The sequence below is a fragment of the Fibrobacter succinogenes genome (genome assembly GCF_902779965.1).
Taxonomy (GTDB): domain Bacteria; phylum Fibrobacterota; class Fibrobacteria; order Fibrobacterales; family Fibrobacteraceae; genus Fibrobacter; species Fibrobacter succinogenes_F.
In genome coordinates, this window is the sequence record NZ_CACZDK010000034.1 from 1 (window position 1) to 57,671 (window position 57,671).

Below are 57,671 nucleotides of genomic sequence, written 5' to 3' on the forward strand. Positions count from 1 at the left end.
TGCTTCATAGCTCAGTTGGTAGAGCCCGCGACTGTTAATCGCGTTGTCCTTGGTTCGAGTCCAAGTGAAGCAGCTGAAAAAGCCTCGGTCTTTTGACCGGGGCTTTTTCGTTTATGATTTGCCATCTCTCGCATCTGTAGTATAAAAAAATCCCGGGCGGTAGAACCGTCTGGGATGAATTGTATGTTTTCGCCGGGGGCGTGTTCAATAGATCGCGCGAATTACCTGCTGTATGCAGTCCAATGTTTCTTGAATCGGGGCTCGTCGATGATTTTTCCCCAGATGAATCCGCGGCGTGCAGTTTCCCGGCTTATCGAGCGCACGACGGTGCGCTGGGTAAGCGGGCTTGCAGTTTCGACGGCTTCGCCTGTATAACCGTTTTCGAGGTCACTTTGGCGGGCCGCCGCTGCGGCTTCTTCGCGCGCCTTGCGGGCGCGTTCTTCGAGAATCTTTAACTGGCTTTGCTTGTCGTTTGCCTCACTTTGTGCAGATTCGTTCGCAGGGGCTGCGGATAAATCCGCAGCTTTCTCTGCAGCCATTTGCATAGCCATAGGCTCGCGCGATAGCAAGTTGTTGAGTTCATCAATGTCTTGTACGAGAACGTCGTATTCGCCGTCTCCCATATCGCGCCCGATCACGCGGAGCTGCTGGAGTTCCACAAGCATTGCATATGCCGTTCCTTTGGATATTTCGAATTCGTCCATCAGGTATTCTGCATCAACAACGTCTAGCTGAACAATGTTTTCTGCAACTTCACGTACGGTTACGTCGTTGCCGTAACCATGACTGCTTTCGGGAATCGGGGGAGGCATAGCGGGTTCAAGCGTCCCTTGCGAAGCCTCGCGCTGCGCTTCTTCAAACTGCTTGATGTATTCTTGCAATTTGCGTGTAGCAGAAGGTGCGGGGCTGGGGGGCTCTTCTGGACGTTCATCGTAATCTTCGTCATAATCCTCTTTTTCGGATTCGAGCGTAGAATCTTCCTCAGGAGCATACGGAGTTTGCTCCTGTTTCGATTTTTTCTTCGCTTTCGCCCTTTTGATGACTTGATCGACGATGATTGCGATAATGACAATGATTAGTTTGTCAAATGAATCCATGGGCTAAACCCTTTTGGTCGAATTACTTGTTTGCTTCCGGGGCGGAACCGATTTCTTTGCGCATTTGCGTGTCGGCTTCGATGTTTTTCAGGTTGTAGTAGTCCATGACGCCGAGCTTGCCTTCGCGGAGGGCGGTTGCCATAGCCATCGGGATCTGGGCTTCGGCTTCGACGAGCTTTGCCTTCATTTCCATCACCTTGGCCTTCATTTCCTGTTCGGCGGCGAATGCCATGGCACGGCGTTCTTCTGCCTTGGCCTGTGCAATCTTCTTGTCGGCTTCGGCACGGTCGGTTTCGAGGATAGCACCGATGTTCTGACCCACGTCTACATCTGCAATGTCAATGGAGAGAATTTCGAATGCGGTACCGGCGTCAAGGCCAGAAGCAAGCACCTTCTTCGAAATCATGTTCGGGTTTTCGAGCACTTCCTTGTGGCTCTGAGCTGAACCGATGGAAGACACGATGCCTTCGCCAACACGGGCGACAACCGTTTCTTCGCCTGCACCACCGACGAGCTTTTGGATGCTGGCGCGCACGGTGATACGGGTGATGGCGTGAAGCTGAATACCGTCGAGTGCCACTGCGGAAACCTTCGGGGTTTCGATGACCTTCGGGTTCACGGACATCTGCACAGCTTCGAGCACGTTACGGCCGGCAAGGTCGATGGCGGCAGCTTCTTTAAAGTCGAGCTTGATGTTTGCCTTGTTGGCAGCGATGAGAGCCTGGATCACGCGGAGCACGTTACCGCGGGAGAGGTAGTGGGCTTCGAGAAGGTTCGTGTCGACCGGAAGGCCTGCCTTGCAGCTCAAAATTCTTGCTTCGACAATCACCTGAGGCGGCACCTTACGCAGACGCATACCGATGAGCTGGAAAATGCTCACGTTTGCCTTGGAGAACAAGGCCTGAAGCCAGAGGCTAAAGAATCTGCCGATAAAGGCGAGCATAACGATGACGATGATGGCGGCAATGATAATGCCGATGATGATAAGATTATCCATGGTTTTCTCCAAGTTATGTGTTTTGTTTTAAATTTCTTTTCTTTGCAGGCTGCTTAGTTCTAAGATCTAAGTTCTGCCAACTCCTAATTGTCTATACTCACCCAGATGTGTCCTTCTTGTACGGACTCGACTTTTACGCGTTGCCCAGCTTCGATGATTTCGCCGTGGGTTTGCACGTCAAAGAGTTTGGTGGAGCCGTCGGGCGTTGTAAAGCTGGCTTGGCCCACAGGGCGGAGGAATGTTTTTGCAACACCGATATCGCCGATTGAAACGGTTTGCACATCTTCGGTGGGGGAGACTGCGGTTTCCATGTCGGTCTTGAGCATGGGAGTCCAGCCTTCGGGGAGTAGCGGGATTAAGTACTTGCTGGCGGCAACCGGGAATATGAGCGCAACGGCGGCACTGCTTAGAACAAAGAATAATCCAAATAGCCAAGGGGTGGCGTCAAAGGTGGTCTCGACGGCTTCGGGGACGTATTCGGGAATGTTGGTTGTATCGACGCTCATGATTAGCGCTATAATCATACATGCGATGCCGCCAATGCCGAACAGGAATGTGCCTGGCATGACGAATATTTCGACGAGGAACAAAATAACGCCCGCAATAAGGAGGATGGCCGGGAAGTAGCCGTCGAGCTGCGGTGCAAATTGACCGAAGAACACGATGCCGATAAGGATGATTCCTGTGATGCCGAAGAAACCAAAGCCAGGGGTCTTGAATTCAATATAAAGTGCACCGAATCCGAGAATCAGCAGAATTCCCGAGATGGCGGCGATAGCGCTTGCGATTTTTTCGCCGGTGTTCGTTTCGACTTCGCTTTTGCGTTCGATGGCTAGCTTGGTTTCAAAGTCTTCGCGGCTCTTGAACGTGCCCTTGGAAAATCCGAGTTCTTCGGCTTCCTTGTCGGTCATGGTCAAGAGTTCGCCTTCTTTCACGAGAATCTTGGGCGAACCCCAGAATTTCTTTTCGGTGCTGTCGAGTACGGCAAATTTTTTGCCTTCGATGATGAGCGTGGTGTCGCGTTCTGTAGCCGTGCCCTTGTCGAGCTTGGTGGTCAGTTCGAGCACTTCGAGTTCCGGAGTTACGAACGAAGATGCTAGCAGTTCGGGGTAGCCGTTGCGCTGGGCGAGGTTCCTGAATTTGGCGCGGAGCGGGGATTGGATTTTTTCACCCACGATTTGCGGAGTGCCGTCGCCGCCTTGCACGATCGGTGCGCAGTCACCAATGGTCGTGGCTTCGAGCATGTAGAGTCTTTTGCAGGCGAGTGCGATGAGCGAACCCGCGCTGATAGCCTTTTTCTTCACGAGCGCGATTGTCTCGGCGCCCTTTACAGCCATGATGGTATCGACGAGGTCGAATGCGGCATCGAGGCGACCGCCGAACGTGTTGATTTCAAAGACGATGTAATCTGGCTTTTTATCTAGAGCTTCACCGATGGCTCGGGCGCAGAATTCGTACATGGCCGGGTCTACATCGCCTTCCAGTTTAATCCAAACGGCCTGCTTTTTGGGGACTACGATTTCGGCTGTTTTGGGGGTTGCAGTGTCTTTTGTAACGGAATCGATTGTCGCGATTTCAGCTGCAAATGTAAATGAAAATAGAAATGTTAAAAGGAAAAGCAATTTTGATAAGAATTTCATATCGTCAATGTATAAAGATTTGTTTTATATTGAACAGTTTTTGTGAAAAAAAGCACGATTTTTTGGAAATACCGCTTAAAACCTCTTTTTTTTTGAAAATAATCATCTGTTTTTTTCTGTAAAATGTATAATATACCTTGGAATCTTACGAAATACTTATGAACAATAATTTTTTCAAAAGAAACTTAATAGTATCGTTACTCTTAGTAGCCTTCTTGTTTATTGCGACAAACGTTTCTTTTTTGTATATCAATAGAAACGCGATTGATGATAGTTGGGACTCTCTTGACGAAGTTGCCTATGCTTCCGAAGCGAAGATGGGTTTTTTAGGCCGGTCGCTTTTGAGCGCTTTGTCCAATATCTCGACTGTGGTTGGGATGGAAGAGGATCTGCTTTCTGAAAGCATGGTGCGTATGATTTGTAGCTCGCGAATCGGTCCTTTGGTGTCTGCGGCCCGCTTGTATTTGCCGGATGGGCATATCATAGCCGACCAAGGCGTTGTTTTTGATTCTTCTTATATAGCGCACTACAATTCTATTGTTTCGTCGAAACCGTATATTTCGAAAGTTGGACGTGATGTTGTCCGATCCGAAAATATCGTGTTTGAACAGTTTGTTCCTGTTCGTCGTAGGGGCGAAATTGTTGCTATGCTTTCTGCCGTATCCGAGCTAAAGCCGTTGTATGGTTATGTTGCGACAAATGCATTCAAGGGAAAAGCCTCGTTAATCGTTGTGGACCGTAGAGATGGATCTTTTGTTGTTGAAAAAACGGGGAAATGGAGAAACTTTAATGGTTTTATAAGGACGCTTCAGCCGAAAAACGGGTATTCCTTGGATGAGTGGGCCGCCAACGTCATGAAGGGCGAACGGTCTCATTTGGCATATGGGGAAAAATCTTCGGATGAATCGAAGCTCTTGGTGTCGCTTCCGCTGTTCGGTGGTAGCTGGTCGTTGATTTTGTATGTCAATGAAAATATTGCTTTTGCGCGAGTGGATAAAATCCGTAAATTCTATATAGCGATTTCTGCTATAGAACTTTTTGTAATTCTCCTGTATCTCCTTAGAATTATGTGGAATGCCCGCCGCATGGTCGAAGCGGAGAGCGGTGAATATTCCGAAATTGCAGACGCTTTGAGCGAAACGTACGAGTGCATTTTCTATGTGAATATTTTGGATGATTCGTTTGATTCGTTCCATGCCGAAAAACTGATGCACAAGTTGCATGAATCGGTGAATGGGCGAGACTTCTTCTTTGAATCTATCGCGAGCTTGCGGAGCAATCTTCATGAAGACGATCTTGAAATTGTAATGCACTTTATGGAAAAGGGCGCTTTCCTCCAGCGTTTGGAAGAAAGCCCGAGTGCCGCGGTTGAATATAGGCTTATCATTGATGGTGTACCGCAATACTACAGGATGAAGGCGATTAAGTCTCGCAAGGATGACAATCATGTTATTGTGGCTGTTGAAAATATCGATTCCGAAGTCAACAAGGCGGTTGCCCAGCGCCAGGAAATGGATCGCAACAACAGGGTTATTGAATCACTTGCTTCGGACTTTGATTTTGTGAACTACGTAACGCTTGGCGATGATGCCTTGTCGGATGTCGTGGTGACTTACCGCGCTAGTTCTGTATTGTTAAAGGCTATTCCAGGATGGTCTTCAGAAAAGATTTTTGCAAAGCGAATGGATTTGCTGTTAAAGTATTTGGTTTGTGATTCTAATAAGCTCCAGTTCCGTGAACAGACAAATCGTGAATATCTTGTCAGGACTTTGAAAACCGAGCCTGTTATCCATGTTAATTTCAAGATAAAACTTGATGACAAGGAAATTTTCTACCAGATGAAGGTTATTGCCGATAAGGATGATGTCGGCAACCTCAAGGGCATTGTTTTTGGTTTGCATTGTGTCGATGACGAAATCAAGAAGCAGATGGAAATCCAGTCGAATCTAAAGCAGAATCTTGAAATTATCGATATCCTTTCGGAAGATTATTCATCGCTTTTCTATTTTAATCTTGTTGACGGAACGAGCGGAGTGCTCGCGGTTCGTGAAGACATCAGGAACGCTTTAAGCAAGCAGTTTGCCTCGTGTGAAAAGCTTGAGGATGTGTTCACGGCTTTTGTTCTGAATTTAGCTCATCCGGATGATCGCGAAAGGCTTTTCGGGCTTGCCTCAAGAGATTTGGTTGCCGCAAAGCTTATGCATCAGAAGCGCTTGACGATCGTGTTCAGACGACTCTATGGATCTGAATACAAGTACACGCGCCTTGTGTTTGCAAAGGCCGAAGCTGTTGATGATCCTCCGAAGCTTATCGCCGTTGGTTTTGTCGAGGTGGATGCACAGTATCGCGCTGAAACGGAACATCAGGAAAATATTGACCGCATCATGAGCCTTTCGGATCAGTTCGAAACGGTATTCGATGTCAATATCGATACGGGATTGTTCAGCGTCTCGTTGAATGGTGGAAAGTTTAACGATGTTGTCGATAAAAATACCGGCGAAGGGATAGACTTCTTTAAGAATCGTATCGATGATATTCGAAAAGTGGTCTATCAGGACGATCAAGAAGCGATTTTGGAGATGCTGAATCGTGATGTCGTTATCGCTCGCTTGCAGCACGAAAATTCGTTCTTCCATGATTATCGACGGGTAACGACAGAAGGGCTCAAGTGGTATCGCATGAAGGTGACCAAGATGGGTGACTGGTCCAAGTCCCATCGTGTGCTTGTCGGGCTGTTTAACAATGATGCTGTTTATCGCAAGGAAATGGCTCAACAGGAGGCGCTTGAACAGGCGCTTGAAATGGCGAAGTCGGCATCCCGTGCAAAGACGATGTTCCTCAACAATATGAGTCATGATATCCGTACTCCGATGAACGCTATTATTGGCTATACGGAACTTGCGACAATGCATATTGGCAACAAGGACTTGGTCAAGAATTTCCTTGGAAAAATAGAGCTTTCGTCGAACCACTTGCTCTCGCTGATTAATGATGTGCTTGACATGAGCCGTATTGAATCGGGCAAGCTGAATTTAAACGAAAAGTCGGAGCATATTCCCGAAATTATCCATACGCTCAAGGATATTGTGCAAGCGGATATCAACGCCAAGAATTTGCAGTTCTATGCCAACAGCGTTGGTATTCATAATGAATACGTTGTCTGTGATAGACTCCGCTTGAACCAGGTTCTTTTGAATGTGATTTCGAATGCCATCAAGTACACTCCGACCGGCGGCTCTATTTGGTTTACCGTTGAACAGAAGGTGTGCGAGGAATCAGGTGTTGGTGCCTATGAGTTTAGAATACGGGACTCGGGTATTGGCATGAGCGAAGATTTCTTGCCCAAGATTTTTGATGCGTTTACGAGAGTGAATTCGTCTACCGTTTCTGGAATCCAGGGAACGGGGCTTGGCATGGCAATTACGAAGAATATTGTCGATATGATGGGGGGCTCCATTGATATTAAAAGTAAGGTGGACGAAGGTACAGATGTTGTCTTGAACTTTAAGTTCAAGTTGGCCGATACAACGCTGGAACTGACTCACGTGAAGGAACTGGAAGGCAAGAAACTTTTAGTTGTTGATGATGACGCCGACAGTATAAAGAGCGTTCCGCAAATCTTTAGCGCTTTGGGCGTTGATGTGGATTGCTGCTATTCCGGTGCCGAGGCTTTGGAAAAAGTCAAAGAGGCTAAGTCCAAGGGCTTTAAGTATGATGCGTTCCTTGTGGATTGGCGCATGCCGGATATGGATGGCTTGAAGACGACGACCCGCCTTCGCGAAGAGTTGGGAGAGGACATCCTTGTTATTGTGATGTCTGCTTATGAATGGTCGGATATCGAGGACATGGCTCTTAGAGTGGGTATCCGTAATTTTATGAGCAAGCCCGTGTTCCCGTCGGATGCAAAGGAAACTTTGTTGCAAAGTTTTGGACTCTCGCATGCCGATAAGCCTGTGTTAGACCGGAAGGTTGATTTTAACGGCAAGAAGGTTTTGCTCGTGGATGATAATGAGCTGAACCGCGAAATTGCTGAAGAAATCTTGGAGGATTGCGGTATTCAGGTGGCTACGGCTTGCGATGGCGCGAAAGCTGTGGAATACATGAAGAATGTAAAGCCCGGCGAATGTGACTTGATCTTGATGGATGTCCAGATGCCGATTATGGATGGTTACGAGGCAACTCGCGAAATCCGCAAACTCGAAAACAAGGTGGCTGCTGAAATTCCAATTATCGCTATGACGGCAAACGCCTTTGCGGATGACCAGCAGGCCGCTTTGGAAGCCGGCATGAACGAGCATGTGGCAAAACCCGTGAACGTCAATAAGTTGAAGGAAGTGCTGTCGAGGTTTTTGTAGGTGTGAGGTCGGGCCTTTGGCCCTTTGGGGTCGGGCCTTCGGCCCTTTGAGGCGTGAGGTTGGTACTTCGTGCTTTTTTGGAAACGTCATTCTGAGTGGCGAATAGCCACGAAGAATCCAGTTAAAATATGCACTGGATCCTTCGACTTCTCCACAAAGTGGATAACAGCAACTAGGCAACAAGTTGTCAAGTTTTGTATAGCTTAGGATGACACCTCATAACCACTTCCTACTTCCTACTGTCTACTTCCTACTAAGTTCACCGCTCAAAACCCCTTATTTGGGTGTATTCCTAACCACCAACCACTAGCCACTAATCACTATTTTACTATATATGTACGCAAATTGCATTTTTGCCTGGGTCCTGTGACCAGATTCGCCAATTCCACTGGTGCTAGAGCAGTAAACTCGGACAAAAACATGTAATGAAACAAACAATCAAAAAAAGGAATGGCTTAAAATGGCTACTATCACTAAAGAAAAGGCTGCAGAACTCACCGCTAAGTTTGGTGCTAACGAAAAGGACACCGGTAACGTCCGCGTTCAGATCGCTATCCTCACGGAAAAGATCAAGAACCTCACCGAACACATCAAGACCAACAAGAAGGACTTCCACTCCCTCCGCGGTTTGTCCATGATGGTTGCAAAGCGTAAGAACCTCCTCAAGTACTACGGCGAAAAGGACATTATCGCTCAGCGTGCTTTGATTAAGGATCTCGGTCTCCGCGGCTAATTCTCGTATTGGAGATTTTTTATGTCAACAGAAGCTTATCAAGCTAAGTACGGCAAGATGCTCGACCCGAAGGAAGTGTCGGTAAACCTTCCGGATGGTCGTGTCATTACGTTTGAAACTGGCCGTATCGCAAAGCAGGCACGTGGTTCTGCTGTCGCTAAGATGGGGGACGCGTTTGTCCTTTCTACCGTTTGCTACGGTGAAGAAAAGGATGGTGACTTCTTCCCTCTGACAGTTGAATATCGCGAAAAGTCTTATGCTGCCGGACGCCTGCCTGGTGGCTATAGCAAGCGCGAACCGGGTCGTCCGAGCGATGAAGAAATTCTTTCGGCTCGTATTATTGACCGCCCGATTCGTCCGATGTTCCCGGAAAACTTCACACGTGAAGTCCAGGTCGTCGTTCAGGTTCTTTCTTCCGACAAGAAGTTCGCTCCGGACGTTCTTGGCGTGAGCGCTGCATCCCTTTCCATCGGTCTTTCTGAACTCCCGTTCGAACAGCAGGTTGCTGCTGTCCGCGTGGCTGTTGTCGATGGTCAGAACGTTGTGATGCCGACTTACGACCAGGTTGCCGTGGCCGATCTAGACCTCGTGGTCGCCGGTACGGAAGACTCTGTTTGCATGGTCGAAGGTGGTGCTTACGAAGTGTCCGAAGACACGATGATTGGCGCAATCCTCGCTGGCCATGAAGTTATCAAGGAAATGTGCAAGGCCCAACAGCAACTGGTGGACCGCTGCTCCAAGCCGAAGATGGAACTCAAGCCGAAGTTTGTTGGTGAAGATCATGACAAACTCGTTGCTACCGTTAAGGAAGTTGTCTGGGATGAACTGAACAAGGACGTCCACTCCAACATGGTGAAGACCGACTTCTATCCGGCTATGGCAGACCTTTGCGCTCGCATGCTCGAAGACGCTCGCATCCTCGCTCTCATCGGCGAAGGTGAAGCTCAGGATCCGAAGCTCGCTGCTGATGCTAAGGCAATCTTCAGCGACCTCGAACGCACTGCAATGCGCGAAATGATTTTGAACGAAGGCGTTCGTCTTGACGGCCGTACCACGACCGAAGTCCGCCCGATCGAAATCGAAATGGGCGTGCTCCCGCGCGCTCACGGTTCTGCAATCTTCCAGCGCGGTGAAACCCAGGGTCTTGTCATTTGCACTCTTGGTACAAAGGCTGACGAACAACGTTTCGAAAGCATGCAGGGCGAAGGCTCCAAGAGCTACATGCTCCATTACAACTTCCCGCCGTTCTCCGTCGGTGAATGCAAGAAGCTCGGCCTCTCTCGCCGTGAAATCGGTCACGGTCACTTGGCTGAACGTTCCCTCGCTGCAGTTCTTCCGCTCCCGGAAGACTTCCCTTACACCATCCGCGTGGTTTCCGAAATCATGGAATCCAACGGTTCTTCTTCCATGGCCTCTGTTTGCGGTGGCTGCCTCAGCTTGATGGACGCTGGCGTTCCTATCAAGGCTCCGGTTGCTGGTATCGCCATGGGCCTCATCTCCGAAAAGGGTTCCGTCAAGGAAGGCGGCAAGATCAAGATCTTGACCGACATTACCGGTACGGAAGACCACCTCGGCGATATGGACTTCAAGGTCACGGGTACTGCTGAAGGTATCACTGCATTCCAGATGGACATCAAGATCCGCGGTATCACCCCGGAACTTATGCGTGAAGCTTTGGAACAGGCTCGTCAGGGTCGTATCCACATTCTTGGCAAGATGGCTGAACTTGGCCTCGCTGCACCGCGTCCGAAGGTTTCCGACAAGGCTCCGACGATGCTCAAGATGCACATCCCGACCACGAAGATCCGTGACGTTATCGGTTCTGGTGGTTCCGTCATCAAGGGCATGCAGGCTCAAACGGGTTGCACCATCAACATCGATGATAACGGCAATATCGACATCGCCGCCCCGACGGGTAAGGCTGGTGAAGTTTGCCGCCGCATGATCGAAGAACTCACTGCAGAACCGGAACCGGGCCGCAAGTACAAGGGCAAGGTCAAGACGATCCAGCCGTTTGGCGCATTCGTCGAAATCCTCCCGGGTCGCGACGGCCTCGTGCACATCTCCGTGAAGCTTTCTATCAAGGCTTTGCTCCCGCCGAAACCGGCTGCTCCGGCTGCCGATGCTGCTCCGGAAGCTTCGGCTCCTGAAGCTCCGACCGAAGCATAGTTGGAATAGTCCGAATAAGACTCTTTAAAGGAAACGTGTGGTTATTGCCACACGTTTTCTTTTTTATCTTTTAGCCGGTTTTGTGTTAGGAAAATTTTAGGGGGGCTAATGTACTTTTTTGAAAAAAAAAGTTAACTTTATAATAGTTGCTTTCTAGTTGCGGATATGGGCTATATCTATTTAACATTGATGTTTGTGCTATCTGCCGTCAATTTGGCAGTGCTTTCTCTGCGTTTTCAGAACCAGAGAAATAATTATGTTTATTACTCCTTTTATGCGATTCTCGTTGCAAACTTTGGTCACTGGCTTTTAGGATTTTCGGAAACGGTCGAGGGGGCTATTATCGCCAACAAGGTGAACTACCTTGGTGGGTCGTTCCTTCCGATGTTCATGTTCTTTGCTCTTTTGAAAGTTTGCAAGATGTCTATCCCGAAGTGGTTGCACATCACGCTTATCCTCATGAGCTTTACGATTTGCGCACTGGCTATGACAGTCGGGTATTTTCCGGCGTACTACAAGACCGTGGAGTACGTGGTTCAGGCGGGTGTCGGAAACTACGTGGCAACGTATGGCTGGGCTCATGGTTTGTTCAACGCTTTCTTGGTGAGCTATGTTGTTCTGGATATTTGGGTTATTGTCCGCGCCATTATGCACCAGAAGATGGTGTCGCTCAAGAACATCATTGCGATGATTATTGGCGAAATTGCGACTATCATGTCGTTCTTCTTGGCTCGCTATTTGGGAAGCGACATGCTCATCATGCCGTTTATTTATGTGCTGGATCAGCTTCTCTTGCTCTATATTTGTAACAACGTCAAGTGGTACGATATTACGGAATGCGTGATAGAATCCATTGAAACCGAGAGTTCTTGTGCGTATATGTCGTTCTCGGTCGATGGGGCCTACTTGGGGGCAAACCGGATTGCCATGAACTTTTTCCCGGAACTGGTCCGGATGAGGGTGGACGCCCATTTAAAAGGCGAAACGGAACTGCAACAGCAAATCATGTCTTGGATTGAAAAATACCGTAAGTCCAAGATCTTGACCGATTACAGCCAAATGACCGAGTTCAATTATTTGGGCCGTCATTACAAGTGCGAAGTGAAAGTTTTGAGACAAGTTCATGGAAAGAACGTGTTCTTGTTCAGGATTGAAGATAATACGCAGGAACAGCAATACATTGATGCGCTCGGTCGTAGCAATTCCATGTTGCAGAAGAACATGTTGAAAACCGAAAACGAAAAACTCTCGGTGCAGGAAAAGTGGATCGTTGGCATGGCGCAGATGGCTGAAAGCCGTGCAGGCAACATGGATGGGCATATCAAGCGCACGAGCGAAGTTGTGAAAATCTTAGTATCGACGATGCGTAAAAAAGGCATGGATGATTTGTCGGATAAGTTCCTTGATGTGTTGATTGCCGCGGCTCCCATGTACGATTTGGGCAAGGTGGCGATTGACGATGCTGTGTTGCGTAAACCGGGTCGCTTTACTTTTGATGATTACGAAATCATGAAGACACATGCGGAGAAGGGAGCGAACATTATCGAAAAACTTCTCTCCGATGTCAAGGACAGTTATTTTGTCAGTGTTGCAAAGAACATGGCGCTTTATCATCATGAACGTTGGGATGGAACGGGTTATCCGGAGCAACGCTCGGGTGAAAATATTCCGATGGAAGCGCGTATCATGGCTCTTGCGGACGTTTACGATGCCTTGGTGAGCAAGCGTTGCTACAAGGAACGTATGTCATTCCGTGAAGCGCGTGATGTGATTATTGCGTCGATGGGGAAGCAGTTTGACCCGCATTTGAAAGACTGCTTCTTGGATTGTCAAGACCAGTTGATGGATTATTATTGTTCTGTGGATCATTGATGAACTTGTTTTGAGAGATTGGTATGTTTGTTATTTATTACTTGATTGCCATGTGCGTCTTTTCAGGGATTAACGCCGGCCTGCTTTCTTATTTTTACCGCAGGCCGTTGAATTCCTTTTTTACGGCATTCTTCTTTTCGATTGTCCTTGCTGATTTTGGTTATCTCTTTTTAGCGCTCTCGACAACGATTGAGGGAGCGATTGTAGCAAACAAGGTGTGCTATTTGGGTGCATGCTTTTTGCCGCTTTTCTTGTTCCTCTTGATTTGCCGTTTATGCTCGTTTAATGTTCCGCGTTGGTTGAAGCTGTTTTTATTCTTGTACAGCACCCTTGTGTTTGCGCTTTCGTGCACGGTAGGCTTTAGCGATGTGTTCTATGAATCGGTTCGCTATGTTGTCTTGAATGGCTTTGGCAGTTACATGCCGACATATGGGCCCGGCCATGTTTTGTGGGACATTCTGCTTTATTTTTATGGCATAGCCAATGTCGTTATCGTTGTCGTTGCTGCAAAGAAAAAACGTAATGTCAGTTACAAGACTTTGGTTGCCATTGCATCGCTTTCGTTCGTTTCGATTGGTTCGTTTATTTTGACGCGCTATTTGGAAAACGACACTTTGCTCATGCCGCTTGTTTATTTGATTGATGAACTGGTGCTGCTCTATGTTTGTGCCTTGGTGAAAATGCACGATGTGATGAACAGTGTGCTTGAATCGCTGGAAGCTGAGAATACCGCGGCCTACTTGGCTTTTTCGCCGAAGGGTTATTATCTTGGGTGCAACGATATCGCAGGTCGGTATTTCCCAGAACTTCTGGAGTGCCGTGTTGATCATGCCTTGCCATCGGATATTGAAATAGCAGGCATTTTTGAAGAGGGCATGGAGCAACTGAAAGGCGCTAGTGGCGACAAGGTTTACCGCTTCACGTACAAGGATCGTTATTTCAAGGCGGTGATGAGGAATGTGCATCAGAATAAGAAGTTGCAGATATTCCTGTTCCGTATTGAAGATGAAACAAATATTCAACGCTATATTGAACGCTTGGATGCTAATAATACTGAGCTTGCGGCTCTCATCAAGAACAACAAAGAACAGATTCGTCTTTTCCAGAACCAGATGCTTGTGAGCATGGCTGAAATGGTCAATAACAAGGATGGTTTTACTGGGGAGCACCTCAAGCGTACAAAGGAAGTGGTGAGTATCCTTGTTGAAAAAATGCAGCTTGATCCGAATTTGAATTACTCCAAGGAATTCTATGACGATATGATTGCTGCGGCTCCGATGCATGATATTGGTAAGATTGCCATTGATGACAAAGTGCTTTGCAAGCCGGGCAAGTTTACGGAAGAAGAATTTGCTGAAATGAAAACTCACGCTGAAAAGGGGGCTATCATTATCAAGAACTTGCTTTCGAATTTCCAGAGTGAGCTCTTTGTGGAAATTGCAAAGAACATGGCGGGCGGTCATCATGAACGTTGGGATGGCAGTGGATACCCGTATGGTTTGAAGGGCGAAAGCATTCCGCTCGAAGCCCGTGTGATGGCTATTGCGGATGTGTACGATGCCTTGGTGAGTAAGAGATGCTATAAGGATGCGTTTTCTTTTGAAGAGGCTTATAACATTATCGATAGCTCTATGGGCAAGCATTTTGATCCGAGCCTCAAGAAGTATTTTGACATGAGCCGCGAAGAGCTGGAAGCCTACTACAAGAAGGAATGTGAAGCCGAAAGGACTGAAGGGGCTTAGTGTTTAGAACTTAGAACTTTTTTTCTCACTAAAAGAAAAAACTAAGTTCTAAGAGCGGAGCGGGCTAAGTTCTACCAACTAACTTCTGACAACTGCGGCAAAGCCGTTCTAGTTACTCAATAAACATGTTTGTGCGTGGGAAACTCAATGTTTTGACGTAAAAGTTTCTACATTTTAGGCATGCTAGATTTTACTACACTTCCGTATGTTGATGACCGCTTTAAAGCGGTACGCAGGGAAACTGTTCAAGTCCGCGTAGGCGAGGCTGTGATAGGGGGCAACGCCCCCATTTTAGTTCAATCCATGACGACCACGAAGCCGAAGGACGTGGAAAAAACGGTGGCTGAAACTTTGGCGCTTGCTAAAGTGGGTTGCGGCTTGGTTCGCATTACGGCGCCTACGTTTGCCGATGCTCAGGGACTCGAAGAAGTCATGAAGCGCGTGCGTGCCGCCGGTTGTACGGTTCCTGTTTCTGCCGATATTCACTTCCAGCCGAAGGCCGCTTTCGAAGCGCTCAAGTGGGTGGAAAAGGTTCGCATCAACCCGGGGAACTTTGTAGATACGGGTATTTTGACGCTCGAAAATCAGACGGATAAGATGTTTGACGAAGGCAAGGAAAAGGTTGCCGAAGCCTTCACTCCGTTTGTGCAAGAAGCAAAGCGTTTGGGTCGTGCTATCCGCATTGGCGTGAACCACGGTTCCTTGAGCGCCCGTATGATTTATCGTTATGGCGACACCGTGGAAGGCATGGTGGAAAGCGCCATTGAATATTTGGCTGTTTGCGAAGCCGAACATTTTGACCAAGTTGTTTTGAGCCTCAAGTCGAGCAATCCGCGTGTGGCAATTGCCGCTTATCGCATGCTCGCAGCCCGCTTGAAGCAGGAACACTTTAAGCCGTATCCGTTCCATGTGGGCGTGACGGAAGCAGGTGCTGGCGCGGACGGACGTTTGAAGTCTGCGGCGGGCATTGGTGCGCTTTTGCTCGATGGCCTTGCCGATACGATTCGCGTGTCGCTCACTGAAGATCCGGTGGCGGAAGTCCCGGTGGCGCAGGAACTCATCAAGGCTTGCGAACTCAAGGCGGATGCGCCGAAGTTTGCGGTGCCGGTTCTGGAAAAGGACCCGTACCATTACGAACGTCGTGAAACGGTTCCGGTCACGCTTGCTGGCGTAAAGATCGGCGGTTCTGAACCGGTGCGCGTCGGCATGAAGGCCGATGCGGTGAGCCTCACGGGCGAACGCCGCAATGCAGAATTTGCTTTGGCTGGGCTTGATGCTAAGCCGGTTGTAGAATTTAAGGATGCGATGGATATCGCTGGCTTTGCCGCAAATCCGAACGCCGTTCCTGAAGGTTCGCTCTTCTGCTACACAGGCCCTGAAATGGTGATGGGCGTGCGCGCTCTTGCTTCGGCTTTGTACGCTGCAAACCGCAAGGACCCGATTCTCCTTTATGCAAAGATTGCAGATAACGAAGCTGACATGTTGCGTGTGTCTGCCGATATCGGAAGCCTCGTAACGGATGGCCTTGGCGATGCCGTTGTAATCGACGGTTACAAGAGCCCGAAGGATTCCGTGATTCTCGCATTCGATATTTTGCAAGCCGCTTATTGCCGCCGCAGCAAGACAAACTTTATCAGCTGCCCGAGCTGCGGCCGTACGCTTTACGACATCCAGCAGGTGATGGGCAAAATCAAGGCTCGCTTTGGACACCTCTCGGACATCTCGATTGGCATCATGGGATGCATCGTGAATGGTCCGGGCGAAATGGCTGATGCTGACTTTGGCTACGTGGGCGGAGGCCCTGGCCGTATTACGCTTTTTGAAGGCAAGACCGCAGTGAAGAAAAACATCCCCGAAGAGGATGCCATTGAAGAATTGGTGAACCTCATCAAAGAACGAGGCCGCTGGGTGGAACCTTGATTTAGTAGACGGTAGACAGTAGGAAGTAGACAGAATAAATTTGGCGGCGAAGCCGCGATTATTCAACTTCCTACTTCTAACTTCCTACTTGTTACTTTTTAACTTAAACAAAGGAATAAAAAATGGCAACTATTAAGACGATGAACAACATTTCCAAGAAAGGCTTGAGCCTGTTTGGCTCGTTCTATCAGGTTTCCGATTCTATCGAAAATCCGGATGCTATCTTGGTGCGTTCTGCTCAGGTTGATACCGATAACTTTGATGGCCTTTTGGCTGTCGCTCGCGCTGGTGCAGGCGTGAACAACATTACGATTGACAAGGCTTCTGCAAAGGGCATCTGCGTGTTCAACACTCCGGGTGCAAACGCAAACGCTGTTGCTGAACTCGTGATGACCGTGCTTGGCATGGCTGTTCGTAACGCTGACAAGGCTGCTGCTTGGGTCAAGGGTCTCGATGTGAATGATCCGGATCTCGCAAAGACGGTCGAAAGCGGCAAGAAAAAGTTCGCTGGTATGGAACTTGCCGGCAAGACTCTCGGTGTTGTTGGCCTTGGCAAGATCGGTGTGCTCGTTGCTAACTATGCTCGTTGGAAGAACATGCGCGTAATCGCTTACGAACCGTATCCGAACGCAAACAACATGCATGAACTTTCTAACAAGGTTGAAATTGCAGACCTCGACACCGTGATTGCAAATTCTGACTTCCTCACGGTTCACGTTCCGTTCATCAAGGGCGTTACCGAAAACCTCCTCAACAAGAAGAACCTCGCTCAGTTCAAGGGTTCCTACATCATGAATTTTGCTCGTGGTGGCATTGTTGAAATGGATCCGGTTAACGAAATGCTCGCTTCTGGTTCTCTCCAGGGCTACCTCTGCGATTTCCCGACTGCAGAACTCATCAAGAACGACAAGGTCACTTGCTTCCCGCACCTCGGCGCATCTACTGAAGAAGCCGAAGAAAACTGCGCTGTGATGGCAGTTGAAGAATTGAAGGACTACATCGAATACGGTTGCGTCCGCAATTCCGTGAACTTCCCAGCTCTCGTCGATCATCCGCATGCTGGCATCAAGAGCCGCGTTGTCGTGATCAACCAGGACGTTCCGAATATGATTTCTGAAATCACGAAGGTGTTCGGTGCCGAAGGCGTGAACATTGCTTCTTTCAGCAATAAGAGCAATGGCAAGATCGGTTACAACCTCGTTGACGTTGAAAGCAAGGTCGATGATTCTATCATTGAAAAACTCGGCAAGCTCGACAAAGTCATCAAGGTCCGCGTGATTCACTTCTAGTAGGCAGTAGACAGTAGACGGTAGGAAGTTATTAAGTTCGGCAGCTTCGCTGCGATTATTTAACTTCCGACATCCTACTGCTAACTTCTTACTGCTGATACATCTTTTCAATTTGTTCGGCGTATCGTTTTTCTGCAACGGTGCGCCGAATTTTTAATGTGGGCGTCAAAAGGCCCGATTCGATGGTGAGTTCGTCACCGATTAAAGTCCATTTGCGAATTTGTTCCCAATGGTTCAATTTTTCATTGAGATGTTCGATGTGGCGATTGATGGCATCGCGGACAAGCGGTGACTTTAGCGCATTTTCAACATCGTAGTCTTCGTTTTGCGGCTTGAGCATGCGGCGGACGCCTACTGGGTTCAGCCAAATAATTGCAGAAACAAATTTACGATCGTTCGCAATGACAAGCGCTTGCTCGACAAGCGGGTGGCGGATGATTTCAAGTTCGATGGGGTTTGGGCTGACGTATTTGCCGGTGCTTGTTTTTAGAAGTTCCTTGATGCGCCCGGTAAAGTAAAGGTATCCATCATCGTCAAAATAGCCTTGGTCGCCAGAGTGGTAAAATCCGTCTTCGGTAAAGGCGCTGGCGTTTAAATCAGGGCGGTTGTGGTAGCCTTTAAAAACACTTTCACCGCGCACTTGGATTTCGCTGCATTTCCCGATTCGAACGTCGAGGTGGGGGAGCGGCTTGCCAATGGAACCGGGCCTGATAGCTTGTTTGCAATTTGCAGAAACGACGGGCGAACATTCTGTCATGCCGTAGCCCTCGAAAACGGGGAGCCCGATGTTCAACAGAAAGCGCAATATGGATTTGTTCAATGCACTGCTGCCCGAAATAATCATGCGAAAATTGCCACCGACGGCTTCGCGCATTTTTTTATAAACGAACAGATTGAAAATGCGGTGCAAAAGGCTAGGACATTTATTGGGGTCTTTAATTTTTGCAATCTTGATGGCGTGCTTGATCAGGTGCTGCTTGAGTCCCTTGGCGCGGTCGGCGGCGGTAGTCATGCTTTCGTAAAGGCGTTCAAGAATGCGCGGAACAACGATCATGATGGTCGGGCGGACCTCGCGCAAAATGTGCGAAAGGTTGTTGGGATTGTCTCCAAAGTAAATAGCGACACCGCTTAATGTGTAAAAGTAAACGGCCATGCGTTCGAGAACATGCGCCACTGGGAGTATTGTAAGGCACGAATCTTTTTGCGAATCGAACTGGAACATCGGGGCTATGTTTTGAATTTGTACTAACATGTTCCGATGCGTGAGTTCGACGCCCTTGGGACGTCCCGTGGATCCACTTGTGTAGATGATGCTAAAAATGTCATCTGAATTGATTGTTGCAAGCTGGTTGTCAATCCATTGGGCGCGCATTTCGTCGGCGAGCGCGTCGTATCCTCTTTTGAGAAATTCGTCCCAGTAAATCCCGTTGGCGGGAAGTGTAGAATTTTTTTCGATACAGATAATATTTTTAAAGGACGGCAAGTTGTCGAGGAGCGGCGCGTCCAGTTCTTCTATGGAATTGACGATGAGAATTTTGATGTTCGCGTCGTTGCTTTGGAACGCAAAATTCTCGGAAGAAATGTTGGGAAAGAGCGGAACGACTTTGGAGTGGTTCAGTTGGATGGCAATGTCTGCAATGAGCCAGTTCGGCGAGCTCGGAGCGATGATTCCTACGCTTTCGCTTTTGTTTAATCCAAGAGCGTTTAATGCGAGTGCGAATGCCTTGGTATTCTTTTTCAATGATTCCTTGGAATAGTGAATCCACTCGCCGTCTTTACGGTGATACCATCCCCTAAAATCGGATCGGTCGCAGTTCGCGAAGAACATTGCCGGCAGAGATTTAAATTGAAGCCCTTCCATAATTTTAAAATAACATTCTATTTATGAATATTGCAATTTTTTTTGAAAAAAATAGACTTTGTGTTATTTGCATCATTTGCAAAAACGGGGGCGAGTTTCTCTTCGAAAAATATTTCTTTATATTTAGGGTATGCTAAAAAAGTTGAATGATTACGAGAAAGAGCTCTTGGAAACGGCCGCGCGGGGAGTTCCGCTGACGGCGGAGGATTTGCTGTCGGTGCGGACGCACATTGGCTTTTTTCAGCATGAGCGCTTGGTTCACGAATTGGTGATGATTCTTTTTGCGCTTTTGACTGTGGGCGGGATTCTATTCCTGATAGTGGTTCCCGATGTTGCCGTTATTGTATTGGACGTGTTGTTTTTTGTACTCTTGGTGCCGTACGTGAAGCATTACTACGGGCTTGAGAACGGGGTACAAAGGTTGTACGACTTGTACGATAAATTGGAAAAATTGTAGGAATGGCGACCCCGCAACGGAGTGCGGGGTGACAGTTCGGAGGCTATGAAAAAAAGCAAGTCCATGGGGACTTGCTTTTTGAAATTTAAAGGGATTCCTTACTTCTTCGGGGTGATGAATTCAAGCCCACCCATGTACGGACGCAGCACTTCAGGAATCTTGAGGGAGCCGTCTTTCTGCTGGTAGTTGTCGCAGATGCCGACCATCACGCGCGGAGTGGCGAGGCCAGAACCGTTAAGCGTGTGGAGGTAGACGTTCTTGCCGTTGACCTTCGTCTTGATGTTGGCGCGGCGTGCCTGGTAGTCTTCGAAGTTCGAGCAGGAGCTGACTTCAAGCCACTTCTTTTCGACCGGAGCATAGACTTCGAGGTCGTAGCACTTGGCGGCGCCGAAACCGAGGTCGCCCTTGCAGAGTGCCAAGCGGTGGTAGGGGAGGCCGAGCTTTTCGAGAAGCTTTTCACCGAAGCGGGTGAGTTCTTCGTGGTCTTCGTAGCTGTGTTCCGGATGGGCGAAGTAAACCATTTCCACCTTGTTGAACTGGTGCAAGCGGAGAAGGCCGCGGGTGTCCTTGCCGTAGCTGCCGGCTTCACGGCGGAAGCAGGCGGAGTAAGCGCAGATGCGTTTCGGAAGTTCAGATTCCGGAATCACTTCGCCAGAGTAGAGGTTGGTGAGCGGGACTTCTGCAGTCGGGATGAGGAACAGGTCGTCATCCTTGTCGCAGCGGTACATGTCTTCTTCGAACTTCGGGAGCTGACCCGTGCCGCGCATGGTGTTGCGGGTAACGAGGTACGGCGGAGTGAATTCTTCGAAGCCTGCCTTCTGGTGTTCATCGAGGAAGAACTGGATGAGGGCGCGTTCGAGGCGAGAGCCGAGACCGCGATAGACCGGGAAGCCGGAACCGGAAATCTTGGCACCGCGTTCGAAGTCAAAAATGCCAAGGCGTTCGCCGAGAGTCTTGTGATCGACGCGGGCGAAGTCATCGTTCTTGGTGTAGTAGTCAAACGGGATCGGACCGTCTTTTTCGACAACGTTGTCCGAACTGTCCTTGCCTTCCGGAGAACGCGGAGCGATGTTCGGAACGTGCATGAGCATTTCGGTCTGCTTGTAATCGAGTTCCTTGAGCTTCTTGTCGAGTTCGTCAATCTTGTTGCCGAGTTCGCGTGTGGCGGCCTGGGCTTCATCAGCGTTTTCGCCCTTCTTCTTGAGTTCGCCAATGCGCTTGGACTGGGCGTTGCGTTCACTCTTGAGGCGTTCGACTTCGGTGAGGAGCGGGCGGCGTTCGTTATCGACGGCGAGCACGTCACGAAGGCTTACGGTCGTATATTTCTTTTCGGTTTCAGCAATATAATATTCCGGATTTTCACGGATGTTGAAAATTTTTTACGCGGTAAAAGATAGAAAAGTAGGAAGTAGGAAGTAGGAAGTAGGAAGTAAAATTTTAACGAAAACCGATGACTAATAGTTTGCGACTATTAACCAAAATCTGCCAACTAGAATCCGCCAACAAAATTTTACTGGATGGGGCTAAGCACTAAGCTCTATTAACTAGTAACTCATAACTAGTAACTCACAGCACAACGTCTCTGTTGTTTGTCTTTACATCGGTAATTTATCGGGATATGTTGTTCCGAAATTTTTCGAATATACATTATAGCTTGGGAAAGGATAAGAACACTGGGTAAACAAAGAATCAAGAGGAGTACAAAAAATGAAAATCCCTTTATTGCTTTTATTAGCAACATCTTTCTCTTTCGCCCAGTGGGGCGGCGGTGGCGGCAAATCCCTTAACGACTACAAAAACATGACAGTTTCTGGCAGACAAATCCACGTCTATGCCCCGTCCAATCTTAAGGACAACAGCCCGTTGCTCATTTCATGCCATGGTATGGATCAGGATCCCAACTACCAGCAGTCCAATACTCACTGGGAAGCGGTTGCCGATACGGCGGGCTTTGTCGTCGTTTATCCGAGGGGTGGAACGGGTATGAGTACTTGGGATATCCAGGGCGATAAGGATACCAAGTGGATGACCGAAATTATAGCCCAGATGCAAAAGGACTACAAAATCGATACCAAGCGCGTGTATCTATCGGGCTTCTCGATGGGCGGTATGTTCACTTACCATTCCATGAGCAAGATTGCAGATAAAATTGCAGCGTTTGCTCCTACGTCTGGTACGAATGTGTTCGGTGCCTCGAAGGCTCAGCGCCCGGTTCCTATCATTCATCCGCATGGAACTAACGACGATGTATTGAATTACAGTCAGGTTGAAGGTTTTATCAAGAATTACCGCGATCAGTTCCATTGCCCGTCTCAGGCTGAAGAGCAAAAGAATTATCCCAATGCAGAAAACTCTGGTGCTACTATGTACACCTGGGGCCCTTGCGATGAAGGTGTTTATATCAAGCACTTGAAGCTCCCTGGCCGTGGCCATAGCCCTTCCAAGGCGGATGTTTCGGACATCTGGAATTTTGTAAAGGAATGGACTGTGGATGGTAAAATTGGTGCGGCTCCGAAAATTGAAGTGCCGACGGATAGAGACTCTGTGTTTAACGGTTCCTTCTCGGATTCGCTTGAACTTGCTGGCTGGACGCTGAACAAGAACAGCGGTGATGCCTCTTTGAAGTTTACTGACGGAAAGGCCGAAATCGCAGTGACTAAGAAGGGTTCCAAGGCTAGCGATATTCAGGTGGTTCAGAACGGTTTCCATTTCGAAAAGGGGCAGGGTTACAAGCTCACGTTTGATGCATCGGCTTCTGCAACAAGGACTCTCGAAGTGAATATTGGAAAGAATTCCGGTTCGAAGAGCTATTTGGATTCTGCGGTGACGTTCGATCTCGGCTCTGACAAGAAAAACTTCGAAGTTAAGTTTGTCATGAGGGAATCTACCGATAAGAATGGTCGCGTGGCCTTTAATGCAGGGCTTGCAACGGGTAGCGTGTTCATTGACAATGTGGTGCTGACCAAGATTGATTCAAGCGAAGTGGGCGGTAAGACCAGCATTGCAAACGGCAGGGTTTTGCTCTCCAGCGAAAGAACGTTCAGCGTTTACGATACGAAGGGTTCTTTTGTATGTAAATTGAAAACACACATGTGTGATGTTCAGATGAAACTGAACTCGATGAATCTTGAAAAGGGCTTGTACGTTGTAAAGGACGGTAGCTATAATCAAGTATTCACTGTGAAGTAATTTAGAATCCGCGAAAGCGGAAAAGTTTTGCAAAGTCCATGGCAATAAGGTTGTCATGGACTTTTTTTTCGATGGCCTGCGGAAAATGTGCGCGGCTTGTGGGGAGGGGGCTTGATATGTGATTAGGAATGCGTTTTGAAATGCAGTTAGGAATGCGTGCGGAACTTCACATGGCGAGTGGGGACGCGGGAATTTTTAGGCGATTGTTTCTGCGAGGAGGGCGAAGGGTTCCGCGTCGGAGATGCGGACGCGAAGCGTTGTTCCCGCTGGGAACGACCCCTGGAGTGCGACGGGGCGGTATGCTGTGTTGCGGGCGATTGTGGTGCCGCTGCGGTAGCCGGGCTTCTCGGTGACCACGGTGCATTCATCGCCGATCCATTTGCGGTTGTTTTCGAGCGCAATCTGCTGGAACGCTTCGGCGAGAATCGCGGAGCGTTCATGCTTGATTGCGTCGGGAACGGCTGCATTACTTGCTTCGAGGCGTGCAGCGACGGTGTTCGGGCGCGCGACGAATCGCGTGATATTGCATACAGTCGGGTGCGTGTCTTTCAAAATGTTCAGCGTGTCGTTGAAATCTGCGGCGGATTCTCCGGGATAGCCAACGATTAAATCGGTACTGAGCGTGAACTTGCTAAAGCGTTTGTTGAATTCGTTGGCTAGTGTTACGTAATCTTGCGCGGTATGGCGGCGGTTCATTGCCTTGAGTACGTTTTCGCTACCGCTTTGCACAGGAATGTGAATGAATTTGTAAATGCGTTCGTCTGTGAAACAATCGAGCAATGCTTCTTGATAGCCGAGCACATGGCGCGGGTTTCCCATGCCGAGTCGGATGCGGTAATTGCCGTTCACGTGAGTAAGGATTCTTTGCGTGAGTTCGGCAAGGTTCGTGCCGATGTCAAAACCGTAGCAGGCGCAGTCTTGGCCTGTAAGCTGGATTTCGAGGCAACCGTCATCGACGAGTGCTTGGACTTGATCGACAATCGCGTTTGGCGCAAAGCTGTGGAGACGGCCCTTGACGAGATGCGTGCTGCAAAAAGCGCAGGCGTCGAGGCAGCCTTCTTCGATGTTCACGATGCCAACGAATGGCGATTCGCGAAGGACGTTCTTGTGGCGATTGATTGCTTTGTCGCGATTGCTGTCCCTGTTGCTTCTATTGCGAGTGCGGTCTTGATCTGCGTTACCCAAATCCACCCTAAATAGCGGGTCTTTTTCGAGATCGGCTAGCGTTGTGAATTGCACTTTCGGGACCGCTCGAATAGCTTCTTCGCGGAAGTCCTTGGGGGCGCAGCCCGTGATGTAAATGGGAACGTTCGGGTAGGCGCTTGCAGTTTTGCGCAGGAGTTTTAGGGCGCCGGAATTTCCTTTGACGGTGCAGACGTTGAGGTAGAATGCTTCGGGCACGGAATTTGCGGCGTTCCCATCATCATTTGCAGCGTTCCCACCGTCATTTGCGGCGATCCCATTTGCATTCGCGGCTTCTCCGACAGGGCGTTCTGGAAATTCAAACGTAACTTCGGATTTTCTGGAGAGGAGGCGCGCTATTTTTTCACCGTCGCCGAAGTTTGCGGCACAGCCTTGGCTTAAGACGACGATCATTTGGTGAATTTTTCCAGCGTGATGCCGGGGTAATAGTGAGTTAGAATTTGTATGTAACTCTGGCCTGCCTGAGCGCGAGCGCGAGCGCCCATTTGGCAGAGTCCAACGCCATGCCCGAATCCCTTGCCTTTAAGAATCCACTGGTTTCCGCTGCGATGGATGCGAAAAAAACAGGAGGGGAGGATAGTACCGCCGCGCTTGAACAGCCAGCGGATTTTGTCCGCCTTGGCGGTGAATTTCCCGTTGTTTGTCGAGATTTCGAGTATGTGGATGCGGCCGCTCTTGAGCGTGTCTAAAATGCTAATGGAATGGATGTTCGAAAAGCTCGGAACGTTTGCTTTGGCTTCTTTAGCGTTTGTCTGGAATAAATCACATAGCTCGTCTTCGGTAAATTCGCGGGTCCATTCGGTGTAATTCGATTCTCTGCACCAGGGCGTTCCATCGGGGCGAAGGTCGGGCTTGCTTTGTAGATAAGGGTGGTCGGGGCGGCCCCAGGTGACAACGCCTTCGGTTTGGCCTCCGCAAGTCGAGTGATAGTAAGCCGTGATGAATTCGCCGTTGTAGGTCATCACGACGCCTTCGGTTTCACGTACGGATTTGTCTGTAATTTCGGTTGAGCTGTGGAGGCCTTTGTAAACCTGGTCGCGGGTGTCTGCGTAAACATCGAAGCCTTGATTTTTGCGGCTTCCGAAGTGCTTGTATGCGTAGGTGCGTGCGGCGACAGCTTGTGCCTTGAGCGCTTCGAATTTGGATTCGTCGAGCTTGCCGATTTCGTAGGGAACGACGCCTCGCAAGTATTCTTCGATGTCGATGATGTTGATGGCGTTTACTTTATTACCATTGGCGGAAACGACAAATTCGCCTTCGTAGCAGGCTTTACCGAGACCAGCCTTGTCGGTGGCGATGGCGATACATTCGCCAGGTGCAGAACCTGTGGCTTTGAAAACGCGGCGGTCGGCGGTCTGTTGGCGTTTCGCTTTAGTCTTGATTTTGAGTTTGCCTTTTACGGCTGTGATGTGCAATTCTTCGTTCTTGTGATGAACGAGGATGCTTGGCACGCCTACAAAAACGCCCACTTGGATAGGGCGATTGAGCTCATTTGAAATTTTTTGGGGAACAATGGTTTGCTCGGAAACGCTGCTAGTTTCAATCGGTTCTAGTTCTCTCGCATGTGACGGAGGTGCAAAAGTCAATGTCGCCAAGGTGAGTGGCGACATTGCTAGCGCTAAAACTGAAAGTAGCCGGCGAAGCCTCATGAACCTTATTTTTTCTTGAGCTTTGCTTGCGTTTCTTTGGCCATCTTGCGGAGCTTGGATTGGTTCATCGTGCGGTCCGATGTCGAAATTTTATCGACAAAGAGGTCGCCGTTCAGGTGATCGCATTCGTGCTGGATGCAGCGCGCGAACAGGCCTTCACAGTTGTGAATTTCCTGAGCTTCGCCGTTGATGTCGAAGAATCGCACCGCAACTTTATCCGGGCGGACTACGTTGCAGAAAATATCCGGGAGCGAGAGGCAGCCTTCATCGTAGTCGGTGGGCTTGGCGTCCGGTTCAGCTTCCCATTCGGGGTTGAACATGATGTAGGGGCGCGGTTCCTCTTCGTCGGGGATGGCGGTGTCGATTACCACGAGGCGGATGTTCTTGCCGATTTGCGGTGCGGCAAGTCCACAGCCAGGAGCTTCGTACATGGTTTCGAGCATGTCTTTGGCGAGCTGGCGGAGTTCCGGCGTGATTTCGGTGATGGGTTCGCACTTTTTGCGAAGCACCGGGTCACCGTAAATTCTGATGGGGAGAATGGCCATGATTACTTCTTTTCTTCGACCTTAGCGGAAAGGTCGTTGTTGAGGACGCGGAGAATGGCTGCCTTTTCCAATTCGATGGTGGAGGTGCCAGTGCGGAGCGTGATGATGTTTTCTTCCATGCTAGCGATGGTGCCGATGATGCCTGCGGCGGTCATGACCTTGTCGCCCTTCTTGAGCTGCTTGCGCATGTCGTCCATCTGCTTCATTTCCTTCTGCTTCGGGCGGATGAAGAAGAGCCACATCACCACAAAGAGGAGAATGAGGGGGAGGAAGCTAGCGAGAGCGCCCGGCTGTTCGGGCTGTGCTGCGTCCTGTGCAAATGCGGCGATGGAAGAAAGAGTCACGAGAAGTGCAGAAAGTTTCATAATAAACCTTTTGGGGGGTGAATGTTTTTTTGCAACGAAAAATAGAAATTTAGACGAGAGAGTAGAGCCGAAAAATAAGGGAATGATGTCTAAAAACCGCTTCCGTCTAAATAGTCACTGGATCCTATCGCGTTGGCTTACGCCTTGCTCCAGGATGACGATTCAATCAATGCTGCTCCCCACTCATTATTGACAGCTCACTGCTCACACCTCAAAGCGAGCTTGCGAGCGACCTCATGCCTCATACCTCTTTCGTCTTTCGTCTGTAGCCGCGTGGTTCGGCAAGCTCACCAACCTAAGCGGCGTTCTTTCGTCTAATTACCCACTAACCACTAACTTTTTGTCCAGCAGTGGATAAATGCGGTTGAGTTCGAGTAGGTTCAGCAATCTGTCGAAATCGGCTGAGAATTTTTCGATGAATTCTAGCCCTGGCAAATCGTTATTTTTTGTAGCTGTTGGCGGGAGTGTTTGTAGCAATCGCTTTTGCAGGAGCGTTTCAAGGCTATGCTTGGTAAGCGTCATTCCGTGCATGGAATGTTTTGTTTGGGCGGCTAGATCAGTCGTTTTTACTGCGATAAATCCGTTTTCGAGTAGCTCGCCTTTTTCACTTGCCGTTTTGGTAAAAGCCGTGAGTATCGCTTGCTCGGTGAGCGAAAGAATATAATGCGACGAGTTCTTGTAGATTGCTCGAAGCCGGAGCATGTCGTAAAGAAGCTTGATGAGCGTTTCGTTTTCGAGGGTGAGTGATTCAGCCTGTAAACGGATGAGCCTAAAGTCCTGCAAAATTAGTAATAGTTTGTATGTTTCCAACGAAGATAAATTCGAAAAATTCTTGAGCTCGTTTTTAACGTCTTTTATATAAATTAATTTTTCGTTGGATTTTGCAAGGATGAATAAAAGCGAAGGAAAAGATGTTATAAATTCTTTCTTGCGTTTATTTTCTTGGGCGATGTTGTTGCGCTGCGTCAAAAAAGAAATGATGGACTTCATCCAAATGGGTTGTTCGGCCATCGTTTCGTTGAATAACGTTTGCGGGATGACTTCTATTTCGCATTCTTCTTCGGCGCGAACCGTGTATTCTAGGGGCTCGCCATCGACAAGGCTGAGTTCCCCAAATGTGGATCCCGGTCCCAGATTTTTTGTGTGGGTTTCGTTTTGCTCATCCTTGAATGTAGCAACAAGGGTACCCTTTTTGACAATGTAGAAGGAGTGCGGAGTATCTCCTTGCATACAAAGAATTTTCCCGGCTTCGATATTCATTAGACGGTTCCCTTGATGTTTGGTTCGTACTTCAACGCTGTTTCGAAATAGTTTATTTTCGCAAGATCAAGAGAAAGAAGGTGATTTCCCTTTTCGACAAACCACTCGAATTGCTGAATCTGGAGCCAATCTGCGACACTCATTTCGAAATGGCGTTCCTTGAAAAACGCAATCCAGTCCGTTGAATCTTTGGATGTTCCGTTTTCTAAAGTCGAAAGCAGAACGAGAATTCTTTTTTGCTGGAGCGTGAGGCAGAACGGGAGCCATGGCTTGTCCAGATCTTTTGCCTTCTGGTAGTCGGCAAAAATTCCGAGAAGGTCCGCATTGGGGATGGAGAGGCAAGATTTGTCTCCATGGAAAACAACCAATTTGCGGCGGATCAGAGCCTTGAGCGCTTCAGTTGCTGTGGGTATGGGTGTCTTGGTAAGCCACGAAAATTCTTGCAGTAGCGCTTTTGTCTGTAAAAATTCGTCACCTTTGAAGAATTTGCAGAAAGAGGCTAGGCTTGCAAGCGGATTGTTCGTTTTTGCCGAACGCATGGATTCGTTAATCCTTCGCGTTCTTGCTGAAATCGCTTTGATGACCGCCAAAAGCCATACGGGAAGGCTCTTGAGCTCGGATTCCATGCATTCATCGTTGATGATTGTGATGGAGGAATCGACCGTAGCTTGAAAAATGTAGCGCACGGGTTCGCGTTCAAGAAGCGCGCCAACGCCGACAAGGTTGCCGGGGTGGATCTTGAATGCGACCTTGTTATTTTCTTTGGGGTCAAGCGCAACAAGCTCACCTTCGTTTAATAGGATGATTTTCTTGTCTTCATCCTGAGGTGAGGATACAACAAAACCCGCCTTCACGCGGAGTTGCGTGGGCGGGATAAGTTTTTTTCGGGAATCCCCCGTAACCATCGGGAAATAACCGCCTTCGAAGCCCGGTTAATTAAGCCTGACGTTCTTCGATACGTGCAGCCTTACCACGGAGGTCGCGCATGTAGTAAATGCGAGCCTGGTGGACCTTGCCGGAGCGTTCGACAACGATGGAGTCGATGCGCGGAGAGTTGACCGGGAAGATACGTTCGACAGCAACGGAACCAGACATCTTGCGGACCGTGATGGACTTGCCGATGCCAGAGTTCTTCTGCTGAATAACGACGCCCTTGAACGGCTGGATACGTTCCTTCGTACCTTCGATAACCTTGACGTTAACGGTAACGGTATCGCCGGCGCGGAATTCCGGAAGGTCGGTCTTCAAATTTTCATTCTGGATTGCTTCAATGTTCAGGGACATAATGTGTACCTCGTTATTATTTGTCGCCAAATGTAGTATTTATTTCAAGATTTTTAAAGATGTCGGGACGTCTTTCTTTCGTTCTTTTTAACGATTCTTGGCGTCTCCACTCAGAAATGTTCTTGTGATGACCCGAAAGCAGCACTTCGGGCACCTTTTTTCCTTCGAATTCTTCGGGACGGGTGTAGACCGGCCAACCCAAAACGCCTTGCGCGAAGGAGTCGGTTTCGCCAGATTCCTTGTGTCCCAAAGCTCCGTCCAACAGTCGCACTACGGCGTCCGTGACGAGCATCGCCGGAAGTTCGCCACCGCTTACAACAAAGTCTCCGATGGAAATTTCCATATCGACCTCGGTCTGGCGGATTCGGTCATCAATCCCCTTGTAGTGTCCGCAGACGAGAACAAGGTGATTTTCTTGAGAGAGTTCTTTGGCAATCTTGTGTGTGAAAGGGACGCCATCTGCAGTGAGATAGATGACTTTACCGCCATCTTCCTTGACTCCGGTGCTGCGAATCGCCTTGGCTAGCGGTTCGGGACGGAGTACCATGCCAGGTTCGCCACCGTACGGGACGTCGTCTACCTGCCCGTAGGCGTTGATGGCGAAATCTCGTAGATATACCGTGTTGAACTCAAACAAACCTTTTGCCTGTGCACGGCCCATGATGGAACTCTTCATGGGTGCAAACATTTCGGGGAAGATGGTGATGCAGTCGATCTTCATCGTTCCTCCGGGCAAAGGGATTTTAAATAGTCGCTATCGCAAACGATGAACTTTCCGTCTTCGTTGATTTCCTTGACGCAATCATCAATCCAGGGGGCGAGGATGGACTTGCTGCTGAATTCTGACTGCATGGAGAGGTCGAACTTGATATGGAATGCATCGACCGTCATCAGTTCTTGCACTTCGAGGACTTCGCCAACATCGCGACCGTCTTCGGTGTGGACGCGGAAACCTTCAAGGTCGTCAATGTAGTATTCGCCTTCGGGGAGCGGGAGACGTTCGGATTCTGGAATCATGACGTCGCCATTGACGAGGACCGCTACGGATTCTGGGGTATCGAATCCCTTGAACTTCAAGTGCCAAAGCGTATTGGCTACTTTGGCGTCTTCTAGGGTAAGTTCTACAATTTCGCCATTCCTCTTTTTGACGCGCACGTCTTTAAGGCTTTTGCAGCGAGTCAGGTCGTGGGTCAGGGGCATTGCCTTGATGTAGCCCTTGACGCCATGCGCACGCATGAGCTGGCAGACGGTGATGTATTCTTGAGAGTCCATTTTAGTGGAAAGACGAGAGACTAGAGACGAGAGATGGGTGTTTGTGGTTTGCTAAAGAAAAAAGTCCCGTGCATGTGCACGAGACTCTTCTTTAAAGGCGTGATTAAGCCTGTGCTTCTTCAGCGGCCGGAGCTTCAGCAGCTGCCTTGGCAGCCTTTTCAGCTTCGAGACGAGCCTGAGCCTTCGGGCTCAACTTGCGCTGCTTGGACTTGATTTCGCGAGCGACCGGAGCCTTGCCTTCGATGGAGCGGTTGGCCTTGAGGTCGTGGAACAAGTCGGAGATACCGGTCTTCTTGAGGAGGGACTTGACGGTGTCAGACGGCTGAGCACCAACAGAGAGCCACTTGAGAACCTTTTCCTGTTCGAAGCGGATTTCCGGCTGCTTGAGGTTCGGGTTGAAGAAACCGACCTGTTCGATAAAGCTATCGTCGCGAGCCTTGCGGTTGTCGATGACGACGATGCGATAGATCGGGTTGTGACGCTTGCCGAAGCGGGCGAGACGGATAACAGTTGCCATTTTATACCTCTTTATGGGGTTCCCGAAAATTCGGGGTTTTGTTCTTTTGATGCCAAATATAGCAAACTTGCTTTTGTGTGTAAAGGACGGCAATGAAAAAAAATCCGTCATTTACTTATAAAGTAACTTTTAAGTAGGGCGGAAAGTGCCAAAAAATGGCGAAATTTTTGTGAAAATGGCGATTTTGAATGTGCGGAAAAAGCCCCGGAAATACGGGGCCTGAATGAATTTTTTGATTTAAAAAGCTTTATTTTCCGTCAATATTCCGCTTGAATAGGGTTTAGAATGTCGCTATGGGTTCGATTTGGGGCGAATTCTGCATGCCTCGATTGATTGCGAGGCAAATTCATTCCAATATTTGTCGTGGTAATTGTAAAAATAATGGGGCTTAAGGTATTGTCTCGAATCTTTCGAGGGATCGTCTTGAGATGGGCTTGGCTCTATTTTTACATTGCAGACGATTTTTGTTTCTGTTTCTTCCGTGATATCGCCGAATTCGGCTTTGCAAGATTTCTTGAATTGCGTTTTAGATTGGCGGTACATTTCGGTGTCGAAAAGCGGGTTTGTCCATGTTTTCTTGATGATGTTGTTGTGCAAAGAAACGGAATATGAAATGGTATCTGTTTCGGTTTCGCACATGATTACATTGACAAAGCCGTTATAGGCGAGTGCTGCTGTTCCGTGTTCTAATTGGATTCGCATCGGCAAGCACCAGAAGGGATTGTCAGGATAATCCGGGTGGTTTTCGTCACACCAATAATCTACTGCAATGCCATTACTTATCGGGTTCCCGTTTAGCCAACTTTCGAGTGTTTCTAGATCGTTATCGGGAACGATTATCATAGGTGAAGTGGATGCGGGTGGAATTGAAGTGGAGTCTTGTTGTGAATTGAGGCGAATCTGTTTGATGTCGTCTTTTGGGCTTATGGCGACAGATGCTTCCGGTGCTGTCGATGAACTTGACGAGCACGCGGCGAGCATGAGTGTTGCTGCTCCAACGATTGTTCCTGTGATTGATTTGGTGATGTTTTTCATGGTCTCCTCCATTTTTTGATAGGTTATACTTCCTAACGGGTCAGAACATTGAAATTCTGACTCATTTGTTTGTCATCCTATCGGTGCAATTTCGTCCTAGAGCATCGCGATAGAATTCGTTAAATGATTCTGTTATTCTCTACAGACTTTTATAATCTGCGTTCCGTACTTTTCCCAGTTTGGGTCGGTGTATTGCGTTGTTTTTGCTGTTATGGAATTTTCTTTGGTTGGTGTTAGCTTGCAATTGTAGCGTCGTTGTCCTTTTGAGACTTTTTCTGTTTCCTCGATGAACTCCCCGTTTTCGAGAATGCAATCATCTTCAAAATTTTTGGCGATTGATGTTGCCGAGGAATCAGGAATGGTGATTGTTTTTTGTATAAGCGAACTTGTCACTTGGACCATGTACGCAAACCACGTTTCATCTGTTTCGCAACTGATAGCGGCGACATAAGCAATTTCAAGGTGCCGCAATGTTCCGTGTTCGGTCTTTACTCCTGTAAGTAAACTTGTATGTTGTGCAGATGTGTCTAGATTAATGATTATATCGTGTATGGGCGTGGGGGTTAGGAGATTAAAGTTTGCCTTGGAATCGACGATAAATGTTTTTTCACCTTGGAACCAGATGGCCGATGCGCTGTCGACTGCGGCATCGATTTGTGCCGTGATGGCGTTCGGCTGTTCGTCTGTACCTGCGGAGTTTTCGTTTCCGCAGGCGGCGAGGGCGGTGATTGTGACTGACGAGAAAGCGACCGTTATAAGACTTGCAAATGTGGCTTTTGCGCGGGACAAAATTTTTGCGGGTTTCATAATCAATTCTCCTATACTTTGTCTGTCAGCGGGAAAAGTTGCAAGTTAAGGCGGTAAACTTGATCGATTTTCTTGCATTCGTTGGCGAGGGTAATGACGCGTTTGCGGCAGTTGTTGACTTCTTCGGAAATGCGCGCGAATGTTGGGGCGTCGATGCCCATGGTAACTCCCGAAATGTTCCTTTCGTTCACGTCGATTTTGTCGATGGCTTCTTTCGCGAGGTCGGTCATATCGCGGTGCATCGTGCGGAGCGCGAGCGGGATGGCTTCGGACGAACCTGTGATGGCTTTGTCCGTTTGCTGGTAAGTGTTTTCGCCTGTTTCTGCAAGGAACTTTGCCTTGGTGAGCATCGCGAGCGAATCGCGGACTTGTTGTGCCGTGAAGGCGTGCTTGATTTTCTTTGCGATTTCAAGCGGGAGGGCGCCTGGCATCAAGGGCGCGAGTTCTCGGACAATGGAATTTATGGCAGATTCGTAGTAAGCGAAAGTGTCGGCATCGATCACGCGGGCGTTCTGTTCTTTTGCAATGCGGGTGAGGTCTGCGAAGGCTGCTTTTTTCTTCTCGTCGTTTGTGGCATTCCCGAATTCGACCATCTTTTCGAAGTACGTGAGTTCAAAGCCCGAAAGTTTCATCGCGGCAGCGACACGCGGTAGCCCAACGCGGCTGAGTGAAGTTTTGCCTTCGCAAACGAGCTTGAGATACGATGGCGAGGCGAATCCGGCGTCCTTCGAAAATTCTCGCCAAGTAAAACCGGACTTCTTGCGTTCTTCATAGAAGTCCTGCATGTAGCGGCGGTAATCTTGATATTCGGTTATCGGTTTCATGAGGTTAGGTAATAGGTATTAAGTGTTTGGTTTAGTCATCCTGGAGCTGTCATTCTCGACCGAAGGGAGGGAAACCATTATTTCCCGTATCGCTCTTGTGTAGGGAAACCATAATTTCTTGATTATAATATAGCTCTAGAAAACTTGAAAGTCAATAGTTTGTGATACAAAAACTTTGAAATTTTGCAGAAAAATGAATAAATTTTAGTTTTAATAAAATTTTATTCTGTAAATGAAACAAAAACTTTTGCAAATGATACAAGAGGATTGTATGCAAAAAAAGTCCGCTTGCTTTTGCAAACGGACCTTTTAAAATGCGTATGGGCTGCGCGATTCTCGCGTTTGCGAAATGCGCGGCTCTTGTGAAGAAATGCGCGTTTAAAATGCTCGCGTAAAATGCGCGGCGCCTATCTCTTCTTTTTCTTGTTCTTGTCTTTAGGCGGGGTGTAGTTCGAACCAATCGTACCGCCGTTGTTCTGGCGCTTGGCGAAATCGCCGACCTTCTTGAACATTTCCTTCATGCTTTCGTACTGCTTGAGGACTGCGTTCACGCGGGCGGCATCCGTGCCGGAACCCTTTGCGATACGGGCCTTGCGGCTACCGTCGATAATCTGCGGTTTCTTGCGTTCCTTCGGCGTCATTGAGCTGAGCACCGCTTCCACATAGACCAACTGCTTTTCGTCAATCTGGTCGAGCGGGAGCTTGTTGAGTCCCGGGATGAGGCTCAAAATGTCCTTGATGCGGCCAAGCTTCTTGATGGTGCGGAGCTGCTTCAAAAAGTCGTTCAAGTCGAAGGTGTTGTTGAGAATCTTTTTCTTGAGGTCCTTGGCGTCCTTTTCATCGATGACCTGCTGCGCCTTTTCCACGAGGCTGACCACGTCGCCCATGCCGAGGATTCGGCTTGCCATGCGGTCCGGGTGGAAAAGGTCAATTTCGTTCAGCTTTTCGCCAACACCGATAAAGCATATAGGCACGCCCGTCATCTTCTTGATGCTGAGCGCAGCACCGCCGCGGGTATCGCCATCCATCTTCGAGAGGCAGACGCCCGTGAAGTTCAGGCGGTTCCAGAACGTTTCGGCGACATTCACCGCTTCCTGACCGATCATCGCATCGGCGACGAACAAAATTTCGTCCGGATGAACCGCGTCGCGGGCCTTTTCAAGTTCCTGCATCAACTCTTCGTCAATCTGCAAACGTCCTGCCGTATCGTAAATCACGAGGTCAAAACCGTTGTCCTTAGCATACTGGTAGCCGTGCTTGATGATTTCGACCGGATTGCCCTGGCCTTCGTCATAAACCGGAACGCCGATGGACTTGCCGAGCACCTGCAACTGCTTGATAGCTGCCGGACGGTAGACGTCAGCGGCGACGAGGAGCGGTTTCCTCTTCTTCTTGCTGCGCATCCAGAGAGCAATCTTGCCTGCGAAAGTCGTCTTACCCGAACCCTGCAGACCAACCATCATGATGCCCACCGGAGACGGTGCGGAAAGATTGATTTCCTTAGTTTCGCCACCCATGACGGCCACAAGCTCGTCGTGGATAATCTTCACAATCTGCTGACCCGGGGTCACGGAATTGAGCACCTCGGCGCCCATGGACTTTTCCTTGACAGACTTCACAAAGTCGCGGGTCACGTTGAAGTTCACGTCGGCAGCGAGGAACGCACGACGCACCTCACGCAGCGATTCCGCCACATTTTCTTCGGTAAGTTTGCCCTGCCCACGCAGGTTCTTGAGAGTATTTTCTAGAGAATCAGTCAGCTGTGAAAACATAGTGGGTCAAATTTAGTAAAGTAGGAAGTAGGAAGTAGGCGGTAGGAAGAAAATGTACGCGAAAATGCTTGTAACTGAGTCGTTTTGGAGCTAGTATCCTTGAAGACGTCATCCTGAACGCGAAGCGTGAAGGATCTAGTATTTTTTAAGAGGGAAGGGAGAAGTCTCTCCCTCGCTTCAGCCACGGCTTCCGCTACCCACTCTAGCGGGCTTCAGACGCCAGCCCGCAACGCCTGGCTTGAAAGTCTCGTTAGAAACGAGAATGTTCTTTACTTTATTTTAAACAAAATCTTATTGTATTTGTTTCAAAGTTTGTTTTTATTTGTGTTGCTAGGAAAAATGATTATTCAAATGTGTATCGTGAAAAAATTGATGGATTATTTCCCTACTAAATAATTTCTGAAGTGTATAATATGAATATAGCAGGCCGTGTGAACGACCTGCTGTTTTTACGTATGGGTGATTTATTTCGTTAAAACCTGCCAAAACTTCGGTCCCTTGCGCGCTCATAGATCCGAAGAACCTTGCCAAGTATCAGAAAATGTACAAGTACGCTTATCTTTTGAGCGATGGCGTTTTCAAGATTGTATTCACGGAGGAAAAGTCGCATTCGCTTCTTATTTCGCTGTTGAATGCGATGCTTGACTTGCATGGTGGCGATGCCATCGGGGAAATTTCGCTGGAAATGCAGGAATTCCCGGGTATTTTCAATAAGAAAAACTGTATTGTCGATATCATTGGCACGACCAATGCTGGCGAAAAAGTTCTTGTTGAAATTCAACAGCAAAAGGACAAGTTTTTCAAGGATCGCGTAGAATACTATGTCTCTCGTGTTATTGAAAATCAGGTCCATAAGAGCGAAAAATTCGAATTGCCGCATATCTATTTTCTTGGGCTTCTGGATTTTGAACTTTTTCCGGAAGAAGAACATGAATACATCCATCATGTCGATGAAATGTGTCACGGCAAGAAGTTTTTTCCGAAGATTCAGAAGGTATTCGTGGAAATCGAAAAGTTTTTCAAACTCGAAAAATTGGGATTTACTAAGGATGACGAGTCTGATGCCGCTCAGTGGCTCCGTGCTATCAGTGTTGTTATCAAGGAAGAACCTACTCCTGAAAAAATTATGCAGAATGAAACGTTTAGGCGGTTGCTTGAATCGGTGAAATTGATTAATTTTGCAGAAGAAAGCCTTTTAAGGCGAGCGTCGCGAGAACTGCTTGCAGATTCTCATGACCGAGCCGCCATAGGATTGCACAAAGTGCAACTTTTCAACTGCGAGGTAAAGAAAATGACGGATATGATGGCTGAACGCGAAAACGCTTTTGCCGAAGGCAAGGAAGAAGGCCGTGCCGCCGGTTTTGCCGAAGGCCGTGCAGTTGGCTTTGCTGAAGGGGCTTCTGCTGAGCGGATGAAGGCGGATCAGGAAAAACGCCAAATGGCGAAAAGTCTCAAGGAACAGAATGTAGATGTTTCTATAATCGCTAAATCGACAGGTTTTTCTGAAGAGGAAATTCGCAGTTTGTAGCTGAAATTCAGTTTTTAAGAATGCAAAAAAGCAGGCCGCGCGAACGACCTGCTTTTTTTGTCGTTTTTCTCGAAAATGCTAAATCTTTGGGACTTTGCCTCGAAGCCTGATTAGGTTTACTTGACTTTGGGTACCCAAAAGAAAATTATCCAGTAGAAAAATTATTTTTCTACTAAATAATTTTTAGAATATCTTCGGGAAGATAAGTTATGCAGTCTGCCTTCTTTGAGGGTTTCTCTTTTAAAAATAGAGCGTATGTTATTTTTTGATATTTGCTAGCGAATGGGAGCTTTTCTGTTTTTCGTTTTAAGTCTTCGAGTAATCGTTCGGCATTTTCGCTTGATGTCCACTTGCATTCGCCAATAAGCAGCGTTTTTTTGTCGATGCTTTCTGCGACTACATCTAATTCAATTCGCTCTGTTTTGCTTACATTGCCCCACCATCTGGAGGCAACATTGAATATTGTGCCGTCAATTTCGTTTCCTGTTACGGATTGTCGACAAAGGCGTTCCCAACATGCGCCTTCGAATTCTGCCATGTGCTGGTGAATGATTTTTTCAACGGATTCGATTCGCCCAAGTTCTAAAAGGGATCGGTATGGATTTATGAACCTGTAGAAAAAGTTCATAAATGGATCGGACAAATGGTAAATTCCATGTTTGCTGCTTTTGGGGTTTTCGCCGAAGGGAATTTCACGCTCAATTAGCTGCATTTTCACCAATTTTTGGAGAGGTGCGCTCAATGTAGCTGCATTTTTTTCTGCTCGTGCCGCAATTTCCGAAAGTCTGTTTGCCCCATTCCCAATGATGCCTAGCAAGGTCGATGCCTGCACCAAATCACGCATATCGTCGCGTAGAATATGCATGGGTTCGTCGTGTAAAACTCCGTAGGGCGATAAAGCCATTTCGCGGAGAGCCTCGTTAAAATTACGGTATTGTTCGCGTAATTCCCAATAACGGGGGACTCCTCCCCATACAGAATATTCCTTGACTGCGTCTTTGGCAGTAATTTTTAATGCGTTAGGCAAATAAGAAATAGAGATAGGTGTAAGTCTCAGTATTTCGTTTGCTCGACCGTATAATGGCGATTTTGCATCCAAGGCTATGTCGAACATCATCTGTTGTGAAGAACCGCAAATGATTAGGTTGAAATTCAGAGATTTTTCGTCAATGAGTTTCTGTAATATTGAAGGCAGGGCTTCACATGATTTTACAAGATATGAAAATTCGTCGAGACAAAGTGTTGTGCCTTTGTCGCAACGTTGGTTGAATGTCCTGAATAAAGATTCCCAATCGGGGTAAACGACAGCGTCGAATCCTTCGTATTTCGTGGCTATTGCCATTGCTAAAAAGCGTTTTTGGGTGGATTCTTCAGAACGATCTGCCATGAAGTAGATGTCATCTTTTTTGAGTACGCGTTTTAAAAGCGTAGATTTACCCAATCTGCGGCGTCCGTAAACAACGATAAAGGACAATTCTTTTTGAGAAAGGGCCCTTGTCAATATTTTCGTTTCTTCAATGCGGTCAAGAAATTTCATACCCATAATATATAATTATTTAGTAGAAAAATTATTTTTCTACTAAATAATTTTTGACGTTTCGTGAATAAAAAAAGGGACAGGTTGAAGTAACCTGTCCTTTGTGCGTTTATGTATCGAAATTTTACAGCTTTTGTCCGGGATTCCAGTAGTCGGTGGGTTGCTCGACGCCGCATTCTTTTGCGATGTAGACGGGTTCGAGGCCTTTCTTCTTTTGGTCGGTGTAGTTCTTGAGTGCCTTGATGGCGATTGGCGAGAGTATCAAGATGACGGGGATGTTCACGAGGACCATGAGGCCTTGGCAAAGGTCTGCGCTGTCCCAGGCGAACGATGCGCTGGAGGTGGCACCTAAGAAGACGATGGCGGTCGCGATGGTCTTGAATACGTTGCGGATTTTCTTTGTGGGGCGTCTGTTCAAGATGAAGCGGAGACAGCCTTCGGTGTAGTAGTAGTTGCCGATGAGTGTGGTGTAGCCAAAGAGGCACATGGAGAATGTGATGAAGATGGCGCCGTTGCTGCCGAGAACGGAGGCGAGAGACTTTTGTACGTAAATGATTCCCGAGATGTCCTTGCTGGGCTCGATGTTAGTTGAGAGGCACATGAGGGCTGTGGCGGAGCAGATGAGGAGCGTGTCGATGAATACGGAGAGTGATTGCACGAGTCCTTGCTTGACGGGGTGCGAGACGCTTGCGCTTGCGCTCGCGTTCGGGGCGGAACCCATGCCTGCTTCGTTGGAGTAGAGACCGCGCTTGATGCCGTACATGATGCAGCTTCCGGCGAAGCCGCCGAATCCTGCGTCAAATGAGAATGCGTTCTTGAAGATCGTGCCGAACATGGCAGGGACGTTTGATATGTTGTATATGATGATGCCGAAGGCAACGAGAACATAGATGGTTCCCATGAAGGGGACGAGGTAACTTGTGATGGTAGAGATTTTCTTGGCGCCTTCCCAGATGCAAAATGCGAAAAAGGCTGCTAAAATAAAGCCGACGATGAACGGTGTGGATGCTTTGTCGTAGAATTTGTATCCGGTAAGGGAGTCTTGAATGTTGTACGAAGCGAGCAGGTTGTAGCCCACGATGTAGGTGAGGAGCACAAAGCCTGAGAAGAGAACGCCTAGCCAACGTTTGCCGAGCGCTGTTTGAATGTAATACGATGGACCACCGTAGGAATGTCCTGTGACATCGTCATGGCGCTTGTAAATCTGGGCGAGGGTGGATTCAACGAATGCGGAGGCTGCGCCGAGGATGGCGATGACCCACATCCAGAAAATGGCGCCCGGGCCGCCGAGGCAAATGGCCGAAGATACGCCGACGATGTTTCCGGTGCCCACGCGGGAGGCGGTCGAGACCATCAAGGCTCCAAATGACGAAATGCCGTGCTTGTGCAAAGGCTTTTCGCGGGTAACGCGGAATGTTTCAATCAGGTAGCGGATTTGCGGAAATCCCAAACGGACTGAAAGGAATACCCCAGCTACAATCAAAAACAGCGGGACAATGTAGAAATCATACAGGGCGGTGTTAAGCGCCGAAACAACGGGATGTAAGGGGTTGACCATAGAATTCTCCTATTGGTTAAATAGTAGAAAAATTTTTAAATTTCTCCGCCATGCAACCACTTAGTCAACGCACAGAAACATTTACTGATTCCGTTATTCGTAGAATGACCCGTATTGCCAATGCGTGCGGGGCAATTAATTTGTCGCAGGGGTTCCCTGATTTTGACCCGCCGGAGGCGCTCACGAAGCGTCTTTCGGAAGTGGCTTTGACGGGGCCGCACCAGTATGCGATTACTTTTGGCGCACAGAATTTCCGCGAAGCGCTGAGCGATAAGCAGTTCCATTTTAGCGGGCTGCGTTACGATCCGCAAAAAGAGATTGTGATTACGTGCGGCAGTACCGAAGCGATGATGGCTTCGATGATGTCGGTTTGCAATCCGGGCGATAAGGTGGTGCTGTTCTCGCCGTTTTACGAGAATTATTCTGCGGATACGATTTTGTGCGGGGCGACTCCGGTTTATGTGCCGCTTTCGCCGGTGGACTTGAGCTTTGATGCGAACGTGCTTGAAAGTGCGATGGCGCAGCCGGGCGTGAAGGCGCTTGTGCTTTGCAATCCGGCGAATCCGAGTGGTAAGGTCTTTACGCACGAAGAACTTTCGATTATTGCATCGCTTGCAATCAAGTATGATTTGTATGTAATTACGGATGAAGTTTACGAACATATCGTTTACGCTCCGCATCGTCATACTTACATCGCGACGCTCCCGGGAATGTTCGAGCGCACGATTGAATGTAGCAGTTTGAGCAAGACTTACTCGATTACGGGTTGGCGCTTGGGCTATGTGCTTGCGGCGGAACCGGTTATGGAACGCATCAAGAAGGTTCATGACTTTTTGACGGTGGGGGCTGCGGCTCCGTTGATGGAGGCGGCAGTGACGGCACTCCGTTTTGATTATTCGTATTATACGGGTTTGCAAGCGCATTACACGCACATGAAGGATGTGTTTACGAGCGGCTTGCGCAATCTCGGTTTGCATTTTACCGAACCGCAAGGCGCTTACTTTGTGCTGATTGATATCTCGGAATTCGGTTACGGTCGCCGCAGTGTTAGCGGAGTGTGCGAATCTTGTAGTGATGTAAAATGCGCGGCCGGCACATTGCCTGACGAACAATTCTGCATCGATATGGCGCAGAAGGTGGGTGTCGCGGCTGTTCCGGGCTCAAGCTTTTTCCGCGAATCGGTTGACCATCTCGTGCGTTTACATTTTGCGAAGAAAGATGAAACGCTTTACGAAGCTCTCAACCGCTTGGAAAATCTGAAAAAGCTAAAAAAGTAGTTTGTTTAAATTAATCTGTTTGAAATAGTGTGGCTCGATGCTGCACTTTTTTGTTTTGTTATAAAAAAAATGTATCATCCGTAATGAAATAATAGTATTGGACAAAAGCTTCCGCAGAATCTATCATTGTGCTCGTTCAAAAATCAATTCAACAACGGAGGATTCAATGAATATCAATAAAAATTGCACAAAATTCTCGACTATCATTTTAGCTTCAATCCTTTCACTTTCTGCATGTTCCGATGACGATTCAAATTCTGTCGCTCCTTCAACTTCCGAAGGACATGAACATCATGCAACGGATGAACATTCTGGTCATGCTACGGAATCTGGTGACCACAAATCTGCATCAAACGGCTTGACGCTTGGCGAAGAAAATATTAAAGACGGCATCATCTTCTTGCAAGATACGACGATTGATGGCGTGTTGACGGTGAATGCATCAACGCCGGGCGCAACGGTTCTAAAAAATGTCAAGGTCACGGGCAATTTGCTAATCAAGCGCTCGGGCCGCGTTGATTTTTCAGGGAGCGCGGACGTTGTTCATGTGGGTAGCAGCAATACGGATGTCTATGCTTTTGAAGACAACGCAAAGGTGAATGGTCATCATTTTATGGGCAAGAATAATACCTTTACGACCAAGCGATTTTCGGATTATCAAAAAGTTGATTGGACCGAAAAGGCGGCTCATCTGTCAACAGGAATCCACTTGGCTTATACGGTTACGGGTGACGAAAATGGAACTCCTGTCATTTTGATTCATGGGCTTACGGATGGTCGTGTTTCGTGGTCGCAGGTGGCGCCGGCGCTTGCAAAGAAGGGCTACCGCGTTTATGTTCCGGAACTCCGCGGTAACGGAAAGACGGACAAGCCTATTGAAGAATCCGCTTATGCGGTCAAGGAATTGACTCACGATATTGCGGCCTTTATTGACAAACTAGAACTGAAGAAACCGCATATTGTGGGGCATTCTTTTGGTTCGTTTATTGCTCAGGAATTGGCTGTTTCGCATGCGGATAAAATCGGTTCCATTACATTGATTGGTTCTGCAGCCGCTGTCGATAAGAAAAATTCTACTGTAGATTGGCTTGTGAACGGCTCGGGCGATAAGTCGTTCGATGGCGTTTTCGCTTACGATTCCACGCAGAAACTTCCTGAAACGTTCTTTGAAAAGTGGGGCAACAGCACGAATCTGGATAAGGATTTCCAGACTGCTCATTTGGAACATTTAAAACAGGTTTCGTATTACGCATGGAAATTCCTTGTCAAGAGCTTTGTTGCCGTTGACAACGTAAAGCGCCTTTCTTCGATTTCGTCGAATGTTCAGATTATCTGGGGTACAAAGGACGCTATATTCGATAAAAAGTCGCAGGAAGCGTTGCAGGATGGCCTTTCTAAGGCAAAGAAAGTCGTGTTCCATGAAGTCGAAGGTGCTGACCACAATACGCATTGGGGCTCCGCTGCTGATGTCGAAACTGTAACAGGCTATATCAACGACTTTATCAAGGATCAGAAGTAATTAAACATTTTGGTGAGGAGGTATCTGTAACAGGATACCTTTTTATTATGAATAAACAAATTTTATTTTGCATGTTGTTGCTAATCGGAACAGCGTTTTCTGAAATTCGCCCTAAACTGGATCTTTCAGGAATGGTGATGGTTCACGCATACGCTGGCTGGAATACGGACGAATCTAAGGTGACTCACCGCTTTGAGTCTATGCTAGATTTGGATTTCGACCTTCATTTTAACGAACGCTGGTCTGCATGGCTAGAAATTGAAGCGATGGGGATGGCGATGAATGGAATGGAGGGTATGGAAGGTATGGAGGAAATGGACATGGGCGATGGTTCGACCATGGATCCGGTCAACCCTGCGGTTATTTTTAACGGAGCGTATATTCAATACACTCGCTCGGAACGAACTTTCTTCCGTATCGGTGACTTGAAATTTTTTGAAGGTATTTTCCAGAACTATTATGATTTTGGAGACCCTCGCGATGATGCGGCAGGTATGTCGCAAAAGACAATTCGCGGTCTAGAGTTTCAATGGAACGGCTTGCAGCTTGATGTTGGCTTTGGCACCGCTAGCAATGACCAAAGTTGCTTTTACCACTTTATGTTTGGCGAGTACATGGGAATGGATTGTAAGGATGGCTACACGTATGAGGTTCACACCGCCTACAACTTTGAAATTGTCGAGCAAGTTTTCCATCCTTATTTTGCCTATAAAAGCTACCAGCGCAAGGACTATAACGAACTCTACGCGGGCTTAGATTTATCACTTTCATTTGGGCCTTTCGCCTTCCACGGATTGTACGGATTCCATTCCGTATTCTTGGCAAGTAACGATGCTGTTTCGTATCATGCACTTTTGGCGGAACCGTCGTTCGAAATTTCGAGATTCTGCATTATCGGTTCATTATTTTATGCGTTTGTTGATGATCCGGTACGCACTAGCCTTGAAATAACGAGCCGACCGGAATTCTTTTTTGCGGCCATCGAGCCGAGCGTTGCATTGAATGAATATTGGACGATTGGTGTTTCGTTTGAATTACATACAAATACATTAGATAAAAAAGACGACTTGGGCTCGGTACGTGTTGGTGGACGGTTCTACTTTAATGTTCCTGATTTCAAAATCAACATAATTTCGATGGTGCTTGCTGATATTCCGTATGGCGATGATTGGCCGATCGAAGAGAATAAAGATGATCCTTCCTTTATTTTCGGCGTCGAAGCGATGTTTGATTTCTAGAGGTGCACATGAAAAAGATTCTATTGCTCTGTATTTTGCTGAGTTCCTTTGCGATGGCCCGTTTTGACTGCTGTGCGCGAAAGCGCGCGACTATTAAAAAACAAGAAACTTCGTTGAGTTTTTCAGTGGGCGTGGTTCGTGATGAAGATGAATCGCTGCTGAAAAAGCTTTCCGTTACGCTTGCAAAGGAGTCTATCCAATTGCAAGTAAAAAAGTGGGATACGCAGGAACATGCGAACGAAGCGCTTGCCAAGGGCTTTGTAGATGGCTTGTACATTGACAGCCTCCGCTTTAACTCGGATTCCAACAAGAAAGAAGTCCTCTTGAGGCTGAAAAAAGAACTTGGAAAATAAAAAGCATGAGATTGTCGCATTGACTGTTGCATGGTTTATGAATTTTCTATCTTTACCAAGCTATGGTTGAAACGATATTAAGTAAGTTCTATAAACCATCAAAATTCAAGAAGAATGGTGATGTGAAGGACGTGCTCGTGGTAGCACTTCCGATGCTTTTGTCGATGAGTTTCGATACGTTCATGACGTTTATCGACCGCTTGTTTCTTTCGAAACTTGGCCCTGCCGAAATGAATGCGGCGCTTGGGGCGGGGGCGGTGCAGCTTGCGCTCACCACATTTTTTACGGGCGCGATTAGCTATACGACTGCCATGGTCGCGCAACGTCTGGGGGCGAAAAAGAAAATGGATTGCGCTCGCGTGTTCATGCAGGCGTTGTATTTGTCGCTGATTTCGGTGCCGCTTTTGTACTTGACTATACCTCTTGGGCATTTGCTGTTTGGATTGGAACATTTGCCGGCTGATCAGCTGGAATATCAAAAACAGTATTTTAATATTTTGATGTTCGGCGGGATTATAAACCTTGTGCGTAATGCGGCGCCTTGCTTCTTTAGCGGTATTGGTGAAACGAAAATCGTGATGAAGGCCGCGTTTGTCGGGATGATTGTAAATGTTGTTTGCAACTACTTCTTGATTTACGGATGTGGACCGATTCCTGCGATGGGGGTAGCGGGTGCGGCTTACGGAACGTTGATTGGAAACCTTGTTTCAACCGTCATCTTGTTCGCTAAGTTTTTCGGGAAGTCTTGCAATTCGCGCTTTGCGACTCGCTCTTCGTTTGCGTTTAGCAGGCCATTGACGCGTGAACTCTTGCAAAAGGGAATCCCGTCGGGCGTCGAAATGTTCCTCAACATGTCGGCGTTCCAGCTTTTGATTTTGATGTTTCATGCGCTTGGCCCCGAGTCCGCGACGGCGTCTTCGGTGATGTTCAACTGGGACATGGTCGCTTACGTGCCGCTGATGGGGTTGGAAGTGGCATCGACGAGTCTTGTGGGTCGCTATGTGGGTGCAAAAGATGCTGCTGCGGCGACTCGTTCGACTTATTCGGGGCTCAAGCTCGGTTGGGGTTATTCCTTGCTCATGGGCATTTTCTTCATCTTCTTGCCTGGTGTACTGACGGATATTTTCAAGCCGGATGTGGCCGAGGCCACAGAAGAGGCCATTGCGATTTTTATGGCGGCGCGCCCTATGAGCATTTTCATGTTGCAAATTGCGACGTTCTACATCTTTGTTGAGGTTTTGCTCGTGATTTATGCGGGCGCGCTTCGCGGTGCGGGCGATACGGTGTGGGTTATGTTTGCGTGTGCCATTATGAACTGGTGCGTTGCAGGTGCGTTGTATGTTGTCGCTTACATTTTCCATTTGCCGGCGCATTACGCCTGGATTGCCGTGGTTGCGGTTTACAGTACGGCTCCGGTTGTTTTCTGGCGTCGTTGGAAAAGTGGCAAGTGGCGCCGTCACGTGATGGATGCTAAATCGAGTGTTGTATAGTTGGTTTTTATGCCTAAAATTCTGTTTTTTAGGCTTGTTTACATCTTTTAACTAGGCTTATTTTGACGCTGTAGGTATATTTATAGAGCCTGCGGCGTTTTTGCTTGCTGGTGTTGGGATGTGTTATTTGGCCTAAAATTTTAAGGCTGTGGGCTAGGATTGGAAGTGGATATGAAAAAAAGAAACGTCATTGCGCGCGTTGCAACGAAATCTGTAATTGCAACGTTGTTGGCTTCGGCTTTTGTCTTTGCGGCTCCGCCGTCTAATTTTAGCGGCTGGAATCTCGTTTTTGAAGATAACTTTGACGGCACTTCGCTTGACACGAAAAAGTGGAATTCGACTTACAATTGGGGCCCCACGCATAACCACCGTGCGTATTGCGCCAAGGAGAACGTTATTGTCTCCAATGGAACGCTCAAACTCAAGGGCGAAAAGAAAACGCATCCTGATGCCAAAGGCCGGAAGGCTAAATTCAACAACAAGGAAATTCCTGTCGATTACACTTCGGGCGCTATTGACACCAAGGGCCATTTCGAGGTGAAGTACGGCTACATCGAAGGCCGCTTCAAGGCGCCCTCACAAAAGGGAACCTGGCCTGCATTTTGGACTTTGCAAGACGGCTGGCCTCCAGAAATTGACATTTTGGAAATCCCCGCATCGCGCAAGCAGCATCATTACTATCTGCATTACACCGACCCGAGTTGGTTCAACAGTCATGGTTCGGCATGGGATCACGAAGCCTCTTTTGGCGGCCATAAGGACGACAATGTGGACCGCTCGGCGGACTTCCATACGTATGCGGTGGAGTGGGATGAGTCAACGCTCAGCTTCTATTTCGACGATAAAAAATTTGCAAGTTACAACCGCCCGACCGAAATCAAGCAACTTTCGGCGCAGTACATCATCGTGAATTTGGCGATTGGCGGCTGGGCTGGCGACGACATTGAAATCACGGCGGATAAGCCCGCTTATTTCGAAGCAGATTGGGTACGCGTGTGGCAAGCGAAGCCCGCAAAGCCCGATACTGTGCGCATCATGTCGATGAATTTTGGCACATGCATGACGAGAACTGCTGAAAAGAAACTTGCGTTAGGCGACTGTGGGGGTGATAATGCGATAGCGACGATTACGCCGCTTTCTTCGACGACGTATCGCATTAACTTTGGTGATATCTCGCTCGATACGCCGAATGAATCGACGGATGCAGGTATAACGATGGGCCTTTACCAGTGGAACGGCGGTGCACACCAGAAAGTGGCTATGGAAAAACAGTCGGGTTACGAAGGCAATGTGGTTCGCATGAAGATGCAACACAGCAATATGTATTTGCGTGCAACGACGGATGGCGAACGCGTGGTCCAGAGCTGGGCCGATGACTGGGAATGGAATCAGATGTGGCGTTTGCTCAAACTCGATGAAAAAATCCCGTCGAAGGATTCGTCGGTGGCGATTCATGCGGGTGTGCGAAGTTCTTCCCAAGCACATATTTACGGCGCAAAAGTCTATCGTGAAAATGGAAGAATTTATGTGCAATTCGGTGATGAAAACGGAACCTCGCGCAATAATAATGGCGCGAAGTCGGAACCTCGCGCCTACGATTTCAAAGGCCGTTTGTTAAAGTAATTACTCTTTTCTCTTGTACCCGCTAAGGCCGAGCAAAATCAATGCTGGGGTATAGAAATACCATACAAAGTTGTTGGCAACGGTTGCCACAATTTCTTGAACGCTGTGGTCTTCTCCGGTGGCAAGAGAAATGCCTACGCACACGTCGCAGCAGACAAAAAGAATCATGCCTCGCTTGATATTGCGAGCGTTTTTAGCAGGGAAGTATCCCTTCTTCGGGACTTGGAGGGCAACGGCGAGCGAACAGAACAGGAATGATGCGTAAGTCGCGATAATCGGAACTGTTGGCCCTTCAAAAATACGGAACAGGTGAAGGGCGTTCAAAATAAACATGACTGCAAATGGAATGCAGAGAATCCATGGCGAGCTGTTGTCGGTATCGCTTGTGCGCGTGTGGCGGTAAATGAACAACGCCTGCACGACCATGAAAAAGCAAATCCCGAGCAGAGTGTAATCGCTGCGGTGCTCCAAAACATGAGCGTAATTGTGCATGATTTTCAAGCAGAAATCCGCACAAAAAGCCATCGCAAAACCAGCCTGCAAAAAGTTGCGGTCGCGCTTGCAAATGCAATTTTTGCCGATGAAAAACACGATAAGTGTCATGATGGCGGTGACTGCAAATTTGGCGATGTTCTGGTAATTGCTGCTCTCTACGAGGCATTGCTCGACGGCGCCGCAGTTGTAAAATACAAGCCAATCCCTCACGAAAAATGAAATCATGAGGATACTAATAATAACTAAAAGTAAATTAATAAGTGTTTTCTTGTTCATGTTAATGCAATATAATTAATTTGTTGAATTTTGGTATAATGAAAAAGCTTATTTAAGTTCTACAAGTTCAAAGCGGTATTTCTGCTTTACGTCTGGATATTTTTCGTGATCGACTTCGCCTAAGAACATGGACTTTTCGCGAAGCCAAACCGTATTGTCGCCGTAAAGTGCACGGTAGACAACGTAATCCTTTTCGGTTTCGGAATGCTTTGCAATTCCCTCGACGATGTAGTAGCGGTTCTTGAAATGTTTATAAATGCCGTGGATTTTGAGTTCTCTGTTTTCCATAAAATTGTATCCTAAAAATTCTCTTTACAGTTTATGTAAATTACTTAGGTGGACGTTGAAATAAAATTTAGTTTTTTTGAAAATTACCTTGTTTTAATAGGATGCGCAAAAGCTTTTTGTTATATTACTTCCTGTAAGCCTCAAAAATATTTGGCTTTAGGAGGAGAAATGATCTCTTTGAATGATTACCTGTTTTCTGGAAATACGGTGCTGAAAATTTTGCATCAATATTCGAACGATCTCAGAAACAGCGCAAAAGAATCGCATAATAGCATTGACCTTGCGCATTCGAATTTTCTGATACAGATTATTGAATTGCTGGAGCATAACGACTTCTTAACCTCGCAGTCTCAAAGAATCAAAGAGTTCTATAAGTTTATGACGAGAGAATATCCCTTCTTGGCATTTACGTTTAAAGGACGAATAAAGTCGTTGATTCGTGCCGAAGAAAAATTTAACGGATACATCATTGAATTTGTTTATAACTACTATAAGAAAAATGGAGTGTTTCCGTCTGAAGCCGAAATCAAAAGTACACTGAATTTCCGCGACCTTATTGCTTACCGAATCGTGATTTCGATGCCGGTCTGCCACATCAAAAAAGGCGAAGAACGGAGTGAAGTTGAACGGAAGTATCTGTATGAAATTGCAAACGTTATGCCGGAATTTCTTGAGGAGCGTGGCTTTACTCCAGAAATTTCTAGACATTCCGATGGTGGTTTTTGTGACTTGCTTAAAGATGCGGTTCGGCCGTATTACCATGACTCGGTGGCAACTCCGCGAAGCTCTGGTTATCAATCGTTGCATATAACATTTTATGATAACTTGGCCCGTTGCTATACAGAATTGCAACTCCGTACAAAAGATATGGATGATTTCGCAGAAATCGGGGAAGCAAACCATTTTGGCTATGAAAAAACGCAAGAGACTCGACGTTCTAAACACGATCAAATCCCGAGCGGTGAATGTGTCTACTTTGACGAAGCGTACGAACGTTTGACTAAATTACAAGAGCTCGAACTTTCGAAACTTGACGTGAATATGTTCAAGGCCATTAATAACCAGCTGATTAACGATGGCTGTGGACTTTTCAGAGGTAGGCAAATTTTACCGTTCGAACACCTGTCAAGATTCCAAAACGACTTGATTGATTAGAAAATTTTTGCGATATTTATAGAAGCGAAAAGGAGAAAGTCGGATTATGGATATTCGGTCGTGGAAACAGGCTGCAAGTAGATTGACGAAGAAGAGAATTGTAATAATTGTTCTTGCCCTAGCTCTTGTGGGTGCCTTGTTTTTTGCAACCAAGGCTGTTGTGAAAATATTACAGTTTTCCGATTCCCATAAAACTCAAATTACAAGTGAGTTTGTATCAAATCAAATTAGTGAAATCTCTGAATTAGCGACACTCCATCACCATTACCGAAAAGTGGCTAATTATCAGGAAGCAAAAAAACTCTTAGTCTATATGCCCGATTGGCGGATTAACAAGTCTATCAAGGAGTTCGCTTTAATATACCAGGGCGATGTCAAGATGGGTTACGATTTGAAAAACGTTAAAATAGAAGTAGACTCCACAACAAGGACTATTTTTATCCATCTTCCGGAACCGAAAATTTTAAGCCATAGCATTGACTTTGAAAGTATTCAAGTCTTGTGGGAAAAGAACGGTTGGTTCAATAATATCAAGTTCGAAGATTTTAAACAGTTCTTTATTGCCGAGCAAAAGAAATATGAAAAGGAAAATTACGCCGAATTAAAACGCTTGGCTAGTGAGCGTGCAAAGAAAATTATTCGGCTAAATCTCGGTTCGAACATCAAGCTGGTTGAATCGCCTGAGAGTGAAAAGAAATCGTTTGTAGATAGATGGATCCGCCCCGAAGACGGGTATCGAATAAAAATGCAATAAAATTTTATTGCGCTCGTTACCACTAAATTGACAATTCTTTTGACTTGTCAATTTTTGACATTGATAAAATGTATAATATTGTCAAAAAGGTGGTAAAAATGGAACAATTACTTTTTGGCTTGTTGATGTTTGTCTTTTTGTATTTGATTTTTGAAGTGTCCTGTTATGTAGTGTCTTGCTTATGGAACTTGATACTGAAAACGGTATTCTGGGGCGGACGTTTTTTGAAGCAGAATGCTACGGATATTTTGCGCCGGGAATGTCCTTGAGGATTTCTTTCCAAAAGTTGCGGAATTCTTTGTCGGTGACGGTGCCGCCAGCAGAGAGTAAGCGGTAGTGTTCGCCTTGCCAAAAGTAATCGACGGGGGAGGCGTTAAAGCCGTTGCGGGTGTAAAATTCGCGGCGGCGGTTTCTGCGCTCGAGTTCTTCGGCATCTTTGGAATCTTCTTCGACTTCGATATCGACGACAATGCGTGAATCTGGATGCTTTTCGCGGATAGCCTGTAAAATTTGTGAGCCGTACCCGCGACTGCGCAGTTCCTGCACAACCGCAAAATAGACGATGTTCGTGATGTCGCCATACGAAATGGAATTTGAAAATCCGCAGAAGGTGAGGGGTGCGGCGATTTCTCTGTCGCCTTTTTCGCCGTGATTCTCGCAGAGCGCGTCATCGAAAAACGCCCAAAATTCTCGCTTGATTTTGTTGTCGAGCAATTGCTTCATCGGAATCCGCTCGTTTGCCGGGAACGCCGATTCATACAACGCCTGAACTTGCGGAAAAAACGGTGAGCCTTTTTTTATTTCGGTAATTTGTAGCATGGGTGAATCGCCTAATATTTATTCGTAATATAACCACTAGTTGATGATGTTTTTAAAACGCTTTATAAAATGCTTTATTCCTTTTGCTTGAGTTTCTTGGTTGTCTTGTAATATTAAGTCGAGATTGTTTTGAGCAGCTTCAACCCCTTGCTCGGCAGCTTTGCGGAACCAAAACTCCGCCTCTGACTTGTCTTGTGGAACGCCTTCTCCGTTGAGAAACAAAACTCCAAGATTGTTTTGGGCTTCTTTGTCGCCTTGTTTGGCGGCTTTGCGGTACCAATTTGCTGCCTCAGTTTTGTTTTCAGGAACGACGCGTCCGTCATCATACATCTTTCCGAGCCTGAATTGTGCCGCTGCGAACCCCTGTGCCGCGGCCTTTTGAAACAAGGTAAAGGCCTGCTTTTTGTCTTGGGAAATACCTTCTCCAAAAAGGTATCGTACGCCAAGATTATATTGAGCTTCTTTAAGCCCTTGCTCGGCTGCTTTTCGGAACCATGAAACGGCTTGAACTTTGTCTTGGTCGATGCCTTCTCCGTAAAGATACATGACGCCAAGATCGTTTTGAGCATTCCCGTCGCCCTGTTCCGCCGCTTTGCGATACCAAAAGACGGCTTTTTCGTTGTCTATGGGGACGCATGAACCGTCTTCATATGCCGTCCCGAGTTTGTATTGCGCCGTTACATCACCTTGCTCTGCGAGTTCTCGCAAGCACCATGCTTCGATAAAGTCAAGTCCGTCCCTTGATTTGCCGTCATCGAACGACCTTTTCATCGGTGAACGTATTCGGCCTGGAGTCGCTCTGAACTCCGCAATTTTGCCCAAAACTTTTTGTCGGTCTCCTGCATGCAAATATGTTATAAGTGCGTAATAGGCTTGGCAATTTTCCTCTCCTGGAAAATAGGAATCAGGGTCGGGATTCTCTTTGAGAAACCGTTGAACCTCATCATCAAATTGTCGGAAAATATTGTCCCAAATTTTTTCAATATCTTCGTCGGAATATTTCTGTATTTTTTCTAATTCATACTCAGATTCATGCCCGTTCGTTTTAATGTCGAATAGATCGGGCGTTTTCAGTATTTGTACGCCTTCTAATGAAAACGAAAATCCACCGAGTCCCCTCAAACGCATGGGGTCTTTTTTGTTGCTTGGCATTTCAAAAACATCCCACCATAAATCGTCTATATAAAGGGGCTTGACGTACAAAGCAGCTTCACAATAGCAATTGATATGTTCCAAATAAAAATAATATCCGGCTTCAACTTTCCAATTGATATAACTAATTTGTTTCCACTTGTGTTTTTTGGAAACGCTTTTTCTGAATAAAGTATCTTTTTTATCTAATTCTCTTAACGCTTTGTTGATTTCTCTTTTTCCAGGCTTTTTTTGATTCATAGTACTAGGAATATACTTTTTTTGCGGAAATTTATTGCGCTTTTGATCGTTTTGAGTGCGTTTTTGAATGTTTCGAGTATGTTTTGGGGCAAAATGTGTTGCCAAAAGATGCAAAAATTGAAAATTGGCAACATGATTTTTACTTTGTATGTTGTGATTTGGGCTGGGGATGGGGTGAATGTGTTACCAAAACGGATTTTTTCTGCGATTTGGTAACATTGAAAAGTATTTTTCCGTGTGAAAATGGTTGAAAATAATTAGTTTGTTCCTGTTTAGTGTTGCCAATTATCGAAAAAATTGAATTTTGGTATCAAATTTTGGCAATTTAGCCCCTTTTGACCTCTTAAAATATGTCAAATTCATTATTTGAACATTGACGGATGTATATTTACTCTTATGAAATTGTTTGAAAATAAAGTGGTTGTGGTGACGGGCGGGGCGCACGGGATTGGTGCTTCCATCGTGAGTGAATTCGAGAAAGAGGGGGCGAAGGTTGCGTACATTGACATCCGCGAGAATCCTTGCTTTGTCGGGGATTTGTCGAAGAAGGATGTTCTTGAAAATTTTGCGCAGTTTGTCATCGAGAAATACGGGCACGTGGATGTACTTGTGAATAATGCGCTTCCGCTGATGAAGGGAATAGACGAATGTAGCTATGAGGAATTCAGCTATGCGCTGGCTGTCGGTGTGACGGCCCCGTTCTACCTTGTGAAACTTTTCGCGCCGCATTTTGCGAAGGGTGCAAGCATTATAAACATTTCTTCGAGTCGTGACCGCATGAGCCAACCGCAAACAGAAAGCTATACGGCGGCGAAGGGTGGAATTGCGGCTCTCACGCATGCACTTGCCGTGAGTTTTGCTGGTCGCATGCGTGTGAATTCGATTTCGCCGGGCTGGATTGATACGGATTTTAAGGTTTACGAAGGTCCCGATGCAACGCAACAGCCTGCGGGCCGCGTCGGTAACCCGCTTGACATCGCGAATATGGTGCTTTACCTTGCAAGCGACAAGGCCGGCTTCATTACCGGTGAAAACATCTGTATTGACGGCGGCATGACCCGCCAGATGATCTACCACAACGATTGTGGTTGGAATTTCAAGGAGAAAGTATGAATAAATTTATTCCTTTTATCGCGGCTCTTGCTGTTGCAATTGCCGGTTGCAGCGATTCAAAAACGCCTGCTGACAATGCTGCTTTGAATGCGTCGCCGAGCGCCAAAATTGCTGGAAATGTTGCTGCAGTGAACGCAGAAACTGCGGGTAACGCAGCGGTAAATGCTGCGGCTCCTGTTGTTGAGGGAACGAAAACGATTACTCTTGCGAACGGAGCCTTGGTCACTTGGATTCAAGACAACGAGGGCAAAAAGCTGATGCCTCGTGAACTGTTCAGCGATGCAAGCGATTCGCTTTATGAAAGCTTGAACATGCTGGCGGGGATTCCTGCTTCGGTCAGCACGTTCTTGGTGAAAACGGATGGTAAGTACATCTTGTTTGATGCTGGTCTTGGTGCGTGGGGCGGACAACTTTTAAAACGTCTTGCTGCTCTGAACGTGGAGCCGGATTCCATTGGACTTGTTTATTTGACGCATTTTCATGCGGATCATATCGCAGGCCTTGTGAAAAATGGCGACGCCGGGAAAATGGAGAAAGTCTTCAAGAATGCCGCCGTTTATGCAGGCAAAGTTGAATATGACGCTTGGATGAACGATATCCCGAAAAGTGATTTGCAAAAGAACATCATGGCGCTATATAAGGATAGCCTGCACCTGTTCGCGTTCGGCGATAGCCTCCCGCATGGAGTGCTCGCGATGGACGCCGTCGGGCATACGCCCGGTCACACCGCCTTCCAAATTTCTAATTTACTCGTGATTGGCGATTTGATGCACGGCTATGCATTGCAAAAGAATCACCCCGAAATCAATTCCAATTATGACATGGACAAGGAAAAATCCGCTGCAAGCCGCAAACGCATTATGCAATACGCTCGCGATAACAAACTCCTGATGGCAGGCATGCACTTGCCGCCTCCCGGATTCGCGGAGTAGCGGCTTTTTACAGAAAGACGGTTACCAAAACAGGTTCTTGTAGCCCGTTTCCTTGAACCAGTCGGTTTTCGTTATTTCGAGATATTCGACTTTGTTTTTAGCTTGCATAGGCTATGTAATTATGATGTTTGCCTATGCAATATAAATTGAACATTTTGGAGAGTCAATGCCTCGTGTTATTGGCGTTGCAATCAACCGTTTGCAAAAAGCTTGATTTTGTCGCCTATGGTTGTCGACTGTTTACGTGAAATGATTGTGGGTAGTTGAAATAATTATATTATCCATTGGATAAATTAAAACCGTTGAGGGGAAGAATTCTTATGAAAAAGTTTTTTGTGGCGGTGAGTGTGGTGGCGTTTTTGGTGGCGTGAGATGATTCGTCGTCTGCATCGGCAGACAACAATGAACCTACGACTTTAAGCAGCGCCGAAGAGCAGGGGAGTTCTTTTTCTCCTAAGCCTGCTTCTAGTGAAAGCGTGTCTTCGAGCAGTTCTTTCGATAAATCGTTATCGTCGAGTAGCAGTTCAGTAGTGTCATCCCGTAGTGAAGAGAACCACTCGTCGAGTTCTAAAATTGGATGTAAAACGGAAAGTGAAGATAAATGCGAGTACGGAGAGTTGATTGACGACCGTGATAGTCAAATCTATAAGACTGTAAAAATCGGTGATCAATGGTGGATGGTCGAGAACCTGAACTATGAAACGGCAAACAGCTTCTGCTACGACGATGATGCTAGCAACTGCACTAAATACGGTCGCCTATACACCTGGGTTGCGGCGATGGACAGCGCGGGCACATGGAGTGTGAATGGCAAAGGATGCGGCTATGGAACGACATGTTCGCCGACGTTCCCAGTGCGAGGCGTTTGCCCCGATGGCTGGCACCTGCCAAGCAAAGACGAGTGGAACATCCTGTTTAATGCAGTCGACAGTTTTTCGGGCGCAGGCTCAAAATTATCGGACTCAGGCGTAAAACTCAGGTCCACGTCCGGTTGGAACCGCAGCGGCAACGGCACGGATGATTTCTCGTTTTCGGCTTTGCCAGCCGGCTACTGGCGCCACGGTGAGGGTTACTACAGTGAGGGCTACCGCGCGTACTTCTGGAGTTCTTCTGAGGAAGATAGCTACGGCGTGTACAGCATGGTCTTGTACGACAACATCGACCGTGCGTGCCAGGAATACGACCACAAGAACAACGAATTAAGCGTTCGTTGTGTAAAGAACTAATTGGAATTGAAAAATTTTATACGGTTCAAACGATAAATGGATTAGGGAATAATTTCGGCGCTAATAAGCGTTGTAATCAGGCGGTGGGCTTATCAAGGAATCTAAATAAATGTTCGACACCCATCCTTGACAAGATGGTAGCCAATTTTTGCAGTCGTTCCACCATGTTGCCGAGCAACGTTCTTCTTTAGGACGCACAAGGGATATGGAGTCCGATTTTTTCACCAAGTAAATAGAGTCGTTTGTTTGCAGATAGCAGACGATATTCTGTAAATCCTTCGTCTTGTATAGGGGAATGTTCCCGTGGCTGAAGCTCCGCTTGCCAAAGACAGCGCAACCGACTAATGTTACAGCTACAATGGCTAACGTGATTTTTTTTATTGCTGCAAACATCTATTCTATTTCCTAGTCACTTCTCGAATACAATTTTGCTGAATGTTTTGTAGTGGTCGGTGGTGTAATAAATGTTGCAACCGCTGCTATAGACAAGGCGGTTTGTGCCGCGATTGTTTCCGAAGTAATCGACATCGGCTTCGTAGTAATATGCTGGCGGGAGTCTTCCTTCGCGGTTGTTGAAGTAATCGCCGCCGATCATCACGCCGAGCGTTGTATGCGGATTGAAATTCCATTTCACAAATGTTTTGCCGGTCTTTTGTTCGTAAAGCTTTTTACCCTCGCTTTTGGTTACATAATAGGAAGGTAGACGGTCATTGTCGCAGATGTACTTTGCAACATGGAGTCTTGATGTGTATTCCTTTTCGGCGGGATTTTCTTTTAATAGGCAGACTTTTTTCTTGCGGGGGGCATCATCGGGGGGTGTGTAAACTACGTATATGTCGAATGCGAATGCCAACGCGATGCATATCGCGACTATCACGGCAATCTTGGATTTTTTCGCCTTGCGATAATTTTTGCGCACCGGGGAGGTTACTTGCTCGTCTCGTGAGGCGACACCATCGAGAATTCCTTTTTCAATTTTTGCACCTTTCTCGTTTTTGCCGAAACTGCAAATGATGATTGTGTCGCCGACTTTCGGCGGTCTCACGAGATGCCCTAAAGCTGAAATATGGACAAAGTACTTTGCTCCGTTTGCGGTTGCAAAACCGAATCCTTTTTCTTCGTTCCATTGCGTGACTGTCGCTTTATTTGTGATAGGCATGGGGAAACCTTTTTGTTGGGCTTTTTTTAATGTTGCAAAGAATGTTTAGCTTTCTTCCTTGAATTCCATTATACTCCAGTGGCAA

49 protein-coding genes and 1 tRNA gene (1 of these 50 running past the window's edge) are annotated in these 57,671 nt (G+C 47.3%); 22 read left to right on the forward strand and 28 right to left on the reverse strand.

The window, feature by feature from the left end; translation table 11 throughout:
• A tRNA-Asn gene (locus HUF13_RS13670) sits at window positions 1-73 on the forward strand.
• 148 nt (window positions 74-221) lie between these two features.
• On the opposite strand, the gene HUF13_RS13675 is transcribed toward HUF13_RS13670, so the two are convergent.
• The 3 genes from HUF13_RS13675 to HUF13_RS13685 form a co-directional block, all read right to left on the reverse strand.
• The gene (locus tag HUF13_RS13675) at window positions 222-1,097 is read right to left on the reverse strand and encodes a hypothetical protein (protein WP_173475649.1); all 876 of its coding nucleotides are present in this window, start codon (window positions 1,095-1,097) and stop codon (window positions 222-224) included.
• A 22-nt stretch (window positions 1,098-1,119) separates the two neighbouring features.
• Window positions 1,120-2,094 carry a flotillin-like protein FloA gene (gene floA, locus HUF13_RS13680; RefSeq protein ID WP_173475650.1) on the reverse strand — a complete coding sequence of 325 codons (975 nt, stop codon included), beginning with the start codon at window positions 2,092-2,094 and terminating at the stop codon, window positions 1,120-1,122.
• An 83-nt stretch (window positions 2,095-2,177) separates the two neighbouring features.
• Complete coding sequence (locus HUF13_RS13685) at window positions 2,178-3,734, reverse strand: nodulation protein NfeD (RefSeq protein WP_173475651.1); 1,557 nt, start codon at window positions 3,732-3,734, stop codon at window positions 2,178-2,180.
• A 242-nt stretch (window positions 3,735-3,976) separates the two neighbouring features.
• On the opposite strand from HUF13_RS13685, the gene HUF13_RS13690 reads away from it, so the two are divergent.
• The 7 genes from HUF13_RS13690 (at window position 3,977) to HUF13_RS13720 (ending at window position 17,814) form a co-directional block, all read left to right on the forward strand.
• Window positions 3,977-8,089, forward strand: coding sequence for a response regulator (locus tag HUF13_RS13690; RefSeq protein WP_304039192.1), 4,113 nt, complete (start codon window positions 3,977-3,979; stop codon window positions 8,087-8,089).
• Between the two features lie 460 nt (window positions 8,090-8,549).
• Entirely contained in the window at window positions 8,550-8,822 is a 273-nt protein-coding gene (rpsO, locus tag HUF13_RS13695) for a 30S ribosomal protein S15 (RefSeq protein WP_014547011.1), read from the forward strand.
• Between the two features lie 21 nt (window positions 8,823-8,843).
• On the forward strand, window positions 8,844-10,991 hold the full coding sequence (gene pnp / locus HUF13_RS13700; protein WP_173475653.1) for a polyribonucleotide nucleotidyltransferase: 2,148 nt from the start codon (window positions 8,844-8,846) through the stop codon (window positions 10,989-10,991).
• A gap of 165 nt (window positions 10,992-11,156) precedes the next feature.
• The gene (locus HUF13_RS13705; RefSeq protein WP_173475654.1) at window positions 11,157-12,863 is read left to right on the forward strand and encodes an HD domain-containing phosphohydrolase; all 1,707 of its coding nucleotides are present in this window, start codon (window positions 11,157-11,159) and stop codon (window positions 12,861-12,863) included.
• A 23-nt stretch (window positions 12,864-12,886) separates the two neighbouring features.
• A complete protein-coding gene (locus HUF13_RS13710; RefSeq protein WP_173475655.1) occupies window positions 12,887-14,605 on the forward strand; it encodes an HD domain-containing phosphohydrolase in 1,719 nt (572 codons plus the stop codon).
• Between the two features lie 180 nt (window positions 14,606-14,785).
• The gene (gene ispG / locus HUF13_RS13715; protein WP_173475656.1) at window positions 14,786-16,525 is read left to right on the forward strand and encodes a (E)-4-hydroxy-3-methylbut-2-enyl-diphosphate synthase; all 1,740 of its coding nucleotides are present in this window, start codon (window positions 14,786-14,788) and stop codon (window positions 16,523-16,525) included.
• A gap of 122 nt (window positions 16,526-16,647) precedes the next feature.
• Window positions 16,648-17,814: a phosphoglycerate dehydrogenase gene (locus HUF13_RS13720; RefSeq protein WP_173389404.1), complete on the forward strand. Its 1,167-nt coding sequence runs from the start codon at window positions 16,648-16,650 to the stop codon at window positions 17,812-17,814.
• Window positions 17,815-17,902: 88 nt separating this feature from the next.
• On the opposite strand, the gene HUF13_RS13725 is transcribed toward HUF13_RS13720, so the two are convergent.
• The gene (locus HUF13_RS13725) at window positions 17,903-19,675 is read right to left on the reverse strand and encodes a long-chain fatty acid--CoA ligase (protein WP_369697083.1); all 1,773 of its coding nucleotides are present in this window, start codon (window positions 19,673-19,675) and stop codon (window positions 17,903-17,905) included.
• A gap of 130 nt (window positions 19,676-19,805) precedes the next feature.
• Here HUF13_RS13725 and HUF13_RS13730 point away from each other — a divergent pair, with 130 nt between their 5' ends.
• A complete protein-coding gene (locus HUF13_RS13730) occupies window positions 19,806-20,132 on the forward strand; it encodes a hypothetical protein (protein ID WP_173475657.1) in 327 nt (108 codons plus the stop codon).
• 98 nt (window positions 20,133-20,230) lie between these two features.
• Here HUF13_RS13730 and serS read toward each other — a convergent pair whose 3' ends face one another.
• Window positions 20,231-21,508, reverse strand: a complete 1,278-nt coding sequence (gene serS, locus HUF13_RS13735; protein ID WP_173475691.1) for a serine--tRNA ligase — start codon at window positions 21,506-21,508, stop codon at window positions 20,231-20,233.
• 331 nt (window positions 21,509-21,839) lie between these two features.
• Here serS and HUF13_RS13740 point away from each other — a divergent pair, with 331 nt between their 5' ends.
• Window positions 21,840-23,321, forward strand: coding sequence for a carbohydrate binding domain-containing protein (locus HUF13_RS13740; RefSeq protein WP_173475658.1), 1,482 nt, complete (start codon window positions 21,840-21,842; stop codon window positions 23,319-23,321).
• Between the two features lie 195 nt (window positions 23,322-23,516).
• Here the strand turns inward: HUF13_RS13740 and HUF13_RS13745 are convergent, their stop codons facing one another.
• From HUF13_RS13745 to ffh, 14 genes are all read right to left on the reverse strand, one after another.
• Window positions 23,517-24,917, reverse strand: a complete 1,401-nt coding sequence (locus HUF13_RS13745; RefSeq protein WP_173475659.1) for a MiaB/RimO family radical SAM methylthiotransferase — start codon at window positions 24,915-24,917, stop codon at window positions 23,517-23,519.
• Entirely contained in the window at window positions 24,914-26,134 is a 1,221-nt protein-coding gene (locus HUF13_RS13750; protein WP_173475660.1) for a SpoIID/LytB domain-containing protein, read from the reverse strand. Before HUF13_RS13750 ends, HUF13_RS13745 begins: the two co-directional genes overlap by 4 nt.
• 44 nt (window positions 26,135-26,178) lie before the next feature.
• Window positions 26,179-26,718, reverse strand: a complete 540-nt coding sequence (gene def, locus HUF13_RS13755; RefSeq protein ID WP_173475661.1) for a peptide deformylase — start codon at window positions 26,716-26,718, stop codon at window positions 26,179-26,181.
• 2 nt (window positions 26,719-26,720) lie between these two features.
• Entirely contained in the window at window positions 26,721-27,083 is a 363-nt protein-coding gene (yajC, locus tag HUF13_RS13760; protein ID WP_173475662.1) for a preprotein translocase subunit YajC, read from the reverse strand.
• A gap of 318 nt (window positions 27,084-27,401) precedes the next feature.
• Window positions 27,402-28,343 (reverse strand): cyclic nucleotide-binding domain-containing protein, encoded by a 942-nt coding sequence (locus HUF13_RS13765; protein ID WP_173475663.1) that lies wholly within the window; start codon window positions 28,341-28,343, stop codon window positions 27,402-27,404.
• Window positions 28,343-29,248: a Crp/Fnr family transcriptional regulator gene (locus HUF13_RS13770; protein ID WP_173475664.1), complete on the reverse strand. Its 906-nt coding sequence runs from the start codon at window positions 29,246-29,248 to the stop codon at window positions 28,343-28,345. The genes HUF13_RS13765 and HUF13_RS13770 overlap by 1 nt, the downstream gene beginning before the upstream one ends.
• 31 nt (window positions 29,249-29,279) lie before the next feature.
• Window positions 29,280-29,627 carry a 50S ribosomal protein L19 gene (gene rplS / locus HUF13_RS13775; protein WP_072827294.1) on the reverse strand — a complete coding sequence of 116 codons (348 nt, stop codon included), beginning with the start codon at window positions 29,625-29,627 and terminating at the stop codon, window positions 29,280-29,282.
• Between the two features lie 16 nt (window positions 29,628-29,643).
• Window positions 29,644-30,348, reverse strand: coding sequence for a tRNA (guanosine(37)-N1)-methyltransferase TrmD (trmD, locus tag HUF13_RS13780; protein ID WP_173475665.1), 705 nt, complete (start codon window positions 30,346-30,348; stop codon window positions 29,644-29,646).
• Window positions 30,345-30,899 (reverse strand): ribosome maturation factor RimM, encoded by a 555-nt coding sequence (rimM, locus tag HUF13_RS13785; protein ID WP_173475666.1) that lies wholly within the window; start codon window positions 30,897-30,899, stop codon window positions 30,345-30,347. Before rimM ends, trmD begins: the two co-directional genes overlap by 4 nt.
• Before the next feature lie 103 nt (window positions 30,900-31,002).
• A complete protein-coding gene (rpsP, locus tag HUF13_RS13790; protein ID WP_073424630.1) occupies window positions 31,003-31,416 on the reverse strand; it encodes a 30S ribosomal protein S16 in 414 nt (137 codons plus the stop codon).
• 291 nt (window positions 31,417-31,707) lie between these two features.
• A complete protein-coding gene (locus HUF13_RS13795) occupies window positions 31,708-32,451 on the reverse strand; it encodes a hypothetical protein (protein ID WP_173475667.1) in 744 nt (247 codons plus the stop codon).
• Window positions 32,452-32,583: 132 nt separating this feature from the next.
• Window positions 32,584-33,258 (reverse strand): hypothetical protein, encoded by a 675-nt coding sequence (locus HUF13_RS13800; RefSeq protein WP_173475668.1) that lies wholly within the window; start codon window positions 33,256-33,258, stop codon window positions 32,584-32,586.
• Between the two features lie 11 nt (window positions 33,259-33,269).
• Window positions 33,270-34,082 carry a TIGR02147 family protein gene (locus tag HUF13_RS13805; RefSeq protein ID WP_173475669.1) on the reverse strand — a complete coding sequence of 271 codons (813 nt, stop codon included), beginning with the start codon at window positions 34,080-34,082 and terminating at the stop codon, window positions 33,270-33,272.
• A gap of 407 nt (window positions 34,083-34,489) precedes the next feature.
• The gene (ffh, locus tag HUF13_RS13810) at window positions 34,490-35,854 is read right to left on the reverse strand and encodes a signal recognition particle protein (RefSeq protein WP_014547033.1); all 1,365 of its coding nucleotides are present in this window, start codon (window positions 35,852-35,854) and stop codon (window positions 34,490-34,492) included.
• A gap of 541 nt (window positions 35,855-36,395) precedes the next feature.
• On the opposite strand from ffh, the gene HUF13_RS13815 reads away from it, so the two are divergent.
• A complete protein-coding gene (locus HUF13_RS13815) occupies window positions 36,396-37,382 on the forward strand; it encodes an Rpn family recombination-promoting nuclease/putative transposase (RefSeq protein ID WP_173475670.1) in 987 nt (328 codons plus the stop codon).
• A 172-nt stretch (window positions 37,383-37,554) separates the two neighbouring features.
• Here the strand turns inward: HUF13_RS13815 and HUF13_RS13820 are convergent, their stop codons facing one another.
• Together HUF13_RS13820 and HUF13_RS13825 are read right to left on the reverse strand one after the other, a co-directional pair.
• Window positions 37,555-38,925, reverse strand: a complete 1,371-nt coding sequence (locus HUF13_RS13820) for an ATP-binding protein (RefSeq protein ID WP_304039195.1) — start codon at window positions 38,923-38,925, stop codon at window positions 37,555-37,557.
• A gap of 118 nt (window positions 38,926-39,043) precedes the next feature.
• Complete coding sequence (locus HUF13_RS13825; protein WP_173475671.1) at window positions 39,044-40,477, reverse strand: alanine/glycine:cation symporter family protein; 1,434 nt, start codon at window positions 40,475-40,477, stop codon at window positions 39,044-39,046.
• Between the two features lie 50 nt (window positions 40,478-40,527).
• Here HUF13_RS13825 and HUF13_RS13830 point away from each other — a divergent pair, with 50 nt between their 5' ends.
• From HUF13_RS13830 to HUF13_RS13855, 6 genes are all read left to right on the forward strand, one after another.
• A complete protein-coding gene (locus tag HUF13_RS13830) occupies window positions 40,528-41,754 on the forward strand; it encodes an aminotransferase class I/II-fold pyridoxal phosphate-dependent enzyme (protein WP_173475672.1) in 1,227 nt (408 codons plus the stop codon).
• A gap of 166 nt (window positions 41,755-41,920) precedes the next feature.
• Window positions 41,921-43,273 (forward strand): alpha/beta fold hydrolase, encoded by a 1,353-nt coding sequence (locus HUF13_RS13835; protein WP_173475673.1) that lies wholly within the window; start codon window positions 41,921-41,923, stop codon window positions 43,271-43,273.
• A gap of 47 nt (window positions 43,274-43,320) precedes the next feature.
• Entirely contained in the window at window positions 43,321-44,511 is a 1,191-nt protein-coding gene (locus tag HUF13_RS13840; protein ID WP_173475674.1) for a hypothetical protein, read from the forward strand.
• A gap of 8 nt (window positions 44,512-44,519) precedes the next feature.
• A complete protein-coding gene (locus HUF13_RS13845) occupies window positions 44,520-44,864 on the forward strand; it encodes a MetQ/NlpA family ABC transporter substrate-binding protein (protein ID WP_173475675.1) in 345 nt (114 codons plus the stop codon).
• A 62-nt stretch (window positions 44,865-44,926) separates the two neighbouring features.
• Window positions 44,927-46,354, forward strand: a complete 1,428-nt coding sequence (locus HUF13_RS13850; RefSeq protein ID WP_173475676.1) for an MATE family efflux transporter — start codon at window positions 44,927-44,929, stop codon at window positions 46,352-46,354.
• Window positions 46,355-46,525: 171 nt separating this feature from the next.
• Window positions 46,526-47,977 (forward strand): family 16 glycosylhydrolase, encoded by a 1,452-nt coding sequence (locus HUF13_RS13855; RefSeq protein ID WP_173475677.1) that lies wholly within the window; start codon window positions 46,526-46,528, stop codon window positions 47,975-47,977.
• Here HUF13_RS13855 and HUF13_RS13860 read toward each other — a convergent pair whose 3' ends face one another.
• Window positions 47,978-48,697: a lysoplasmalogenase family protein gene (locus HUF13_RS13860; protein ID WP_304039199.1), complete on the reverse strand. Its 720-nt coding sequence runs from the start codon at window positions 48,695-48,697 to the stop codon at window positions 47,978-47,980.
• Between the two features lie 99 nt (window positions 48,698-48,796).
• Window positions 48,797-49,036 carry a DUF1653 domain-containing protein gene (locus HUF13_RS13865; RefSeq protein ID WP_173475679.1) on the reverse strand — a complete coding sequence of 80 codons (240 nt, stop codon included), beginning with the start codon at window positions 49,034-49,036 and terminating at the stop codon, window positions 48,797-48,799.
• A 168-nt stretch (window positions 49,037-49,204) separates the two neighbouring features.
• Between HUF13_RS13865 and HUF13_RS13870 the strand changes: the two genes are divergently transcribed.
• A complete protein-coding gene (locus tag HUF13_RS13870; RefSeq protein WP_173475680.1) occupies window positions 49,205-50,191 on the forward strand; it encodes a guanosine polyphosphate pyrophosphohydrolase in 987 nt (328 codons plus the stop codon).
• Between the two features lie 46 nt (window positions 50,192-50,237).
• Window positions 50,238-50,945, forward strand: coding sequence for a DUF4230 domain-containing protein (locus HUF13_RS13875; protein WP_173475681.1), 708 nt, complete (start codon window positions 50,238-50,240; stop codon window positions 50,943-50,945).
• 237 nt (window positions 50,946-51,182) lie between these two features.
• Here HUF13_RS13875 and HUF13_RS13880 read toward each other — a convergent pair whose 3' ends face one another.
• The gene (locus HUF13_RS13880; protein WP_173475682.1) at window positions 51,183-51,764 is read right to left on the reverse strand and encodes a GNAT family N-acetyltransferase; all 582 of its coding nucleotides are present in this window, start codon (window positions 51,762-51,764) and stop codon (window positions 51,183-51,185) included.
• Between the two features lie 36 nt (window positions 51,765-51,800).
• Window positions 51,801-53,156, reverse strand: a complete 1,356-nt coding sequence (locus HUF13_RS13885; protein ID WP_173475683.1) for a tetratricopeptide repeat protein — start codon at window positions 53,154-53,156, stop codon at window positions 51,801-51,803.
• A gap of 396 nt (window positions 53,157-53,552) precedes the next feature.
• On the opposite strand from HUF13_RS13885, the gene HUF13_RS13890 reads away from it, so the two are divergent.
• From HUF13_RS13890 to HUF13_RS13900, 3 genes are all read left to right on the forward strand, one after another.
• Window positions 53,553-54,269, forward strand: coding sequence for an SDR family oxidoreductase (locus tag HUF13_RS13890; protein ID WP_173475684.1), 717 nt, complete (start codon window positions 53,553-53,555; stop codon window positions 54,267-54,269).
• Window positions 54,266-55,201 (forward strand): MBL fold metallo-hydrolase, encoded by a 936-nt coding sequence (locus HUF13_RS13895; protein WP_304039201.1) that lies wholly within the window; start codon window positions 54,266-54,268, stop codon window positions 55,199-55,201. Before HUF13_RS13890 ends, HUF13_RS13895 begins: the two co-directional genes overlap by 4 nt.
• A 530-nt stretch (window positions 55,202-55,731) precedes the next feature.
• Window positions 55,732-56,427 carry a fibrobacter succinogenes major paralogous domain-containing protein gene (locus tag HUF13_RS13900; protein ID WP_304039203.1) on the forward strand — a complete coding sequence of 232 codons (696 nt, stop codon included), beginning with the start codon at window positions 55,732-55,734 and terminating at the stop codon, window positions 56,425-56,427.
• Between the two features lie 60 nt (window positions 56,428-56,487).
• Here the strand turns inward: HUF13_RS13900 and HUF13_RS13905 are convergent, their stop codons facing one another.
• The 3 genes in view from HUF13_RS13905 to HUF13_RS13915 are tightly spaced (at most 45 nt apart) and all read right to left on the reverse strand, a layout consistent with a single transcriptional unit that may run on beyond the window.
• Complete coding sequence (locus tag HUF13_RS13905) at window positions 56,488-56,820, reverse strand: hypothetical protein (RefSeq protein WP_173475686.1); 333 nt, start codon at window positions 56,818-56,820, stop codon at window positions 56,488-56,490.
• 16 nt (window positions 56,821-56,836) lie between these two features.
• Window positions 56,837-57,586: a ribonuclease domain-containing protein gene (locus tag HUF13_RS13910; RefSeq protein ID WP_173475687.1), complete on the reverse strand. Its 750-nt coding sequence runs from the start codon at window positions 57,584-57,586 to the stop codon at window positions 56,837-56,839.
• A gap of 45 nt (window positions 57,587-57,631) precedes the next feature.
• Window positions 57,632-57,671: the final stretch of a hypothetical protein gene (locus tag HUF13_RS13915; protein ID WP_173475688.1), read on the reverse strand. It continues 305 nt past the right edge of the window; 40 of the gene's 345 nt are visible here — the last part of the coding sequence; its start codon lies beyond the right edge, outside the window; the stop codon is at window positions 57,632-57,634.

Excerpts from the sequence above, each read along its gene's own strand:
- ffh (WP_014547033.1), bottom strand. The coding sequence starts at position 35,854 with ATGTTTTCACAGCTGACTGATTCTCTAGAAAATACTCTCAAGAACCTG.
- HUF13_RS13835 (WP_173475673.1), top strand. The coding sequence starts at position 41,921 with ATGAATATCAATAAAAATTGCACAAAATTCTCGACTATCATTTTAGCT.
- rplS (WP_072827294.1), bottom strand. The coding sequence starts at position 29,627 with ATGTCCCTGAACATTGAAGCAATCCAGAATGAAAATTTGAAGACCGAC.
- HUF13_RS13880 (WP_173475682.1), bottom strand. The coding sequence starts at position 51,764 with ATGCTACAAATTACCGAAATAAAAAAAGGCTCACCGTTTTTTCCGCAA.
- HUF13_RS13865 (WP_173475679.1), bottom strand. The coding sequence starts at position 49,036 with ATGGAAAACAGAGAACTCAAAATCCACGGCATTTATAAACATTTCAAG.
- HUF13_RS13800 (WP_173475668.1), bottom strand. The coding sequence starts at position 33,258 with ATGAAACCCGCAAAAATTTTGTCCCGCGCAAAAGCCACATTTGCAAGT.
- rimM (WP_173475666.1), bottom strand. The coding sequence starts at position 30,899 with ATGGACTCTCAAGAATACATCACCGTCTGCCAGCTCATGCGTGCGCAT.
- pnp (WP_173475653.1), top strand. The coding sequence starts at position 8,844 with ATGTCAACAGAAGCTTATCAAGCTAAGTACGGCAAGATGCTCGACCCG.
- HUF13_RS13885 (WP_173475683.1), bottom strand. The coding sequence starts at position 53,156 with ATGAATCAAAAAAAGCCTGGAAAAAGAGAAATCAACAAAGCGTTAAGA.
- HUF13_RS13675 (WP_173475649.1), bottom strand. The coding sequence starts at position 1,097 with ATGGATTCATTTGACAAACTAATCATTGTCATTATCGCAATCATCGTC.
- HUF13_RS13770 (WP_173475664.1), bottom strand. The coding sequence starts at position 29,248 with ATGGTTACGGGGGATTCCCGAAAAAAACTTATCCCGCCCACGCAACTC.
- HUF13_RS13895 (WP_304039201.1), top strand. The coding sequence starts at position 54,266 with ATGAATAAATTTATTCCTTTTATCGCGGCTCTTGCTGTTGCAATTGCC.
- trmD (WP_173475665.1), bottom strand. The coding sequence starts at position 30,348 with ATGAAGATCGACTGCATCACCATCTTCCCCGAAATGTTTGCACCCATG.
- HUF13_RS13860 (WP_304039199.1), bottom strand. The coding sequence starts at position 48,697 with ATGATTTCATTTTTCGTGAGGGATTGGCTTGTATTTTACAACTGCGGC.
- HUF13_RS13850 (WP_173475676.1), top strand. The coding sequence starts at position 44,927 with ATGGTTGAAACGATATTAAGTAAGTTCTATAAACCATCAAAATTCAAG.
- HUF13_RS13910 (WP_173475687.1), bottom strand. The coding sequence starts at position 57,586 with ATGCCTATCACAAATAAAGCGACAGTCACGCAATGGAACGAAGAAAAA.
- HUF13_RS13740 (WP_173475658.1), top strand. The coding sequence starts at position 21,840 with ATGAAAATCCCTTTATTGCTTTTATTAGCAACATCTTTCTCTTTCGCC.
- HUF13_RS13725 (WP_369697083.1), bottom strand. The coding sequence starts at position 19,675 with ATGGAAGGGCTTCAATTTAAATCTCTGCCGGCAATGTTCTTCGCGAAC.
- HUF13_RS13890 (WP_173475684.1), top strand. The coding sequence starts at position 53,553 with ATGAAATTGTTTGAAAATAAAGTGGTTGTGGTGACGGGCGGGGCGCAC.
- HUF13_RS13825 (WP_173475671.1), bottom strand. The coding sequence starts at position 40,477 with ATGGTCAACCCCTTACATCCCGTTGTTTCGGCGCTTAACACCGCCCTG.
- HUF13_RS13805 (WP_173475669.1), bottom strand. The coding sequence starts at position 34,082 with ATGAAACCGATAACCGAATATCAAGATTACCGCCGCTACATGCAGGAC.
- HUF13_RS13845 (WP_173475675.1), top strand. The coding sequence starts at position 44,520 with ATGAAAAAGATTCTATTGCTCTGTATTTTGCTGAGTTCCTTTGCGATG.
- ispG (WP_173475656.1), top strand. The coding sequence starts at position 14,786 with ATGCTAGATTTTACTACACTTCCGTATGTTGATGACCGCTTTAAAGCG.
- HUF13_RS13685 (WP_173475651.1), bottom strand. The coding sequence starts at position 3,734 with ATGAAATTCTTATCAAAATTGCTTTTCCTTTTAACATTTCTATTTTCA.
- HUF13_RS13745 (WP_173475659.1), bottom strand. The coding sequence starts at position 24,917 with ATGATCGTCGTCTTAAGCCAAGGCTGTGCCGCAAACTTCGGCGACGGT.
- def (WP_173475661.1), bottom strand. The coding sequence starts at position 26,718 with ATGGCCATTCTCCCCATCAGAATTTACGGTGACCCGGTGCTTCGCAAA.
- HUF13_RS13875 (WP_173475681.1), top strand. The coding sequence starts at position 50,238 with ATGGATATTCGGTCGTGGAAACAGGCTGCAAGTAGATTGACGAAGAAG.
- HUF13_RS13795 (WP_173475667.1), bottom strand. The coding sequence starts at position 32,451 with ATGAAAAACATCACCAAATCAATCACAGGAACAATCGTTGGAGCAGCA.
- HUF13_RS13705 (WP_173475654.1), top strand. The coding sequence starts at position 11,157 with ATGGGCTATATCTATTTAACATTGATGTTTGTGCTATCTGCCGTCAAT.
- HUF13_RS13905 (WP_173475686.1), bottom strand. The coding sequence starts at position 56,820 with ATGTTTGCAGCAATAAAAAAAATCACGTTAGCCATTGTAGCTGTAACA.
- HUF13_RS13830 (WP_173475672.1), top strand. The coding sequence starts at position 40,528 with ATGCAACCACTTAGTCAACGCACAGAAACATTTACTGATTCCGTTATT.
- HUF13_RS13765 (WP_173475663.1), bottom strand. The coding sequence starts at position 28,343 with ATGAATATCGAAGCCGGGAAAATTCTTTGTATGCAAGGAGATACTCCG.
- HUF13_RS13730 (WP_173475657.1), top strand. The coding sequence starts at position 19,806 with ATGCTAAAAAAGTTGAATGATTACGAGAAAGAGCTCTTGGAAACGGCC.
- yajC (WP_173475662.1), bottom strand. The coding sequence starts at position 27,083 with ATGAAACTTTCTGCACTTCTCGTGACTCTTTCTTCCATCGCCGCATTT.
- HUF13_RS13820 (WP_304039195.1), bottom strand. The coding sequence starts at position 38,925 with ATGGGTATGAAATTTCTTGACCGCATTGAAGAAACGAAAATATTGACA.
- HUF13_RS13750 (WP_173475660.1), bottom strand. The coding sequence starts at position 26,134 with ATGTCGCCACTCACCTTGGCGACATTGACTTTTGCACCTCCGTCACAT.
- HUF13_RS13815 (WP_173475670.1), top strand. The coding sequence starts at position 36,396 with ATGTACAAGTACGCTTATCTTTTGAGCGATGGCGTTTTCAAGATTGTA.
- rpsP (WP_073424630.1), bottom strand. The coding sequence starts at position 31,416 with ATGGCAACTGTTATCCGTCTCGCCCGCTTCGGCAAGCGTCACAACCCG.
- rpsO (WP_014547011.1), top strand. The coding sequence starts at position 8,550 with ATGGCTACTATCACTAAAGAAAAGGCTGCAGAACTCACCGCTAAGTTT.
- HUF13_RS13710 (WP_173475655.1), top strand. The coding sequence starts at position 12,887 with ATGTTTGTTATTTATTACTTGATTGCCATGTGCGTCTTTTCAGGGATT.
- HUF13_RS13855 (WP_173475677.1), top strand. The coding sequence starts at position 46,526 with ATGAAAAAAAGAAACGTCATTGCGCGCGTTGCAACGAAATCTGTAATT.
- HUF13_RS13720 (WP_173389404.1), top strand. The coding sequence starts at position 16,648 with ATGGCAACTATTAAGACGATGAACAACATTTCCAAGAAAGGCTTGAGC.
- floA (WP_173475650.1), bottom strand. The coding sequence starts at position 2,094 with ATGGATAATCTTATCATCATCGGCATTATCATTGCCGCCATCATCGTC.
- HUF13_RS13870 (WP_173475680.1), top strand. The coding sequence starts at position 49,205 with ATGATCTCTTTGAATGATTACCTGTTTTCTGGAAATACGGTGCTGAAA.
- HUF13_RS13840 (WP_173475674.1), top strand. The coding sequence starts at position 43,321 with ATGAATAAACAAATTTTATTTTGCATGTTGTTGCTAATCGGAACAGCG.